Origin of the sequence: Pseudomonas jinjuensis (genome assembly GCF_900103845.1) — a bacterium.
Classification (GTDB): domain Bacteria; phylum Pseudomonadota; class Gammaproteobacteria; order Pseudomonadales; family Pseudomonadaceae; genus Pseudomonas; species Pseudomonas jinjuensis.
On the sequence record NZ_FNIJ01000026.1, the window covers coordinates 1 to 56,474 of the forward strand.

Annotated in this window: 51 protein-coding genes; 15 read left to right on the forward strand and 36 right to left on the reverse strand. The window is 68.3% G+C overall.

The genetic code is table 11. The annotated features are described in order from the left end of the window. A partial coding sequence (locus BLR75_RS27145) for a hypothetical protein (RefSeq protein ID WP_245726196.1) occupies positions 1 to 130 on the forward strand: 130 nt, incomplete at its 5' end. A gap of 158 nt (positions 131 to 288) precedes the next feature. On the opposite strand, the gene BLR75_RS27235 is transcribed toward BLR75_RS27145, so the two are convergent. The 4 genes from BLR75_RS27235 to BLR75_RS25645 form a co-directional block, all read right to left on the reverse strand. Continuing rightward, positions 289 to 411, reverse strand: a complete 123-nt coding sequence (locus BLR75_RS27235) for a hypothetical protein (protein WP_281246569.1) — start codon at positions 409 to 411, stop codon at positions 289 to 291. 171 nt (positions 412 to 582) lie between these two features. Next, positions 583 to 1,797 carry a CaiB/BaiF CoA transferase family protein gene (locus BLR75_RS25635; RefSeq protein WP_084315204.1) on the reverse strand — a complete coding sequence of 405 codons (1,215 nt, stop codon included), beginning with the start codon at positions 1,795 to 1,797 and terminating at the stop codon, positions 583 to 585. A 16-nt stretch (positions 1,798 to 1,813) separates the two neighbouring features. Continuing rightward, positions 1,814 to 2,455 carry a TetR/AcrR family transcriptional regulator gene (locus tag BLR75_RS25640; RefSeq protein ID WP_084315202.1) on the reverse strand — a complete coding sequence of 214 codons (642 nt, stop codon included), beginning with the start codon at positions 2,453 to 2,455 and terminating at the stop codon, positions 1,814 to 1,816. A gap of 10 nt (positions 2,456 to 2,465) precedes the next feature. Next, on the reverse strand, positions 2,466 to 3,248 hold the full coding sequence (locus BLR75_RS25645; RefSeq protein WP_084315200.1) for an enoyl-CoA hydratase/isomerase family protein: 783 nt from the start codon (positions 3,246 to 3,248) through the stop codon (positions 2,466 to 2,468). A 111-nt stretch (positions 3,249 to 3,359) separates the two neighbouring features. Here BLR75_RS25645 and BLR75_RS25650 point away from each other — a divergent pair, with 111 nt between their 5' ends. The 7 genes from BLR75_RS25650 (at position 3,360) to otsA (ending at position 11,985) form a co-directional block, all read left to right on the forward strand. Continuing rightward, entirely contained in the window at positions 3,360 to 4,502 is a 1,143-nt protein-coding gene (locus BLR75_RS25650; RefSeq protein ID WP_084315198.1) for an acyl-CoA dehydrogenase family protein, read from the forward strand. Beyond that, positions 4,499 to 5,620, forward strand: a complete 1,122-nt coding sequence (locus BLR75_RS25655) for an acyl-CoA dehydrogenase family protein (RefSeq protein ID WP_084315196.1) — start codon at positions 4,499 to 4,501, stop codon at positions 5,618 to 5,620. Before BLR75_RS25650 ends, BLR75_RS25655 begins: the two co-directional genes overlap by 4 nt. Positions 5,621 to 5,700: 80 nt before the next feature. After that, the gene (locus BLR75_RS25660) at positions 5,701 to 6,885 is read left to right on the forward strand and encodes a lipid-transfer protein (RefSeq protein ID WP_084315194.1); all 1,185 of its coding nucleotides are present in this window, start codon (positions 5,701 to 5,703) and stop codon (positions 6,883 to 6,885) included. Positions 6,886 to 6,943: 58 nt separating this feature from the next. Then, complete coding sequence (locus BLR75_RS25665; RefSeq protein WP_084315192.1) at positions 6,944 to 7,774, forward strand: SDR family NAD(P)-dependent oxidoreductase; 831 nt, start codon at positions 6,944 to 6,946, stop codon at positions 7,772 to 7,774. A 199-nt stretch (positions 7,775 to 7,973) separates the two neighbouring features. Beyond that, positions 7,974 to 8,795 carry a trehalose-phosphatase gene (otsB, locus tag BLR75_RS25670; RefSeq protein WP_084315190.1) on the forward strand — a complete coding sequence of 274 codons (822 nt, stop codon included), beginning with the start codon at positions 7,974 to 7,976 and terminating at the stop codon, positions 8,793 to 8,795. After that, positions 8,792 to 10,588, forward strand: a complete 1,797-nt coding sequence (locus BLR75_RS25675; protein WP_084315188.1) for a glycoside hydrolase family 15 protein — start codon at positions 8,792 to 8,794, stop codon at positions 10,586 to 10,588. Before otsB ends, BLR75_RS25675 begins: the two co-directional genes overlap by 4 nt. Beyond that, the gene (gene otsA / locus BLR75_RS25680) at positions 10,573 to 11,985 is read left to right on the forward strand and encodes an alpha,alpha-trehalose-phosphate synthase (UDP-forming) (protein ID WP_084315186.1); all 1,413 of its coding nucleotides are present in this window, start codon (positions 10,573 to 10,575) and stop codon (positions 11,983 to 11,985) included. The genes BLR75_RS25675 and otsA overlap by 16 nt, the downstream gene beginning before the upstream one ends. Positions 11,986 to 12,123: 138 nt before the next feature. Here otsA and BLR75_RS25685 read toward each other — a convergent pair whose 3' ends face one another. The 11 genes from BLR75_RS25685 to BLR75_RS25735 form a co-directional block, all read right to left on the reverse strand. Further along, positions 12,124 to 13,797 (reverse strand): class I adenylate-forming enzyme family protein, encoded by a 1,674-nt coding sequence (locus BLR75_RS25685; protein ID WP_084315184.1) that lies wholly within the window; start codon positions 13,795 to 13,797, stop codon positions 12,124 to 12,126. A gap of 27 nt (positions 13,798 to 13,824) precedes the next feature. Continuing rightward, entirely contained in the window at positions 13,825 to 14,925 is a 1,101-nt protein-coding gene (locus BLR75_RS25690; protein WP_084315182.1) for a dienelactone hydrolase family protein, read from the reverse strand. 32 nt (positions 14,926 to 14,957) lie between these two features. Then, positions 14,958 to 16,088, reverse strand: a complete 1,131-nt coding sequence (locus BLR75_RS25695; RefSeq protein ID WP_084315180.1) for an acyl-CoA dehydrogenase family protein — start codon at positions 16,086 to 16,088, stop codon at positions 14,958 to 14,960. Between the two features lie 10 nt (positions 16,089 to 16,098). After that, the gene (locus tag BLR75_RS25700; RefSeq protein ID WP_084315178.1) at positions 16,099 to 17,289 is read right to left on the reverse strand and encodes an acyl-CoA dehydrogenase family protein; all 1,191 of its coding nucleotides are present in this window, start codon (positions 17,287 to 17,289) and stop codon (positions 16,099 to 16,101) included. Positions 17,290 to 17,390: 101 nt separating this feature from the next. Then, positions 17,391 to 18,863 (reverse strand): FAD-dependent oxidoreductase, encoded by a 1,473-nt coding sequence (locus BLR75_RS25705; protein ID WP_084315176.1) that lies wholly within the window; start codon positions 18,861 to 18,863, stop codon positions 17,391 to 17,393. A 548-nt stretch (positions 18,864 to 19,411) separates the two neighbouring features. Continuing rightward, the gene (locus BLR75_RS25710) at positions 19,412 to 20,578 is read right to left on the reverse strand and encodes an acyl-CoA dehydrogenase family protein (RefSeq protein WP_084315174.1); all 1,167 of its coding nucleotides are present in this window, start codon (positions 20,576 to 20,578) and stop codon (positions 19,412 to 19,414) included. A gap of 10 nt (positions 20,579 to 20,588) precedes the next feature. After that, positions 20,589 to 21,767 (reverse strand): lipid-transfer protein, encoded by a 1,179-nt coding sequence (locus BLR75_RS25715; RefSeq protein ID WP_084315172.1) that lies wholly within the window; start codon positions 21,765 to 21,767, stop codon positions 20,589 to 20,591. Between the two features lie 15 nt (positions 21,768 to 21,782). Continuing rightward, a complete protein-coding gene (locus BLR75_RS25720; RefSeq protein WP_084315170.1) occupies positions 21,783 to 22,205 on the reverse strand; it encodes a MaoC family dehydratase in 423 nt (140 codons plus the stop codon). Then, on the reverse strand, positions 22,174 to 23,310 hold the full coding sequence (locus BLR75_RS25725; RefSeq protein WP_084315168.1) for an acyl-CoA dehydrogenase family protein: 1,137 nt from the start codon (positions 23,308 to 23,310) through the stop codon (positions 22,174 to 22,176). The genes BLR75_RS25720 and BLR75_RS25725 overlap by 32 nt, the downstream gene beginning before the upstream one ends. 10 nt (positions 23,311 to 23,320) lie before the next feature. Then, positions 23,321 to 24,292, reverse strand: a complete 972-nt coding sequence (locus tag BLR75_RS25730) for a bifunctional MaoC family dehydratase N-terminal/OB-fold nucleic acid binding domain-containing protein (RefSeq protein ID WP_174688587.1) — start codon at positions 24,290 to 24,292, stop codon at positions 23,321 to 23,323. Between the two features lie 55 nt (positions 24,293 to 24,347). Further along, entirely contained in the window at positions 24,348 to 25,130 is a 783-nt protein-coding gene (locus BLR75_RS25735) for an SDR family oxidoreductase (protein ID WP_084315164.1), read from the reverse strand. A gap of 157 nt (positions 25,131 to 25,287) precedes the next feature. Here BLR75_RS25735 and BLR75_RS25740 point away from each other — a divergent pair, with 157 nt between their 5' ends. After that, positions 25,288 to 26,073, forward strand: a complete 786-nt coding sequence (locus BLR75_RS25740) for an enoyl-CoA hydratase (RefSeq protein ID WP_084315162.1) — start codon at positions 25,288 to 25,290, stop codon at positions 26,071 to 26,073. A 16-nt stretch (positions 26,074 to 26,089) separates the two neighbouring features. Further along, positions 26,090 to 26,830 carry an SDR family NAD(P)-dependent oxidoreductase gene (locus tag BLR75_RS25745; RefSeq protein WP_084315160.1) on the forward strand — a complete coding sequence of 247 codons (741 nt, stop codon included), beginning with the start codon at positions 26,090 to 26,092 and terminating at the stop codon, positions 26,828 to 26,830. Positions 26,831 to 27,132: 302 nt separating this feature from the next. Here the strand turns inward: BLR75_RS25745 and BLR75_RS25750 are convergent, their stop codons facing one another. The 6 genes from BLR75_RS25750 to BLR75_RS25775 all read right to left on the reverse strand — a co-directional run bounded on the left by BLR75_RS25750 (position 27,133) and on the right by BLR75_RS25775 (position 35,284). Next, positions 27,133 to 28,743, reverse strand: coding sequence for a FadD3 family acyl-CoA ligase (locus BLR75_RS25750; RefSeq protein WP_084315158.1), 1,611 nt, complete (start codon positions 28,741 to 28,743; stop codon positions 27,133 to 27,135). Positions 28,744 to 28,755: 12 nt separating this feature from the next. Next, entirely contained in the window at positions 28,756 to 29,787 is a 1,032-nt protein-coding gene (locus BLR75_RS25755) for a ferredoxin--NADP reductase (protein ID WP_084315156.1), read from the reverse strand. A gap of 2 nt (positions 29,788 to 29,789) precedes the next feature. Beyond that, positions 29,790 to 30,554 carry a glucose 1-dehydrogenase gene (locus tag BLR75_RS25760; protein ID WP_084315154.1) on the reverse strand — a complete coding sequence of 255 codons (765 nt, stop codon included), beginning with the start codon at positions 30,552 to 30,554 and terminating at the stop codon, positions 29,790 to 29,792. 10 nt (positions 30,555 to 30,564) lie between these two features. Beyond that, entirely contained in the window at positions 30,565 to 32,280 is a 1,716-nt protein-coding gene (locus tag BLR75_RS25765) for an FAD-dependent oxidoreductase (RefSeq protein ID WP_084315152.1), read from the reverse strand. Positions 32,281 to 32,331: 51 nt separating this feature from the next. Next, positions 32,332 to 33,522: an acyl-CoA dehydrogenase family protein gene (locus BLR75_RS25770; RefSeq protein WP_084315150.1), complete on the reverse strand. Its 1,191-nt coding sequence runs from the start codon at positions 33,520 to 33,522 to the stop codon at positions 32,332 to 32,334. Positions 33,523 to 33,856: 334 nt separating this feature from the next. Then, positions 33,857 to 35,284, reverse strand: a complete 1,428-nt coding sequence (locus BLR75_RS25775; protein WP_084315148.1) for an aldehyde dehydrogenase family protein — start codon at positions 35,282 to 35,284, stop codon at positions 33,857 to 33,859. Positions 35,285 to 35,446: 162 nt separating this feature from the next. Between BLR75_RS25775 and BLR75_RS25780 the strand changes: the two genes are divergently transcribed. From BLR75_RS25780 to BLR75_RS25795, 4 genes are all read left to right on the forward strand, one after another. Continuing rightward, complete coding sequence (locus tag BLR75_RS25780) at positions 35,447 to 36,076, forward strand: EthD domain-containing protein (RefSeq protein WP_169720302.1); 630 nt, start codon at positions 35,447 to 35,449, stop codon at positions 36,074 to 36,076. 31 nt (positions 36,077 to 36,107) lie between these two features. Further along, complete coding sequence (locus tag BLR75_RS25785; RefSeq protein WP_169720301.1) at positions 36,108 to 37,631, forward strand: amidase; 1,524 nt, start codon at positions 36,108 to 36,110, stop codon at positions 37,629 to 37,631. A gap of 217 nt (positions 37,632 to 37,848) precedes the next feature. Then, the gene (locus tag BLR75_RS25790; RefSeq protein ID WP_084315144.1) at positions 37,849 to 39,228 is read left to right on the forward strand and encodes a DUF1329 domain-containing protein; all 1,380 of its coding nucleotides are present in this window, start codon (positions 37,849 to 37,851) and stop codon (positions 39,226 to 39,228) included. A gap of 65 nt (positions 39,229 to 39,293) precedes the next feature. After that, complete coding sequence (locus BLR75_RS25795; protein WP_084315143.1) at positions 39,294 to 40,061, forward strand: SDR family oxidoreductase; 768 nt, start codon at positions 39,294 to 39,296, stop codon at positions 40,059 to 40,061. A gap of 493 nt (positions 40,062 to 40,554) precedes the next feature. On the opposite strand, the gene BLR75_RS25800 is transcribed toward BLR75_RS25795, so the two are convergent. The 6 genes from BLR75_RS25800 to BLR75_RS25825 are packed head-to-tail and all read right to left on the reverse strand — an operon-like array spanning position 40,555 to position 46,446. After that, positions 40,555 to 41,883 carry an MFS transporter gene (locus tag BLR75_RS25800; RefSeq protein WP_084315142.1) on the reverse strand — a complete coding sequence of 443 codons (1,329 nt, stop codon included), beginning with the start codon at positions 41,881 to 41,883 and terminating at the stop codon, positions 40,555 to 40,557. A gap of 4 nt (positions 41,884 to 41,887) precedes the next feature. Then, positions 41,888 to 42,919 (reverse strand): 4-hydroxy-2-oxovalerate aldolase, encoded by a 1,032-nt coding sequence (gene dmpG, locus BLR75_RS25805; protein ID WP_084315141.1) that lies wholly within the window; start codon positions 42,917 to 42,919, stop codon positions 41,888 to 41,890. 13 nt (positions 42,920 to 42,932) lie between these two features. Next, a complete protein-coding gene (locus BLR75_RS25810; RefSeq protein WP_084315140.1) occupies positions 42,933 to 43,829 on the reverse strand; it encodes an acetaldehyde dehydrogenase (acetylating) in 897 nt (298 codons plus the stop codon). A gap of 11 nt (positions 43,830 to 43,840) precedes the next feature. Further along, positions 43,841 to 44,632 carry a fumarylacetoacetate hydrolase family protein gene (locus BLR75_RS25815; RefSeq protein ID WP_084315139.1) on the reverse strand — a complete coding sequence of 264 codons (792 nt, stop codon included), beginning with the start codon at positions 44,630 to 44,632 and terminating at the stop codon, positions 43,841 to 43,843. A 10-nt stretch (positions 44,633 to 44,642) separates the two neighbouring features. After that, entirely contained in the window at positions 44,643 to 45,416 is a 774-nt protein-coding gene (locus BLR75_RS25820) for a glucose 1-dehydrogenase (protein ID WP_084315138.1), read from the reverse strand. Between the two features lie 22 nt (positions 45,417 to 45,438). Continuing rightward, on the reverse strand, positions 45,439 to 46,446 hold the full coding sequence (locus tag BLR75_RS25825; RefSeq protein WP_084315137.1) for a flavin reductase: 1,008 nt from the start codon (positions 46,444 to 46,446) through the stop codon (positions 45,439 to 45,441). Between the two features lie 226 nt (positions 46,447 to 46,672). Between BLR75_RS25825 and BLR75_RS25830 the strand changes: the two genes are divergently transcribed. After that, positions 46,673 to 47,911, forward strand: a complete 1,239-nt coding sequence (locus tag BLR75_RS25830) for a CynX/NimT family MFS transporter (RefSeq protein WP_084315136.1) — start codon at positions 46,673 to 46,675, stop codon at positions 47,909 to 47,911. A gap of 40 nt (positions 47,912 to 47,951) precedes the next feature. Here the strand turns inward: BLR75_RS25830 and BLR75_RS25835 are convergent, their stop codons facing one another. The 9 genes from BLR75_RS25835 to BLR75_RS25875 form a co-directional block, all read right to left on the reverse strand. Beyond that, positions 47,952 to 49,004, reverse strand: a complete 1,053-nt coding sequence (locus BLR75_RS25835) for an AI-2E family transporter (protein WP_084315135.1) — start codon at positions 49,002 to 49,004, stop codon at positions 47,952 to 47,954. A gap of 88 nt (positions 49,005 to 49,092) precedes the next feature. Beyond that, complete coding sequence (locus tag BLR75_RS25840; RefSeq protein ID WP_084315134.1) at positions 49,093 to 49,899, reverse strand: DUF4892 domain-containing protein; 807 nt, start codon at positions 49,897 to 49,899, stop codon at positions 49,093 to 49,095. 8 nt (positions 49,900 to 49,907) lie between these two features. Further along, on the reverse strand, positions 49,908 to 50,573 hold the full coding sequence (locus tag BLR75_RS25845; RefSeq protein WP_084315133.1) for a glutathione S-transferase family protein: 666 nt from the start codon (positions 50,571 to 50,573) through the stop codon (positions 49,908 to 49,910). A gap of 79 nt (positions 50,574 to 50,652) precedes the next feature. Next, positions 50,653 to 51,513: an alpha/beta fold hydrolase gene (locus tag BLR75_RS25850; RefSeq protein WP_084315132.1), complete on the reverse strand. Its 861-nt coding sequence runs from the start codon at positions 51,511 to 51,513 to the stop codon at positions 50,653 to 50,655. Next, on the reverse strand, positions 51,510 to 52,313 hold the full coding sequence (locus tag BLR75_RS25855) for an alpha/beta fold hydrolase (RefSeq protein WP_084315131.1): 804 nt from the start codon (positions 52,311 to 52,313) through the stop codon (positions 51,510 to 51,512). Before BLR75_RS25855 ends, BLR75_RS25850 begins: the two co-directional genes overlap by 4 nt. 238 nt (positions 52,314 to 52,551) lie before the next feature. Then, positions 52,552 to 53,199 (reverse strand): LysE family translocator, encoded by a 648-nt coding sequence (locus BLR75_RS25860; protein WP_084315130.1) that lies wholly within the window; start codon positions 53,197 to 53,199, stop codon positions 52,552 to 52,554. 44 nt (positions 53,200 to 53,243) lie between these two features. Continuing rightward, positions 53,244 to 54,047 (reverse strand): AraC family transcriptional regulator, encoded by an 804-nt coding sequence (locus BLR75_RS25865; protein WP_084315129.1) that lies wholly within the window; start codon positions 54,045 to 54,047, stop codon positions 53,244 to 53,246. A 296-nt stretch (positions 54,048 to 54,343) separates the two neighbouring features. Beyond that, entirely contained in the window at positions 54,344 to 54,772 is a 429-nt protein-coding gene (locus BLR75_RS25870; RefSeq protein ID WP_084315128.1) for a hotdog fold thioesterase, read from the reverse strand. Between the two features lie 16 nt (positions 54,773 to 54,788). Then, positions 54,789 to 56,456, reverse strand: a complete 1,668-nt coding sequence (locus BLR75_RS25875) for an AMP-binding protein (protein ID WP_090416176.1) — start codon at positions 56,454 to 56,456, stop codon at positions 54,789 to 54,791. Positions 56,457 to 56,474: the final 18 nt, after the last annotated feature.

Below are 56,474 nucleotides of genomic sequence, written 5' to 3' on the forward strand. Positions count from 1 at the left end.
CACCCATTTCCTCACCCGAACGCTCGAGCGGGTGAGCACGGAGATGAGCCTGCATGTGCTCGCTTACAACTTCAAACGAGTGCTGAACCTGCTGGGCAATAGTGCGCTGATGGCCGCCATTAAGGCCTGAAACTCCATTGGCGGCCCGCTGAGCCCGTCGCACAGCATCGCGGAGCCACACTTTCCCAAGGCAGTTGAATGACTCGGATCGACACGCCCAGCGCCCATGGGGCCTCTGGGCGCTGCTAAAACAACCCAACATCCAGCTATTCATCACCCGCCGCGTTTTTACACAGCCTCGGCCGACAGCAGCCGCCTTTCCTCGCCGGCATGGACGGGACTGGCGAACAGGGGAATCAGGGCAGCGAGGATGAACGGAAGGGAACGGCAGAGGTGGGCAGTCTGGCGCATGAACGGCTCTTGCTGGATGACGGCGGCGCTGGCGCCACGGCGCGGAGAAACGGCCGGAGAAGCGGCTGGACTCCGGCGCCGGGCTATGACTGCCGGCCACGGCACTGGTTCACGGGCGCAGGGGGAAAATTTGCCGCGGATGCGGAGGAATGCCGCCGCGGCAAGGGCGCATCAGCCGTGCTGCCGCGCCGCCCCGCAATTCAGCAGGTGGGCGATCTCCTCCTCCACGAACCCCGCTTCCGCCAATACCTCGCGGGTGTGCTCGCCCAGTTGCGGCGGCGACGCGAAGGGCCCGGTGCTGCCGTCGAAGCGCACGCCGGTGCCGGGCAGGCGCACCCTGCCCTCGCCGTCGCCGCAGGGCAGTTCCTGGAAGAATCCCACCGCACCGAGATGCGGGTCGTCGAGCAGGTCGTCCAGGCTGTTCACCCGGGCGACCGGAATGTCGCGGCGGTTCAACGCCTGCACCCACTCGTCGGTGCTGCGCTGCACGAGGTAGCCGGCCAGCAGCGCGTACAGCTCGTCGATGTGCCGGGTGCGCGCCGCCATGCCGCTGAAGCGCGGATCGGCGGCCAGCTCGGGGCGCCCCACCTCGGCGAAGAAGCGCGCCCAGTGCTGGTCGGTGTAGGGCATCACGCACAGGTGGCCGTCGCGGGTCGGATAGGGACGGCGGTCGCGGCTCAATATCCGCGAGTAGCCCACCTCGCCCAGCGCCGGTTCGAAGCTCTGCCCGGCCAGGTGCTCGACCAGGTTGAAGCTGCTCAGCACCTCGAACATCGGCACTTCCACATAGCCGCCACGGCCGCTCTGCGCACGCCCGAGCAGGGCGGCGAGGATCGCCTGCGCCGCCACCAGCCCGGCGATCTTGTCCGCAGCCGCGGTGGGCAGGTAGCGGCTCTCGCCGGTCTGCCGGCGCACCAGGTCGACCATCCCGCTCATGCCCTGGATGATGTCGTCGTAGGCCGGCCGCCCGGCATAGGGGCCGGCCTCGCCGAAGCCGTTGAGGCTGGCGCAGATCAGCCGCGGATTGCGTTCGCGCAGGGCGGCGGCATCCAGCCCGAGGGCGGCGAGCTTCTGCGGGCGGATGTTGTGCATCAGCACGTCGGCGCCGTCCAGCAGCCGCAGCAGCGACTCGCGGCCGGCGGCCTGCTTGAGGTCGAGCACCACGCTGCGCTTGTTGCGATTGAGGTTGAGATAGGTGGACGCCATGTCGGCCACGCGGCTCGCGCCGGTGCGCCGGGTCGAATCGCCGAGCGGCGTTTCCACCTTGATCACGTCGGCCCCGAAATCGCCGAGGTACTGGCTGGCATAGGGGCCGAACATCACGCTGCTGAGGTCGATCACGCGGATGCCGTGCAAGGGACGGCCAGGCTTGTCGAGAGGTGTCATGGCGGACTCGAAAGGTTCAGGGCGCGGCCGGCGGCGCCAGGGAAATGCGGATGAAGTCGAGCAACTGCTTCTGGAAGCTGGCGAGGTCCACCGCCTCGGGATCGAGGAGGTACTGCATCATCATCCCGCGCATCGCGCCGAGCACCAGCGTGGCGGTGGCCAGCGGATCGACGCCGGGACGGATCTCGCCGCTGGCGATGCCGGTGCGCACCTGGCGGGCCAGGTACTCCTGCACCGAACGGTTGTAGGAGCCGAGCACCTCGACGGTTTCCGAGTCCTCGGTCACCGCCTCGGCCATCAGCGCCAGCAGCGCGCGGGTGTTGACCCAGTCGGTGTCCGAGCGCCCGAGATAGACGCTGATGAAACCGAGCAGGGTGTCGAGGCCCGGACGGCGCTGCGGGATCTCCGCCTCGACCATCTCCATGAAGCTGGTGTTGACGAAGCCGGCCAGCGCGCGCAGCAGCCCGGCCTTGTTGCCGAAGTGATGGGCGGCGAGACCGCGGCTGTAGCCGGCTTCCTCGCCCACCTCGGCGAGGGTCATGCCGACCCAGCCCTTGCGCGCGACGATCCGCCGGGCCGCCAGCAGCAGGCGCTGCTCGGCTTCGGCACGGCGTTCGGTCTGGGTGCGGCGGGTCGGGGTCTGGTCGGCGTTGCTCATCGAAGGGTCCTTATTTGCCTTTGAACACGGGGTCGCGGCGCTCGGCCATGGCGCGATTGCCCTCGGCGAAGTCCGCCATGGGGATCTGCCACTCCTGCTCGGAGGCCTCGCGGTCGATGATGGCGTCCACCGCATCGGCCAGGCCCATGCGCAGCGTCTCGCGGCTGGACATCACTGCCAGGGGGGCGGAGAGGGCGATCTCCTGGGCCAGCGCCCGCGCAGCCTGACGTTCTTCGCCCGGCTCGGCAAGTACGTCGGCGAGGCCGATGCGCACCGCCTCGACGCCGTCGATGCGGCGGCCGGTGGCGATCAGCAGCGAGGCCATCTGCACCCCGACCACGCGCGGCAGGGTCACCGAGATGCCGAAGCCCTGGTGGATGCCGAGGCGGTTGAAGTTGGCCGAGAAACGCGCCTTCGCGCTGGTCACGCGGAAATCGCCGAACAGCGCCAGGCCCAGCCCGCCGCCGATCGCCGCCCCCTCCACCACGGTGATCACCGGCTTGCGGATGCGGAACAGGCGCACGGCGAACTTGTACAGGCGACGCGGGAACTGCGGGTCTTTGGTTTCCTCCGAGCCGGTGAAGTCGGCGCCGGCGCAGAAGGTCTTGCCCTCGGCCTGGAGGATGGTCACCCGGCACTCCGGTACCTGGTCCAGATGCTCCAGCGCTGCGACCAGATCCATGATCAGGTCCTTGTCGAAGAAATTCAGCGGCGGACGGCTGAAGGTCAGGGTGGCGATATGGCCGTTCAGCTCGAGGCTCAGGCCGCGTCCGGGGGTGAAGGCGGTGGTCATGGGGGCTCCTGGGGATAACGGGCGCTTGCTGTGCGGTGAAGGATGCTGTTAGGTTATTTGCTTGCTAGCTGACAAGCAAGTTTATTAACTCACCCCAAGAGTCTCACGCCCATGCAGGCCCTCACGATCCAACCCTGTCGTCTCGACGCCCGCACCGACGCCCTCCGCGCCGAAGTCAGGGCGTTCCTCGCCGACGCCCTGAAAGACCTTCCCCCCGCCGAGCGCGCCAAGAACTGGAACGGCGCCGACGAAGCCTTCAGCCGCAAGCTGGGCGAACGCGGCTGGCTCGGCATGACCTGGCCGAAACGCTACGGCGGCCATGAGCGCAGCGCCCTGGAGCGCTACGTGGTGCTGGAAGAACTGCTGGCCGCGGGCGCGCCGGTGAATGCCCACTGGATCGCCGAACGCCAGAGCGGCCCGCTGCTGATGAAGTTCTCGCCGGACAACCTGGCGCCGAAGATCTGCCCCGGCATCGCCCGCGGCGAGATCTACTGCGGCATCGGCATGAGCGAGCCGGACGTCGGCTCCGACCTCGCCGCAGTGCGCACCCGCGCCGAGAAGGTCGACGGCGGCTGGCGCGTCACCGGCCAGAAGATCTGGACCACCGGCGCCCAGCGCGCGCAGTACATGGTCACCCTGCTGCGCACCGCCCCGCGCGACGAGCAGAACCGCCACGCCGGCCTCTCGCAGTTCCTGGTCGACATGAAGTCTGCGGGCGTCACCGTGCGGCCGATCTACAACATGCTCGGCGAACACGACTTCAACGAGGTGTTCCTGGACAACGTCTTCGTTGCCGACGACCACGTGATCGGCAACCCGGGCGACGGCTGGAAGCAGGTCGGCGCCGAACTGGCGCTGGAGCGCAGCGGCCCGGAACGCTACCTGTCCAGCACCCAGCTCTATCTGGAAATGCTCGACGCCGCCGATCCGCAGGATTCGCACCAGGCGGTGACGCTCGGCCGCGTGGCGGCTCGCTACGCCGTGCTGCGGCAGATGTCCCTCGGCGTCGCCGGCATGCTCGCCCGCGGCGAGAACCCGGCCACCCCGGCCGCGCTGGTCAAGGACCAGGGCGCCGTACTCGAACAGTCGCTGCCGGACATCGCCCACGACCTGTTCGGCGGCATCCGCGAGCCCGGTTCGAACCTCGACCAGGTGATGCGTTACGTAACCCAGACCGCCCCGTCCTTCTCCCTGCGTGGCGGCACCCGCGAAATTCTCCGCGGCATCATTGCCAGAGGACTTGGACTGCGATGAGCGAAGCACTCGATCTCCCGGTGGCGGACGACAGCGCCCCCTCCGAACTGCAAACCATGATCGCCGACAGCGTCGAGCGCCTGTTCGCCGAACAGGTCACCCCTACCCTGCTCGCCAGCTTCGATGCCGGCCACGCCGCCGATGACCTGTGGCGGATGGTGCTGGACAACGGCCTGCCCGGCGCGCTGGTCCCGGAAGATGCCGGCGGCAGCGGCGCCAGCTGGCTCGACGCCAGCCCGGTGCTGCGCGCCATCGGCTACTGGCAGGCGCCGCTGGCCCTCGGCGAGACCATGCTCGCCTCGCTGCTGCTGGCCCGCGCCGGACTGGAAGTGCCGGAAGGCGCGATCAGCCTGATCCAGGCCGGCCGCCTCGGCGACCTGCGCCTCTCCGGCGACGGCAGGCAGCTGGACGGCCGCGTGGTCAGCGTGCCCTGGGCGCGCAGCAGCCGCTGGGCGGTAGTCGCCGATGCCGGCCGCATCGCCCTGGTCGACCTGCGCCAGGCGGCCATCGCGCTGGAAGCCGGCAGCAACTTCGCCGGCGAGGAACGCGACACCCTGGTGTTCAGCCAGGCGGCAGTGTCCGCCCGCGGCGACCTGCAACTGGCCGACATCGCCGAACCGGTCTGGCTGCTCGGCGCACTGGTGCGCTCCTGCATGCTGGTCGGCGCCCTCGAATCGAGCCTGGACAAGGCGGTGCAGTACGCCAACGAGCGCGTCCAGTTCGGCAAGCCGATCGGCAAGCAGCAGGCGCTGCAGCAGTACCTGGCGCAGATGGCCGGTTCCATCGGCGCCGCGCGCATGGCCGTGCAGATCGCCCTGCGCAGCGCCACCGAAGCGATGGGCGCCGAAGCGGGCAGCCGCAGCTCCCTGGCCTTCGACGTCGCCGTCGCCAAGGTCTGCGCCGGCGAAGCGGCCAGCCTGGCCTGCTCGGTGGCGCACCAGGTGCATGGCGCCATCGGCTTCACCCACGAACACACCCTGCACTTCGCCACCCGCCGCCTGTGGTCCTGGCGCGACGAGTTCGGCAGCGACGCCCAGTGGGCGCGCGTGCTCGGCGAATCCGCCATCGCCGCCGGCTCCGCCGGATTCTGGCAAGGCATCACCGCCCGCAGCCTCTGAACACCGCCCCGCCCCCTGCGGGCGGGGTTCATCGACATCGTTCCGGTTCGCCACGGCGAGCCACCCCTGAGGAGAGCTCCATGAGCAAAGTCATCGTTGCCGGCGTCGGCATGATCCCCTTCACCAAGCCGGGCGCCAGCGCCAGCTACACCGACATGGGCGCCGAAGCGCTGCGCCTGGCCCTGCAGGACGCCGGCATCGGCTACGACAAGGTGCAGATGGCCTTCGCCGGCTACGTCTACGGCGATTCCACCTGCGGCCAGACCGCGATCTACGAGGTGGGCCGGACCGGCATCCCGATCATCAACGTCAACAACAACTGCTCCACCGGCTCCACCGCCCTGTACCTCGCCCGCGCCGCCGTCGAAAGCGGCCAGGCCGACTGCGTGCTGGCCCTCGGCTTCGAGCAGATGCGCCCGGGCTCGCTGAAGTCCAACTGGGACGACCGCCCCGTCACCCGCGCCCGCTTCCTGCCGATCGTCGAGCAGCTGACCGCCGACGCCGCCGACGTTCCCGGCCCGCTGCGCACCTTCGGCGGCGCCGGCCGCGAGCACATGCAGAAGTACGGCACGAAGATGGAAACCTTCGCCGCGATCCGCGCCAAGGCCAGCCGCCATGCCGCCAACAACCCGCTGGCGCTGTTCAAGAAGGTCGTCACCACCGAAGACGTGATGAACGACACCGTGATGTGGCCGGGCGTGATGACCCGCCTGATGGCCTGCCCGCCGACCTGCGGCGCCGCCGCGGCGATCGTCTGCTCGGAAGCCTTCGCCAGGAAGCACGGCCTGCGCACCGACGTCGCCATCCTCGCCCAGGCGCTGACCACCGACCCGGTGGAATCCTTCGACCCGCCGTCGATGATCAGCTACGTCGGCTTCCAGATGGCCCAGGCCGCCGCGCAGAAGGTCTACGAGAAGTCCGGCTTCGGTCCGCAGGACATCCGCGCCGTGGAACTGCACGACTGCTTCGCCCACAACGAACTGCTGACCTACGAAGCCCTCGGCCTGTGCCCGATCGGCGGCGCGGAGAAGTTCGTCCTCGACGGCGACAACACCTACGGCGGCCGCGTGGTCACCAACCCGTCCGGCGGCCTGCTGTCCAAGGGCCACCCGCTGGGCGCCACCGGCCTGGCGCAGTGCTACGAGCTGACCCACCAGCTGCGCGGCACCGCCGGCGCCCGTCAGGTCGAAGGCCTGAACATCGCCCTGCAGCACAACCTCGGCCTGGGCGGCGCCTGCGTCGTCACCATGTTCGGCAAGAACTGATTCGGCAGCGCGGCCGCGTTCCTCGCGGCCGCTTCACCCTTCCAGACAGGAAAACACCATGAGCAAGAAACTCGACGGCAAAGTCGCCATCGTTACCGGTTCCGGCCGCGGCATCGGCCGCGCCATCGCCCTGAAGTTCGTCAGCGAAGGCGCCAAGGTGGTGGTCAACGACCTCGACCAGGGCCCGGCCGACGAAGTGGTTGCGGAAATCCGCGCCCTCGGCGGTGAAGCCGTTACCTGCTGCGGCAACGTGGTCGCCCCGGACTTCGGCGAACGCTGCGTGAAGACCGCCCTGGATGCCTTCGGCCGTCTCGACATCATCATCAACAACGCCGGCTTCACCTGGGACAACGTGATCCAGAAGATGTCGGAAGAGCAGTGGGACGCCGTCGTCGACTGCCACCTGAAGGCCCCGTTCCTGCTACTGAAGGCCGCCTATCCGTACTTCCGCGAAGCGAGCAAGGCCGAAGCCGAGCGCGGTGAAGTGGTGTACCGCAAGGTGGTCAACATCTCCTCCGTTTCCGGTACCCAGGGCAACGCCGGCCAGATCAACTATTCCGCCGCCAAGGCCGGCATCATGGGCATGACCAAGACCATGGCCAAGGAATGGGGCCGCCTGAACGTCAACGTCAACTGCGTTGCCTTCGGCGCCATCGAGACCCGCCTGACCCAGCCGACCACCGAAGAGAAGACCGTGGCGGTGGAAGGCCGCGACATCAAGGTCGGCGTCCACCCGGACCGCATCGCCGCCGTCTACCGCGACACTCCGCTGGGCCGCTTCGGCACCGCGGAAGAAGCCGCCGGCTCGGTGTTCATGTTCTGCATTCCCGAAGCCAACTTCGTTTCCGGCCAGACCATCATCTGCGGCGGCGGCCGCGGCGGCTTCTGATCGGACGGCGCCCCCGCCGATCGATCATCGAAGCCTGGCGCGCCCGGAGCGGGCGCGCCTTCCATCCAGGCCGGTCGCCGACCGTCCGAACCGCTCCGGCCGGCCCGCCGGCATTGTGTGCTAGCCTTAGGGCCTCTCCTCACGGTCGCTGCCCCCGGCTGGAATGCAGCGGCGAAACCTGCAAGGTGGAGACTGGCCCATGCGCAGTTCGATCGCTCAGGGGCAAGTCGACACGGCCACGGCCTTGCGCTGCGATGCATCCGCAAGCGCCCTGCTGGAGGATTGGCTGAGCGAGCACAGCCAGGCCTGCGCGCTGTTCCTCGATGTCGACGGCACCCTGCTGGACATAGCCGACACCCCCGATGCGGTACAGGTACCGCGCGAGCTGTCGGCGGCCCTGGAAATCCTGCATCAGCGGCTCGGCGGCGCCCTGGCCCTGGTCAGCGGACGCCCGGTCGACGATCTCGACCGCCTCTTCTCGCCCCTGCTGCTGCCCGCGTGCGGCTGCCACGGGGCCCACTGGCGCGCACGCGCCGACGCCATGCTGCGCGAGGAGACCGAAGCGGTCATCGACGCCGCCCTGCGCGGGCGCCTGCATGCCCTCGCCCGCGCGCACCCCGGCGTTCTCACCGAAGACAAGGGCAGCAGCTTCGCCCTGCACTACCGCGCCGCGCCGGACGCCGGAGACTCCCTCGCCGCCGCCCTGGGCAGCCTGCTGGGCGAGCCGGGGAACGCGGGATTGCACCTGCTGCCCGGCAAGATGGTGTTCGAGGTGATCGCCCATGGCTGCGACAAGGCCCTGGCGATCCGGCGTTTCCTCGGCATCACGCCATTCGCCGGGAGACGGCCGCTGTTCATCGGCGACGACCTGACCGACGAGCCCGCCGTCGCCCTGATGCCCGCCATCGGCGGACTGGGCCTGTCGGTCGGGCGCCTGTTGCCGGGCGCGCGCGCCGCCTTCGCCGACGCGGCAGCGGTACGTTCGGCACTCATCCACCTGGCTGGAGGAATGGCACGATGACCACCCCGCACCATGGCGCACTGGAACTCGGGCTGATCGGCAACTGCCGCGTCGCCGCCCTGGTGAACACACTGGGACGGCTGGTCTGGTGGTGCTACCCGAACTTCGATGGCGACCCGGCCTTTTCGCGACTGCTCGCCGGCGACGAGGAAAAGGGCTTCAGCGACTGCCTGCTCACCGGCATGAACAGCAGCCATTCGGAGTACGTGCGCAACACGGCGATCATCGCCACCACCCTCCGCGACGAAGCCGGCAACGTCGTGCGCATCACCGATTTCGCCCCGCGCTTTCCCCAGTACGGCCGCCATTTCCGCCCGGCGCAGCTGTGCCGGCTGATCGAGCCGCTGCAGGGGCTGCCCCGGGTGACCCTGCGCGTCCGTCCGACCCACGGCTACGGCAAGCCCTGCCATGCCGTCGCCGGCTCCAACCATATCCGCTACCTGGGCGGTGCCGAGCCCATCCGCCTGACCACCGACGCGCCGCTGTCCTACATCCAGCACGAGACGCCCTTCGTGCTCAGGCGCCCGATCAGCATGGTGATCGGCGTCGACGAGCCGCTGGACGACGCGCCGGAAGAAGTGGTCAGGGACTTCCTCAAGCGCACCGATACCCACTGGCACGAATGGGTGCGTTCCCTGGCGATTCCCTTCGAGTGGCAGGACGTGGTGATCCGCGCCGCCATCACCCTCAAGCTGTGCAACTTCGAGGAAACCGGCGCCATCATCGCCGCGGTGACCACTTCCATCCCCGAGGCGCCCGGCACCCAGCGCAACTGGGACTACCGCTACTGCTGGCTGCGCGACGCCTACTTCGTGATCCTCGCGCTCAATCGCCTGGGCGCGACCAAGACCATGGAGCACTACGTCGACTTCATCGCCACGGTAGCCACCGGTGATGCCGACCTGCGGCCGCTGTATGGCATCGTCCCCGACCTGGACCTCACGGAACGCATCGAGCCCGACCTCGCCGGCTTCCTCGGCCACGCGCCGGTACGGGTCGGCAACCAGGCGGTGGAACAGGTCCAGCACGACGTCTTCGGTTCCGTGGTGCTGGCGGTGCTGCAGAGCTTCGTCGACCAGCGCCTCCCCACGCCGAGTGGCGAGGGCATGCTGCGCCTGCTCGAATCGCTCGCCGGGCGGGCCGCCCGCACCGCCTTCGTGCCGGATGCCGGCATCTGGGAATATCGCGGCCGCAAACGCGTGCACACGCACTCGGCGCTGCTCTGCTGGGCGGCCTGCGACCGGGTCGCGCGCATCGCCGGGCGGCTCGGCTACAGCCAGAAGACCGAAACCTGGCGCGGGGAGGCGCGGCGCCTGCGGGAGCAGATCCTGCGCGACGCCTGGAGCGAGCGCCGCCAGTGCTTCACCGGCAGCTTCGGCCTGGACGACCTGGACGCCAGCGTCCTGCTGATGCACGAACTCGGCATCATCGAGGCCAGCGACCCGCGCTTCATCGCCACGGTCGAATGCATCGGGCGCGAGCTGAACGTCAACGGCCACCTGCTGCGCTATGCCACGGCCGACGACTTCGGCGTCCCCGAGACGGCCTTCCTGGTGGTCAAGTTCTGGTACCTGGACGCCCTGGACGCCATCGGCCGCCGCGACCAGGCCCGCGCGCTGTATGCCGAGCTGGTGGCGGCGCGCAACAGCTACGGACTGCTCTCGGAGGACCTCCAGCCGCACACCGGCGAACTGTGGGGAAACATTCCCCAGACCTACTCGATGGCGGGCCTGATCAATTCGGCCATGCGCCTGTCCATCCGCTGGGAGGAAGGTCTATGCCTCGACTCGTAGTGATCTCCAACCGGGTGGCGATACCCGACGAGGGAAGCGCCTTCGCCCCCGGGGGGCTCGCCGTCGCGGTGGAAGCGACCATGCGCGAGCGCAGCGGGCTCTGGTTCGGCTGGAGCGGCCAGGTGCAGGATGAGCCGCCGGCGCTCACCACCATCGAGCGCGGCAACATGAGGTACATCCTCACCGACGTGCGTCCGCACGACTTCCAGGAGTACTACAACGGCTTCGCCAACCGCGTGCTGTGGCCGATCCTGCATTACCGGCTGGACCTCGCGGAGTTCAACGAGGCGGACTTCGGCGGCTACCTGCGCGTCAACGAGTTCTTCGCCGAACGCCTGGGCCCGCTGCTGGAAGCGGACGACATCCTCTGGGTGCACGACTACCACCTGATTCCCCTCGCCCAGGCCCTGCGCGCCCGCGGCCACGCCAACCGCATCGGCTTCTTCCTGCACATCCCGATGCCGCCGCCCGACATCCTGACCGCCCTGCCCCACCATACCGAGCTGGTCCGGGCCCTCACCGAATACGACCTGATCGGCTTCCAGACCGAGAACGACGCCGCCAACTTCGCCCGCTACCTGACCCGCGTACTCGGCGCGGCGACGCCGGACGGGCGACGCTACCACCTCGGTCCGCACAACTTCCGCGTCGGCGTGTTCCCGGTGGGCGTCGACACCGATGGCTTCCGCAGGCTGGCGGAGTCCGCAGCCCAATCCCCCTGCGCCGTCGAACTGCAGGAAAGCCTGGTCGGCCGGGCCCTGCTGGTGGGAGTGGACCGCCTCGACTATTCGAAGGGCATCGTCAACCGGCTCGACGGCTACGAACGCCTGCTGGAGAAATATCCCGAGTGGCACAGCCGGGTCACCTACCTGCAGATCGCTCCCGGCAGCCGCCAGGACATTCCCGAGTACGCCGAGATCGATGCGATGGTCAACGCCAAGGTCGGCCACATCAACGGCCGCTTCGGCGCGGTTTCCTGGGTGCCGCTGCGCTACGTGAGCCGCACGCACCAGCGCGAGGACATCGCCATGGTCATGCGCATGGCGCGCGTCGGCCTGGTCACGCCCCTGCGCGACGGGATGAACCTGGTGGCCAAGGAATTCGTCGCCGCCCAGGACCCGGCCGACCCCGGCGTGCTGATCCTCTCGCAGTTCGCCGGCGCCGCCGCTGAACTGGGCGCCGCGCTCATCATCAACCCGCACGACCGCGACGCCCTGGCCGACGCCATCAATACCGCGCTGCTCATGCCGCTGGAGGAACGCCAGGCCCGCCACCAGGAAATGTATTCCGTGCTGGAGGCCAACCACATCCGCTACTGGGGCACGAGCTTCATCGAAGCCCTGACACGGCCCGGGCGCACGATGAACTGGCTGTCGAGCCGGTTCATGGCCGGCTGAGCGGGATGACGGGATCGGGCGGACGCAGGGTGGATGAGGTTCTTTTCATCCACCATTGCGGGGCCGCATGCGCGGCCATGGTGGATCGATGGAGCTGATCCACCCTACGGCACTGCACGACGCCGTCATCGCGCTCGCTCAGATGCCGGCGAACGCCTGGCGGATCAGCGGCTTCTGCAGCTTGCCGGTGGCATTGCGCTGCAGGGGCTGGTTGGTGAGCCAGATCTGCACCGGCACCTTGTAGCCGGCGATGCGGCGCTGCAGGAAGTCCTGCAGATCCTCCGGCGTGACGTGCGAACCGTTCACCCGGGCGACCATCGCCACGCACTCGCCGAACTGCTCGTCGGGTAGGGCGAACACGGCGGCTTCCAGCACGTCCGGGTGTTCGACGGCGTTGTGTTCCACCTCCAGCGCGGAGATGTTCTCGCCGCCGCGGATGATGATGTCCTTGATGCGGTCGGTGATGTAGAGCATGCCGTGCTCGTCCAGGTAGCCGACGTCGCCGCTGTGCAGCCAGCCGTCCACCAGTGTTTCGGCGGTTTCCTGCGGGAGCTGCCAGTAGCCGTCCATCAGCGTCGACGAACGCAGCCAGATCGGACCCGCCTCACCCGCCGGCAACGGCTGCGAGGGATGCTCCCCGATCACCAGTTCCACCAGCGGCAACGGCCAGCCGGCACTGTCAGGGAAATTCACGAACTGCTCGCCGGAATGCGCGGCGCCGATGCCGTTGCTCTCCGTCATGCCGTAGCCGGTGCCGGCCATGGCCATCGGCTTGATCTTCAGCAGGCCGTCGAGTAACGCAGCGGATGCCGCGCCGCCGCCAAGGCCGAGGGAAAACAGCGATTCCGTGCTGCCGAACCCGGGATGGGACAACAGTTGCTGCATCATGGTCGGCGCGCCGTTGAACTGGGTGCAGCGCTGCTCGCGAATGATCCGCAGCGCTTCGTCCACGTCCCACTTGTAGAGGATCACCAGCCGCCGGCCAACGCGCAGGGCATTGAGGAACTGGGAATACAGGCCGCTGACGTGGAACAGCGGGAAGGCCAGCAGCGCCGAGGGAGCGAACCCCGAGGCGATGATCGGCTTGATCCGCTCCGGCGAACTCATGCCGGCGAAGGCACCCTGGAACTCCAGGCTGTAGAGCGACTGGGTCACCGCGTGATGGCGCGACAGCACGCCCTTGGCGCGGCTGGTGGTGCCGGAGGTGTACAGGATCAGCGCCGGGTCGTCCGGTTGCGGCTGGGCCAGTTGCATCGGTGCCAGTTCGCGCTGCAGCAGCGCATTCCAGCCGTTCACGCCGGACGCGGCAGGTTCGTCGTCCACCAGCAGGACCTGGCAATCTTCAGCCAGTCCGGCCGCCATCAGCTCGTAGCGCGGCGCATCGCAGACCAGCACCGCGGCGCCGGCATCACGCACCGCATGCAGCAGTTCGTCATGCAGGCCCCAGCTGTTCAGCGGGACGGGAATCGCCCCGGCCTGGGCGGCGGCGACGAATGCCAGCATCCACTCAGGACGGTTGCGCATGGCGATGGCCACCCGCTGTCCCGGACGGACATGCAGCACCTGCTGAAAGGCCGCGGTGAGGCGGTCGGCGACCTCGAAGAAGCGCGCGAAGCTGTATTCCTGCTCCTGCCACAGCAGGAACGGTCTATCGCCGTGCACGCGCCCCGCCTGCAGCGCCTCGACCAGATTGACCGGGGCCTTGGCGAACGCGCGCAGACCGTGCGCGTCGGTGTGCAGGGCGAAGGGCGACGGTTCCGACAGCAGTTGCTGCCAGGACGCGAGCCAGTTGGCGATGGGTGGTGTACTCATTGTGTCATCTCTCGCTGCCGTGCCGGTTCAGTAATGCTTCGCGCCATTGAATACCTGATCGAGGAAACCGATCAGCTGGCGATCACTTTCCTGTTTGACCGGTTCGTCGCGGCCGACAATGTAGCCCTTGTGCAGGCAGCCCACGTAGTACCGCCCACTGGTGATGCGCAGCTGGAAGCGGCTGGCACGATCCAGCGGCGTGCTGGCCGGGATCATCGTCCTGCCGGCGATCGTCGGCATGCCGCCCTCGTCGTAGACCACATCGCAGCCATTCACGTAGGTGAGGTCGTTGGTGTGGCGTGCTTCGAGGTTCTCCCACGAGTGGCCGGCGTCGGCGTAGATCTGCGAGCCCACCTTGCTGCCGCCCAGGCGCAGCTGGTGCTCGCGACGCGCGCACTGCTCGAGGTCGTTGGTGACGTCCGCCGCACCGCGCAGGCTGAGCAGCGGTGCGCCAGTGGTCTTGCTGGTGCCGAACTCCTGGAAGCACGGACCGTAGTAGTCGACATGCAGCGCAAAGCCCGGCAGATCAGCAGCCAGCGCGGACTTGATGCGCTCGTCCATCGCCAGGCGGGTGGCGATGCCACCACGGGAGAAGCCCATCACGCCGATGCGCCTGGCGTCCACCGCAGGATGCTGGTTGAGCATGCGCAGCGCCGCGTAGGCGTCGGCGACCACATCGAATTCGGAGACGGTGCTCGCCTTGAGAGCGTAAGGCGCATCCTCCGTCACCCCGCGCGGGCTGTAGTAGTCGATGATGATCGCCGCGTAGCCCTGCTCGCTGAGCAGCTTGCCGTACGCCATCTCGCGGCCGTCCTTGATGCCACCGCTGCCCGGCAGGATGACCATCGCCGGCACCTTGTGCTTCGCGCTGGCGCCCTTGGGCAGGAACAGGTGGCCCAGCCCGCTGTAGGGCGCGGCCTGGTCGTAGTGCTTGAGCATGACATCCAGGTCGAACGGCGTGCGCGAGTCGAAGCGCACCACGCCCTGGGTGTCGGCGGCCAGTGCGGTGGCCGCGACCTTCTCCGGCAGCGGAGTGATGGAAGGCAACGCCGATGCGCTCTGCGCCTGGGCATTGGCAGTCAGCAACAGGCCGGCAAGGGCCAGCACAGGCAAGGTTTTGCGGATCATTGTTGTTGTCCTTGTCAGATCGTGGTCTGGATTCAGTCGTTCAGGTTCTCGGCATAGCGCTGGCAGTGGAAGTCGCTGTCGCCCAGGCAGGCCTGCGCCACACGCACACGCTTGAGGAACAAGCCGAGATCGTACTCATCGGTGACGCCAATGCCACCATGCATCTGCACTGCCTCGTTGCTGATCTTCTGCGCGGCCTCGTTGGTCTTCCACTTCGCCAGGCTGACCAGGCGACGACGCTCGCCAGCGGACGTCGCGTTGCAGTCCAGAGCTTCGAAAGCGGCCATCACCGCGCTGCGTGCCAGCTGCAGGTCGACGAACAGCCGCGCGGCGCGATGCTGCAGGGCCTGGAAGCTGCCGATGGGTACGCCGAACTGCACGCGGGTCTTCAGATACTCGACGGTCATGGCGAACATGCTCTCGCATGCGCCGAGCAGTTCGGCCGCCAGGCAGGCGCGGCCACGGTCGAGGGCCAGATCGATGGCCTCGTGCGGATTGTCCTCACCGAGGCGCGCGGAGAACGGCAGGCGCACGTCATCCAGCTTCAGGGCGATGTGATTGCGCGCGTCGATCAGCTGCAGGCGCTGCACCTGCACACCCGGAGTACCGGCGGGAATGAGGAAGACCGCTTCGCCGCCCTGCTCCAGCCGCGCCGTTACCAGCCAGCCGTCCGCTTCGGCGCCATCGACCACCCAGCTCTTCTCGCCGCGCAGGACGTAGCCATCGGCATCGCGATTCGCGCTGACACCGGCCACCTGCGTGGCATGACGGTGCTGGCTGTCGTGGGCCAGCGCCAGGCGCAGGTCGCCACCAATCAGTTGCGGAATCAGTTCCTGGCGTTTCTCGTCGTCGGCCAACTGCTCGACCAGGGCGCCGGACAGCACCACAGAGCTGAGCAGCGGAGACACCGCGAGATTGCGGCCGATCTCCTCGAACAGCGGTGCGAAGCCGGCAAAGCCGAACTCCAGGCCACCATCGGCTTCGCTGAAGGCCACCGCGCTCCAGCCCAGTTCACGCATGCCGGCCCATACTTCGCGGTCGAAACCGCAGGCTTCCGGCTGGTCGCGCAGGCGGCGCTGAACGGCCACCGGCGAACGCGCGGCGAGGAAGTCCCGTGCGCTGTCCTTGAGCTGAATCTGGTCGTCGCTGTAGATAAGACTCACGGCGCGCTCCTCACTTGACTTCCGGCAGGCCAAGCACGCGCTTGGCGATCACGTTCAACTGCACCTCGGACGAGCCGCCCGCGATGGTCTGGGTAAAGCTGCTCAGCCAGGCATGCACGATGGCCAGCTCGCGCTCGCCGAAGGAGTCGTCCTCCCAGCCGAGGGCGCGCAGGCCGAGGATGTCCAGCAGCAACTCGAACTTGTCGCGTTCCTGCTCGGTATGCACCAGCTTGGAAATCGCCATCAGCTCGGACACATCCTGGCGCGCCGACATCATCTCGGTGAGGCGCCGGTTGGTCAGGCTGTAGGCGTGTTCGTCCATGGCGCAGGCCACGGCGCGCTGGGCCAGGGCGATCTCGCCCGGCTGGCTGGGGGCCGGCAGGTACCGGCCGAGGTATTCGAGCAGATCGAAATGGGTCGGCAGGCTGAATTCGCTGAACCGGGACATGGACCGGCGCTCGTGCTGCAGCAGCGCCTTGGCCAGCGCCCAGCCGCCGTTCAGTTCGCCGATCAGTTGGCTGCGCGGCACGCGGACGTTGTCGAAGAACACCTGGCAGAAGGTCGATTTGCCGCTGATCAGGTCGATCGGCGAAACCGTAACGCCCGGCGAGCGCATGTCCAGCACGATCAGGCTGATGCCGGCCTGCTTCGGCTCCATCGGGCCGGTGCGCACCAGCGCGTACATCCAGTCGGACTTGTTGCCGTAGGAAGTCCAGATCTTGGTGCCATTGACGACGAATTCGTCGCCTTCCAGCCGCGCACTGGTGCGCAGGCTGGCGAGGTCGGAACCGGCGTTCGGCTCGGAGAAGCCCTGGCACCAGCGCACTTCGCCGCGCGCCATCGGTGGCAGCAGTTCGCGCTTCTGTTCGTCGCTGCCGAATTCGAGGATCACCGGGCCGAGCATCCAGATGCCCAGGTTGATCTGCGGCGGGCGGCAGTGGATGCGGCGCATCTCGCGCTCCAGCACGGCCACCTGCTTCGGATCGAGTCCACCACCGCCGTACTCCACCGGCCAGTCCGGGCAGAACCAGCCCTTGTCGCGCATGCGTTCGAACCACAGGCGCTGGTCCTCGTGCTTGAACTCGACCTCGCGGCCGCCCCAGACCATCTCGTCGGCCGGCATGGGCGTGCGCATCGACGCCGGGCAGTTGGCCTCGAGCCAGGCGCGAACCTCCTGGCGGAACAATTCGATATCACTCATGGCATGAAAATCCTGACAGCGATTGATAGGCACTCTATCGAGGCGCGCGGGTCGGCGACCACGTCCGGACGGACGAGAAGCCGTCGACCCGACGGAGCGCCCTAGGTGCGCGCGGCGGCGGTGCGGCCGGCCATCCGTCCGAAGAAGGTGGAGTCGCCCAGCGACAGGCCAGAGCTGTAGCCCTCGCCCCAGCGCGGCAGGCCGCAGGCGGTGCGCCCGGCGGCGTACAGGCCGGCGATGGGATTGCCGTCGGCATCCAGCACCTCGCCGCTCGGCCGGGTCGCCAGGCCGCCCAGGGTGAAGGCGTGCGCTTCGAGGGAATCGAGGCAATAGCTGAGCGCGGCGAACGGCGGTTCGCTGAGCGGCCGCAGCCATTCGGCATCCTTGCGCAGCAACGGGTCCGAGCCTGCGGCGGCGTGGCGATTGAATTCAGCGACCGTGTGTTCCAGTTCGCCGGCGGGCAGGCCGAGTTCCTCGGCGATTTCCGTCCAGCTTTCGCCGACCGCGGCGATCTCGATGTCTTCCTGAAGCATCGGGCGGCCGAAGATCTCGTTGTCCACCAGCAGCCAGGCGCGGCCGTTCGGCTGGCGCAGCACATGGTGGGCGACGCGGCCGTGATAGGCGTCCTCGTTGATGAAGCGCTGGCCGCGCTCGTTGACGAAGATGCCCTTGACCAGCGAGGCCGGCGGGAAGAACGGAATGGTGGCGAAGAACTCCTGCATGTTCAGGGTCGCGGCGCCGACGCTGATGCCCATGCGGATGCCCGAGCCGTCGTCGTTGCCGCCGGTGACCAGTTGCGTGCAGACCTTGGCCGCCGGCGCGAAGCGCTCGACCATCGCGGCGTTGCCGATGAAGCCGCCGGCCGCCAGCACCACGCCATGGCGCGCCCGCACGAAGCGTTCCTCGCCCTGGCTGCGCACCACCAGGCCACAGACGCTGCCGTCTTCCTCGACCACCAGGCACAGCGCCCGGCTGTCGTAATGCGCCGTGGCGCCGAGGGCCAGTGCGCGTTCGCTGAGCTTTTCCATCAGCAGCTTGCCGCCGCCCCAGCCCTCGAACTGCACGGTATGCCCGCGCGGTGCCGGCCTGGCTTCGGCGCTGAACGGCCAGGCCTTCTCGCTGCCGGACCAGAGCAGGGTGTCGTCGCTGACCGGCTCGATCCACTTGCCCGGCAGGTAGGTGCCCTTGAACGGCACGCCCTGCTCGCGCAGCCAGCCGAAGTGCTCGACGCCGTGCTCGGCGTACAGCCCGACGCGCTCGGCATCGGCCGCCGGGCCGCCGGCCATCATCAGGTAGCGGCGGAAGTCCTCGGTGGAGTCCTCGAAACCGGCCTCGCGCTGCACGTCGGTGCCGCCATTGCCGCCGACATAGACCTCGCCGCCGGAAAGGCTGGCGCTACCGCCGGGGGCGGAGGCGACTTCGAAGATGTCCACGCGGACGCCGGCCTGGCGCGCCTCGATCGCCGCACAACTGCCCGCCGCACCGAAGCCGACGATGGCGACGTCGGTATCCACATCCCAATAGGGAACCTCTTCCGCCCTGCACGCACGTCCCGGGCTGTAGCGCTTCTGCATGGACTCGCACTCCGTCTGTTCGTCGATGGCAGGATGATACGGGCGGTGCGGGGCGGGCTTCATAGTCTGGACGAACGATGCGGGTGGGGGCGGTTGGACACGGTATCCGGTGTGCGTGCGGGGCTTGCGAAAATTTATTCGGTCGCGGGCATGGCCCGCTCCTACAGGACGGTGCAAGTGCCGCGGCTTCGTGCAGGGCGCATAACGCGCCAGCGTTATCCGCCGTTTTATCGTTCCCACGCTCCTGCGTGGGAATGCCGCTCTCGACGCTCCCGCGTCGATGGGGCGTGGGTGTCCCCTGTAGGAGCGCGCCATGCGCGCGACACCGTGGCTGGTCGCGGGCATGGCCCGCTCCTACAGGACGGTACAAATGCCGCGGCTTCGTGTAGGGCGCATAACGCGCCAGCGTTATCCGCCGTGACATCGGCACCCTGCCCATCGGCGGATGAAGCGTTCCGCTTCATTCGCCCTACGGGTTTTCCCCTGCCAATCTCCAGAAAAAAGAAAGGCCGGCGCAAGGAGCCCGCGCCGGCCTGAAACCCGGACAATCAGCGCGAACGCGGCATGCCGAGGCCGAACTGGGCGATCAGCTCGCGCTGGATCTCGTTGGTGCCGCCGCCGAAGGTCAGCGTCACCGCGGCACGCACGTCGTATTCCAGCTCCCCGAGCAGCGCCGCGGCAGCGCTGCCGGCTCGCACGAGGCCGCTCGCCCCTACCACTTCGCTGAGCTTGCGGAGGATTTCCACCACCGACTCCGAGCCATACACCTTGGTCACCGACGCCAGGGCGACCTCGACGTGGCCCTGTTCCAGTTCGGCCGCGATGCGGAAGTTGATCAGCCGCATCGCGTCGATCCGCGCATAGCACTCGGCGAGCAGGCTGCGCACCCAGGGCTTGTCCATGGCGCGGCGGCCCTGCTCGTCCGGGGTCCTGGCCCACTGGTAGACGCGGCGGAACATGCCCACCACCCGGTCCGACCAGGAGCCGAGGCCCAGCCGCTCGTGGTTGAGCTGCGCGGTGACCAGCTGCCAGCCCTTGTGCAGCTCGCCCACCAGCATCTCGCGCGGCACCCGCACGTTGTCGTAGTAGGTCGCCGCCGTGCTGTTGCTGCAGGTCGGGATGACGGTGTGGGAGAAGCCCTCGCTGGTGGTATCCACGATCAGGATCGAGATGCCCTTGTGGCGCGGCTCGTCCGGGTTGGTGCGTGCCGCCAGCCAGATGAAGTCGGCGGAGTCGGCGCCCGAGGTCCACAGCTTGTTGCCGTTGACCACGAAGTGCTCGCCTTCCAGCCGCGCCGAGGTCTTCAGCGTGGCCAGGTCGCTGCCGGCCGCCGGTTCCGAGTAGCCGATGGCGAAGTTGATCTCGCCCGCGGCGATGCCCGGCAGCAGGCGCTCCTTCTGCGCCGCCGAGCCGTGGGCCATCAGCGCCGGGCCGACCGTGCTGATGGTGACGAAGGGCAGCGGCGCGCCGGCGATGTTGGCTTCCTCGAAGAAGATCAGCTGCTCGGTCGGGCCGTAGCCCTGGCCGCCGAATTCCTTCGGCCAGCCGACAGCCAGCCAGCCGTCGCGGCCCATCTGCCGGACCACGTTGCGGAAGGTGTCGCCGCCCTCGGCGCCGCGCAGTTCGGCGCGCAGCTCCGGGGTCATCAGTTCGGTGAAGTAGTCCCGCACCTTGAGGCGCAGGCGTTTCTGCTCGTCTGTCAGGTCCACGAACATGCTTGCTTCCTCATGCCGCGCCAAGGATCAGGCCGCTGGTGGGCACGCCGGTACCGGCGGTCACCAGCACGTGCTCGACATCCGCGACCTGGTTCACCGCGCTGCCGCGCACCTGGCGCACGCCCTCGGCGACGCCGTTCATGCCGTGGATGTACGCCTCGCCGAGCTGGCCGCCGTGGGTGTTGATCGGCAGCGAACCGCCGCGCGCATGCTCGCCGGCGCGGATGAAGTCCTTCGCCTCGCCGCGCGGGACGAAGCCGAACTCTTCCAGCTGCGGCAGCACGAACGGGGTGAAGTGGTCGTAGATCACCGCGGTCTGGATGTCCTTCGGGCCGATGCCGGACTGGCGATACAGCTCGCGCGCCACCACGCCCATCTCCGGCAGGCCGGTGATGTCCTTGCGGTAGAACGAGGTCATGCTCTGCTGGCCTTCGGTGACGCCCTGGGAGGCGCCCTTGATGACGACCGGCTTCTGCTTGAGGTCGCGGGCGCGCTCGGCGGAGGTGATGACCAGCGCAACGGCGCCGTCCGATTCCTGGCAGCAGTCCAGCAGGTGCAGCGGCTCGCAGATCCAGCGCGACGCCTGGTGCTCTTCCAGGGTGATCGGCTTCTGGTAGAAGAACGCCGCCGGGTTGGTCGCGGCGAAATCGCGCACCGCCACCGCCACCCGGCCGAAGTCTTCCGACGTGGCGCCATAGGTATGCATGTAGCGCTGGGCGAACATGCCGACCCAGGCCGCCGGGGTATGGAAGCCGTGGGGCATGTACCAGCCGTAGTTGACGTTGTCGAAGATCGGCGTCGAACCGAAGCCGTAGCTGCCGGTGCCGAAGCGGTACCAGGAGCGCTCGTTCATCGCCCGGTAGACCACCACGGTCTTCGCCACGCCGGTGGCGACCGCCATGGCCGCGTGCATGATCGGCCCGCAGGCGGCGCCGCCGCCGTGGGGCACCTGGGAGAAGAACTTCACGTCCTTGCAGCCGAGCAGGCGGGCGATCTCGTATTCGGGAACCTTGTCCACCGAGTAGGAGCTGAAGCCCTCCACTTCACTGGGGTCGATGCCGGCGTCGGCGAGCGCGGCGAGGGTCGCCTCCATCGCCAGGCGCAGTTCGGTGCGTCCGGAATTCTTGGAGAACTCGGTGGCGCCGAGGCCGACGATGGCGGCCTTGCCGGAAAGCTGTGATTGACTCATGAACCCTTCTCCCTCTTATGCCGGCAATGCCAGCGCCACTGTGCCGCTGACGTGGTTGCCCATGGAGTTCCTGCCGCGCAGCGTGACGGTCAGGGTGCCGGACGCCTCGTCGCGCTCGCTCACTTCGCCGCTGAAGGTCATGCTGTCGCCGGGATAGTTCGGCGCACCGAGCTTGATGCGGATGTCCTTGAAGCGCGCCAGCGGGCCGGCCCACTCCTCGACGAAGCGCTGCACCAGCGCGCTGGTGGTGAGGATGTTCATGAAGATGTGCGGCGAGCCGAGGGCCTGCGCGGCTTCCTTGTCGTGATGACCGGGGAAGTAGTCGCGGGTGGCGATGGCGCCGCCGTTGATCAGGGTGACGGTGATCGGCACGACCAGCTCGGGAAGCTGTTCGCCCAGGGATACGTCAGCGAATGCTCTGGTTTTCTTCGAGGTCATATTTCCATCCCAGCTTGTCATTGTTGGCCAGCCAGTCCCCCAGGCGTTCGAGGCTGGCAGCGGAACCGCCCAGCCCGTGGCTGAGGTCGCGGCTCCAGTAGAGGAAGCGGTGAATCGGATAGGTCAGGTCGACGCCGATGCCGCCGTGCACGTGCTGCGTCTTGTGGCCGACCAGATGGCCGGTCTCGCAGGTCAGCCAGCGGGTGGCGAGCGCTTCGCTGTCGCAGCCGAGGTCGTTGTCCAGGCGGTAGCAGAGCTGGTACAGCGCGGTGCGCAGCGCTTCGACGGCGATGCGGCAGTCGGCCATGGTCATCTGCACGGCCTGGAAGGTGCCGATGGCGCGATCGAACTGGCGGCGCTCGTTGACGTACTCGACGGTGCGGCGGATCTGCTCCTCGCTGACGCCCACCTGCAATGCAGCCAGGGCGGCGATGGCGCGCTGCTCCAGCCATGCGGTGGCGGCGACCGGCAGCACATGAGCGGCTTCCACGATCACCCCGTCGCATTGCACATCGGCCACGGCAAGGCCATGGGTGTATACGCCCGGAGTCAGCGCAACGCCGGCATCGCGCGGTTCGATCAGCACCAGTTGCGCGCCCTCCTCGCCTTCGGCGAGCAGCAGCAGGCGGCAGGTATGGCCCGCCAGCGGTACGGCATTGATGGTGCCGTCGAGCTGCAGGCCGCGTTCGCTGCGGCTGAGGCGCAGGCCGATGCCGGGGCTGTCGGCGCTGCCGTTGAAGCTCAGGCTGAGCAGGCGCGTGCCGGCGGCCAGTTCCTCCAGCAGCCCGTGCAGGCTTTCATCGCCCCAGCGCGCCAGCGCCGCGGTGCCGAGCTGGTGCTGCCACAGCGGCACCTGGCCCAGTCCGGCGCCCTGCGCCTGCAGCACGCCCATCAGTTCGGTCATGCCCAGCCCGCTGCCGCCCACGGCTTCGGGAATGGCCAGCGCCAGCAGTCCGGTCTGGATGCAGGTGCCCCACAGCTCCGCCATGAACGGCTTGCCGGACAGGTCGAATTCGCGCAGGCGCTCGTCCGTGCAGTAGTCGCGGAACACGCCGCCGGCCATCTCGGCGATGGCCTTCTGGTCTTCGGTCAGGGAAAAGTCCATGCCTCGCCCCTCACTCTGCGACCGGCCGGAACTGCGGCAGGGTCTGCTGATCGTCGAAGCGCTGGAATTCCACCTGCAGGCGCTGGCCGATCCGCAGTTCGGCGCGGTCCACTCCGACCAGGCCGGCGATCACGCGCACGCCCTCGTCCAGCTCCACCAGGCCGACCGGGTTCGGGTAGTCGAACGGCGGCACTTCCGGGTAGTGCATGACCACGAAGGAGTACAGCTTGCCCTTGCCGCTGGCCTCGACGGTGTCCCAGTCGAAGCTGTGGCACTCGATGCACACCGGCGCCGGCGGATGGCGCAGGGTCTGGCAGGCGGTGCAGCGCTGGATCAGCAGCTTGCCGGCCTCGCAGCCTTCCCAGAAATAGCGGGTGTCGTCGCTGACGCCCGGCAGCGGGCGCCTGGCCACGGGCTTGGCGGGTTTCTCTTCTGCCGCCGGACGCGCAGCCGGGCGGAACTTGAAGACGCGGAACAGCTGCGAGCCGACCTTCTCGTCGGCCTCGCCCTGGCCTTTCTCCGAGTAGTAGGTCATCAGCTGGGTGACGAAGAAACCGGTGCCCAGCGGCGTGGTCTTCTCGTCGCTCACCGAGTCGAGGCGGCTGGTGAAGTACAGGCGCTCGCCGAGCTGGATATCGCGGTCGAAGTACAGCTCCGAGTTGACCGCGACCACCGCCGGATAGCCGTAGGGCTCGATCAGCTGCAGCACTTCGAAGGAGTTCTCGCTGGTGGAGCCCGGCGCGTAGTTGTCCAGGTCGAGACCGGACATGCCCCACACCTGCAGCATGGCGGGCGGCGCGATCACGTCGTCGTAGCCGGCGTCGCGGGCGAAGGCGCGGTCGGTGTAGAGGGGATTGTCGACGCCCATGATCTCGCACCAGTGGCGAATCATCGGGGCATTCACCGCGTCCCAGGCGTAGACGCGACCGTACTCGCGTCCGACCATGGCGCGGACTTTTTCAATCAGTTCTTGATCAGCCAAGTTCGTCTCCTGGATGTCTGCTGGACGAGGCCGCGAGCGGCCCTGTCGGGTTGGATCAGGTGCTGGAATTGGAAGCCGCCAGGAAGGCCGGTTTCTCGCCGCCGCCGTGCAGCAGCAGGTTGCTGCCGCTGAGGTAGGAAGCCATGGGCGATGCCGCGTACAGGCAGGCGTTGGCGATGTCCTCCGGCTCGCCGAGGCGCCCCGCCGGAATGGTTTCGCCGACGGCGCGGATGCCCGCTTCGTCGCCGTAGTGCAGGTGCGACTGCTCGGTGCGGATCAGCCCGGGACTGACCGCCACCACGCGCACCTTCGGCGCCCACTCCACCGCCAGCGAGCTGACCAGCGAGAGCACGCCGGCCTTGGCCGCGCCATAGGCGGCGGTGCCCGGCGACGGGCGCAGGGCGCTGATGCTGCCGATGAACAGGATCACCCCGCCGCCGGCCTGCTCCTGCATGAGGCGGTTGGCCTGCTGGGCGACGTTCAGCGGCGCGACCAGGTTGAGGCGGATGATCCCCTCGCTGAAGCGCGGCGAAACGCTGGCGGCGTCCACGGCGGGACTGCCGCCGGCGTTGTTGATCACCACATCGAGCCGGCCGAAGCGCTCGTGCAGGCTGGCGAAGAGCTGCGCCAGCGAGTCGCCGTCGCGCACGTCGGCGGCGATGAACACGGCCTGCCGGCCTTTGGCTTCGGGCAGTCGTTCCGGCTGCTGGCGGCCGCAGACCACCACATCCGCGCCGGCTTCGAGGAAGCGCCGGGCGATGCCCGCGCCGATCCCCTTGGTGCCGCCGGTGACCAGCACCACCCGGCCGCTGTAATCCAGACTCTTGTTTGCATCCATCGGGCATTCCTCCCATGACCGCTTGTGGTCAATGGTGGCGCCTGCCGCAGGATGCCTCGTCGTCTGAACGGACGATGAACCGCGCGGGGACGGTTTCGACAATGCAGGCATCTTCACGCGGGCGCCGTGTGCCCGCCCCTGCCCAGGAAACCGACGCATGAGCCTGTCCGAAGAGCCCACCGTCCTGCTCGACTTCCCCGCCGCCGGCGTCGCCCGGCTGCGGCTGAACCGACCCAAGGTGAACAACGCCCTCAGCCTGGAACTGCAGGCCCTGCTCTCCGAGCACTTCACCCGCCTGGGCGCCGACCCGGCCGTGCGCTGCGTGCTGCTGACCGGCGGCGAGCGCGTGTTCGCCGCTGGTGGCGACATTTCCAGCATGGCCGGGGTCGGCCCCATCGAGATTCTCCAGCGCCATACCGAGCGCGTCTGGGCGCCGATCCAGCACTGCCCGAAGCCGGTGATCGCCGCGGTGTGCGGCTACGCCTACGGCGGCGGCTGCGAGCTGGCGATGCTGGCCGACATCATCATCGCCGGGCGCGGCGCGAAGTTCTGCCAGCCGGAAATCCGCATCGGCATCATGCCCGGCATCGGCGGCACCCAGCGCCTGGTGCGCGCGGTGGGCAAGGCCAAGGCCATGCAGATGGCGCTGACCGGCAGGCCGATCAGCGCCGAGGAAGCCTGGGTCGCCGGGCTGGTCAGCGAAGTGGTGGAGGACGAGCAGGTGCAGGCCCACGCATTGGCGCAGGCGGAGATGATCGCCGGCATGCCGCCGCTGGCCGCGGAACAGATCAAGGAGGTGATCCTCGCCGGGATGGACGCCTCCCTCGAAGCGGGCCTGGCCCTGGAGCGCAAGGCCAACGCCCTGCTGTTCGCCTCGCGCGACCAGAAGGAAGGCATGCACGCCTTCATCGAGAAGCGCCCGGCCCGATTTGAAGGACATTGACGAAGGAGCAAACGCGATGCAGCAACCGATGTTTTCCCTGGAAGGCCAGGTCGCCCTGGTCACCGGCGCCGGCCGCGGCATGGGCTTCGGCATCGCCGAAACCCTGGCCCGCCTGGGCGCCACGGTGGCGGTGAACGACTTCTATGCCGACCGCGCCGAAGAGGCGGTACGCCAGCTGCGCGAGCAGGGCTTCAACGCCATCGCCGCTCCCGCCGACGTGACGGACTACGCGCAGGTCAAGGCGATGTTCGAGACCGTCGGCGCGGTCGATATCCTCGTCTCCAACGCCGGCGTGCCGGTGGATGGCATGGGCTACGCCAAGTTCGTCGAATCGACCCCGGCCGACTGGGAGCGCATGGTCCGCCTGAACATGTTCGGCCTGATGAACATCTGCCACGTGGCGATCCCCGGCATGATCGAGCGCGGCTACGGCCGGGTGGTGGCGATCACCTCCGAATCCTGGCGCGCCGGCCTGCCCATGGGCATCGCTGCCTATGCGGCCTCCAAGGCCGGCGTCGTCGGCTTCATCCGCCAGCTCGCGGCGGAAACCGGGCGCAAGGGCATCACGGTGAATGCGCTGTCCCTCGGCACCATGAACAACTGGGACTCCGGGGAACTGGCGAAGAAGACCTGCTTCGTGCCGCGCGCCGGCTCGCCGCAGGACGTCGGCGCCGGCGTCGCCTACTTCGCCTCGCGCGAGGCGGCGTGGGTGACCGGGCAGGTGCTGCCGCTCAATGGTGGCAGCCTCACCGCCTGACGCTCCGCAAGGTTGGTGGAAAACGCTTCGCGTTTTCCACCCTGCCCGGCTGACTTGCCAGGGCTACAGGAACGGCTCCGGTGATGGACTGTAGGAGCGCGCCATGCGCGCGACATCCGCGGCGCCGAAATTTCGCGGGCATGGCCCGCTCCTACAAAAGCGCCCCGCATTGCGCCAGCGTTCCCTGAATCCGGTACGTCAGACGCCGCCCTTGTAGGAGCGAGCTTGCTCGCGAACCAGCGGAGTAACGCTTCGCGAGCAAGCTCGCTCCTACGCCAAGAGCATCCGGCGCGGATGGCGCCTTACCCCCGCTCCCTTCGCAACGCCTGCTTGTCCACCTTGTGCGACGCATTGCTCGGCAGGCGCTCGTAGAACGCCACCTTGCGCGGCACCTTGTAGTTGGCCATGTGCTCGCGGCTCCAGGCGATCAGCCCGGGCTCGTCGAGCACCGCACCTTCGCGCAGCACCACGCAGGCACAGCCCACCTCGCCCATGCGCTCGTCGGGAATGCCGATCACCGCGACCTGGGCGATCGCCGGGTGCTCGCTGAGTGCCGCCTCGATCTCCGCCGGATAGCAGTTGAAGCCGCCGACGATGAACATGTCCTTGAGGCGGTCGGTGATGCGCAGGTTGCCGGCGGCGTCCAGGCTGCCGATGTCGCCGGTGTGCAGCCAGCCATCGGCGTCGATGGTCTCCGCGGTCGCCTCGGGGTTGTTGAAGTAGCCCTGCATCACGTGGAAGCCACGCAGGCAGATCTCCCCCGCCTCGCCCTGCGGCAGCGGCTGGTTGTCGGCATCGACGATGCGCACCTCGGTGCCGGGAATCGGCTTGCCGCTGGTGCCGGCGATGGTCTCCGCCGCGTCCTGTGGATCGCAGATGGTTGCCAGGCCGCCGCATTCGGTGAGGCCGTAGGCGGTGGTCACCACCGCGCAGCCGAGTTCGCTGCGGATGCGCTCGATCAGCACCGGCGGGATGGTCGAGGCGCCGGTCACCGCCACGCGCAGGCTGGACAGGTCGGCGCTGCGCAGGCCGGGGTGGGCGAGCATCGACAGGTACAGCGTCGGCGGGCCGGGCATCACCGTGATGCGCTCGGTGGCCACGCGCTGGAAGATCGCCTCGGCATCGAACACCGCGTGCGGCAGGATGGTCGCGCCGGCCAGCAGGCAGGTCAGCCAGCCGGCCTTGTAGCCGAAGGAATGGAAGAACGGATTGACCACCAGATAGCGGTCGCCCGGCTGCAGGCCGATGATCCGCACGTACTCGCGGAAGGCCCGCAGGCTCTGGCCGTGGGCGCACATCACGCCCTTCGGCTTGCCGGTGGTGCCGGAGGTGAACAGCAGGTCGGCAAGGTCCTCGGGACGCACCGCCCGCGCACGCCCAAGGGCGGCGCCGAGGCTGATCTCGCGGCCAGCGGCGAGGAACGCGGCGAGGCCGCACTCGCCCTCACCGCAGGATGATTCGGCATCCAGCACCACGACCCGCTCCAGACTCCGCGGCCGGTGCGGGGCGAGCATCGCCGGATAGTCGATGCCGAGGAAGCGCTGCTGCACGAACAGCACGCGGGACCCGCTGCGTTCGAGGATGTCGGCCGCCTCGGCGCCCTTCATCCGCGTGTTCAGCGGCACCAGCAGCGCGCCGGCGCATTGCAGGCCGAGGGCGAGCAGCACCCAGTCGATGCTGTTCGGCGCCCACACCGCGACGCGGTCGCCCGGCTGGACGCCGGCGGCCATCAGCGCGCGAGTGATGGTCAGCACGCGCTCGGGCAGTTCGGCGTAGTCGATGCGCTGCTCGGCCGACTCCAGGGCGGCGCGCCCGGCGTGCTGGATCGCCGCCGCCAGCATCAGCGCCGGAATGGTGGCAGCGGTGGCGGTGTCCGCCGTGCTGCCGGTGAGGATGGATTCGCGGGAAGTCATGGCGGCTACTCGTCAGTCAGGGAAGCGCAGGTGGACCTTGGCGCTGGTGGCCACGGCCTGGCAGGCCAGGGTCCAGCCTTCGCGCAGTTCTTCGGCGTCGAGGGCGTCGTTGGCGAGCAGCTCGACGTCGCCGGAGACCAGCGTGCACATGCACGAGGCGCAGGAGCCGACCAGGCACGAGTGCGGCGGCTTCATGCCCTCGCGGCGCATGGCGGTCAGCAGCACCTCGCCGGGCTCGCAGTCGATCTCGCGCACTTCGCCGTCCAGTTCGACGGTCAGGCGGGCCGCCGACGCGCCTTCGACCGGAGCGCTCGGCGCCGGCTGCTCGTCCTCGCCGGGCAGCGAGACGAAGCGTTCGACATGGATGGCCGCATTGGACAATCCCGCCAGGCGCAGCGCCTCGACCGAGCCGTCCATGAACGGCCCCGGCCCGCAGATGAACGCCTGGGCGCCCTCGAAGCCTTCGGCATGGCCCGCCAGCTGGGCGACGCTGGGACGACCCTGCACGCTGTCCAGCCAGTGGATCACCTGCAGCCGCTCGGGATACTCGGCGGCCAGATCGCGCAGGCGCTCGGCGAAGATCACCGAACGCTCGTCGCGGTTCGCGTAGATGAGCCGCACCCGCCCACTGCCCTGGCGCAGCACGCTGCGCAGGATCGACAGCACCGGGGTGACGCCGCTGCCGCCGGCGAACAGCAGGAAATCGCCGTCCAGCCTGCGCGGGGTGAACACGCCGGCCGGCGGCAGCACCTGGATGCTGGCGCCCGGCTTGAGCTGGTCGCACAGCCAGTTGGAGCCGCGGCCGTCGTCGACGCGCTTGACCGTGACGCGCAGCGGCTCGTCCTCGGCGGGCGAGCTGGACAGCGAGTAGCAGCGCGGCAACCAGCTGTCGCCGTGGGGAATGCGCAGGGTAAGGAACTGGCCGGGCCGGTAGCTGAAGCGCTCGGCCAGCTCCACCGGCACGTCGAAGACGAAGGAGCAGCTGTCGGCGGTCTCGGCGACCACCTCGGCCACCCGCAGGCTGATGTACTCGGGTGCGTTCATGGTCAGATGCTCATCACGAACTGGCCGCTGTCGACGCGCAGCTCGATGCCGTTGACCGCGCGGGACTCGTCGGACGCCAGATAGACGACGGCATGGGCCACGTCCTCGGGCAGGCAGGCGCGGTTCATCGGGTCGCTGTCGATGGTGAAGCGCGCCGGGTCGACGCCCTTCGGATAGGAGGCGCGGGTCATCGCCGTGAGGATGCCGTCCGGGTGCACCGAGTTGCAGCGGATGCGGTACTTGCGGCGCCGGCAGTGCGCGGCGACGCTGCGGGTCAGCGCCGCCACCGCGCCCTTGCTGGCGCTGTAGGCCACGTAGTCGTCGCGCCCGGCGATGGCCGCGATGGACGACATGTTGACGATGGAGCCGCCGCCACCGCTCAGGGTCATCAGTTCCAGCGCGGTCTGGCAGCCGAGGAAGACGCTGTCGGAATTGATCCGCAGCAGCTTGTGCCAGTCCTCCAGGGAGGCTTCCTCGATGGTGCCGGGAATCAGGATGCCGGCGTTGTTCACCAGCACGTCGAGGCGCTGGTAGCGCTCGCGCACCAGGGTCGCCAGCTCGCGCCAGGCTTCCGGGCTGCCGACGTCCTGCTGCACGAACAGGGCGTTGCCGCCCAGTTCGTCGGCGATCCTGCGGCCGGCCTCGGCGTTGAGGTCGGTCATGATCACCCGCGCGCCCTCGGCGATGAATTGCCGGGCGGTGGCTTCGCCGACGCCGCTGGCGGCGCCGGTGACGATGGCGACCTTGTTGATCAGTCTGTTGCTCATCTTTCTTACCTCACTCGACGCCGGCCAGGTGCCGCGCCGCGATGTAGCCGAAGGTCATGGCCGGGCCGAGGGTGGCGCCGGCGCCGGGATAGGTGGTGCCCATCACCGAGGCGGAGGTGTTGCCGATGGCGTACAGGCCGTCGATCGGCTCGCCGCTCTTGTGCAGCACCTGCGCGCGGGCGTTGGTCAGCAGGCCGCCCTTGGTGCCGATGTCGCCGGCGTTCATGCGCATGGCGTAGAACGGGCCCTTGCCGATCGGCGCCAGGCAGGGGTTGGGGCTGACGTTGCTGTCGCCGTAGTAGCGGTCGAATTCGTTGCCGCCGCGGGCGAACTCCTCGTCGATGCCGGTTTCGGCGTAACGGTTCATGCGCTTCACGGTTTCCTTCAGGCCGCCCGCGTCCACGCCGATCTGCGCCGCCAGCTCGTCCAGCGTGTCGGCCTTCCAGTACACCTTGCCCAGCCATTCCTTGCGCAGGCGGCTGTCCGGCATGATCTGCGCCGGCATCAGCGGGCCCATGGCGTAGTGGAAGCGGAAATGGCTGTCGAAGATCGCCCAGGCCGGCACGCTGCGGCCGCTGGTGGCCTGGTTGTCGCGGTACATGGCGTCGACGAATTCCAGGTACGGCGCCGCCTCGTTGACGAAGCGCCGGCCCTCGCCGTTGACCACGATGGCGCCGGGGAAGGCACGCTCGGCGAATACGCCGCGGGACTTGTCCTCGCCGGGCACCTGCAGGGTCGGCGCCCACCAGGCCCAGTCCATCAGGTCGGTATCGGCGCCGATGCGCAGCGCGGCTTCCAGCGCCGCGCCGGTGTTGGCGCCGGCCGGCGTGGCGCTCCAGTCCACGCTGGTCGGCTGCGGCAGGTACTTCTCGCGCAGCTGCTGGTTCTGCTCGAAACCACCGGCTGCAAGGATCACGCCCTTGCGCGCGGTGATGCGGATCGGCTGGCCTTCGCGCCGGAGGACCACGCCGGCGACCTTGCCGTCCTGCTCGATCAGCTCGCTCAGCTCGGTGTTCAGCCACAGCGGCACCTTGCGGTCGAGCAGCGACACCCTGAGGCTGGCGATCAGCGCATTGCCCAGCGCGGTGCGGCGGTCACGGCGGCTACCGGTCTTGCGCCGCCAGGCGAAGTCCAGCTTGTAGCGCAGCATCAGCCACAGCACCATCAGCCGCCAGCCGGGCGTCCTGGCCATGGCCTTGTGCGCATCGCGGGCGGTCCAGGCGATGCGGCCCATGAGCATGTTGCCCGGCGCCGCCTCGCGCAGCTTCGGCAGTTCGTCGCCGAGCTGGGACAGGTCGAACAGTTCCGGGTCCAGGGTGCGGCCGCCGGGCAGCGAGCCGGGCAGGTCCTGGTAGTAGTCGGGATATTTCTCGGCCACCGCATAGCGCACCCGCGAGTGCTTCTCGAGGTAGCGGATCATCTTCGGCGAGTGTTCGAGGTAGGCCTTCAGCCGGCGCTCGTCGACGCGGCCTTTCACCGCTGCGTGCAGGTAGCCGAGCGCCTTGTCGAAGCTGTCCTTGCCGCCCTTGGCCTTGAAATGGTGGTTGTTGGGAATCCAGATGCCGCCGCCGGACAGCGCGGAGGTGCCGCCGAACTGCGCGGCCTTCTCCACCACCAGCACCGACAGGCCGTGATCGGCAGCGACCACCGCGGAGGTCATCGCCCCCGCGCCGGAGCCGATCACGACCACGTCGTATTCATGCGCGTACTTGTTGTTCTCTTGCATGGCAGTCTCACTCGGAATGCGGCGGCCCCGCAGCGCAGGGCCGCCGGGCGATCAGACGTAGGGATCGGGGTTCGGCAGGCCGAGCTGCACGGCGCCGTAGCTGCGCGCGAAGGCCGCCACGTTGTTGGAGATGTGCCCGCGCGCCTGGTGCATGTCGCGGAAGGTGCGCGCCACCGGGTTGGTGTTGTACAGCCCGCTCGCCGCCATGCAGCGCAGCAGCTGGCTGATCTTGTCGGCGCAGATGTTGGTGACGTAGGCCGACTGGTAGCGGTACAGCAGGCGCGATTCCACGTCCGGGAATTCGTCGCGGGCGGCCTGCCGGGTGAGCGACTCGAAGTTGCGCTCGAGGACCAGGCGCAGCATGTCCAGGGTCAGGGTCGCGTCGGCCACCACTTCCTGGGCCAGCGGGTCTTCCGCGGTCTTCGCGCCGTGCTTGCCGATGTGCGCGGCGGCGACGGCGCGGAACTCGTTGATCGCGCCCTGCAGGGCGCCGATGCACGAGCTGGACACCGCGCGGGTGAACACCTGGGCGAAGGGAATGGCGTAGAGCGGGCTGGTATTCACCAGGCGGCCCGGGGTCGCTTCCATGCAGGTGTTGTTGGTGCGCTGCACGCGGTGAAAGGGCACGAAGGCGTCTTCGACCACTATGTCGTGGCTGCCGGTGCCGCGCAGGCCCACCACGTCCCAGTTGCGCTCGATGCGGTAGTCGCTGCGCGGCACGAGGAAGGTACCGTGCTCGGAGCCTTCGCCATTGGCATCGGCCGGAATGATGCCGCCGAGCAGGGTCCACTTGCAGTGCTCGCTGCCGCTGGAGAAGCCCCAGCGCCCGCTGATGCGATAGCCGCCCTCGACCGGCGTGACGCGGGCCACCGGCATGTAGGTGGAGCCGATCAGGGTGTCGCTGTCGCTACCCCAGACATCCTCCTGCGCCTCCAGCGGATAGCGCGCCAGCTGCCAGGGGTGCACGCCCATCACGCCGTAGATCCAGGCGGTGGACATGCAGCCTTCGGCGAGGGTCATCTGGATCTCGAAGAAGGCGCGCGGATCGAGTTCGTAGCCGCCGAAGCGCTTGGGCTGCAGTACGCGGAAGAAGCCGGCCTCGACCATGTCGGCGACGGTCTCGTCGGGAATCTTCATCTCCCGATCGGCCTGCGCGGCGCGCTCCCTGAGCGCCGGAATCATCTGCCGCGCGCGGTCGATCAGCTCGAGTTCTTTTTGTGTTTTCTGCCGAGTGGCTGACATGCCGGAATCCTCCAGTGAATCCGCTGCGAATTAGCGCGGTTGGCTGGATTATCCGAACGCGGGAGTGGCGGGCTCATCGTCAATGCGGACTAGGATTGGCGGGTTCCTGGCACGGATCGCGGAAACCATGGCGCACGCCAATGTCGCGCGCATGGCGCGCTCCTACAGGGACCACGGTGGAGTCGGTTGTAGGAGCGGGCCATGCCCGCGACCTCACCGGACACTGCGATCATTCCTGCGCTCCCACCTAAGAACCATGAACCGCCGGACATAAAAAAACGCCCGCCACCAACCGGTGAACGGGCGCCTGGAAATGCCGCGGCGAAAGGGACGCTCAGCGGCTGATCATCGAGGCCATGCCGGCCGCGAAATGCTCGTGATAGGGCGGCAACGTTCCCCACTCCCGGCGCGGGTCGACCGGAGCGCCGTTGAACACGGTGCGCACGTGGCTGAATTCGACGAAGCCCTCGCGGCCGTGGTAATGCCCCATGCCCGAAGAGCCGACACCACCGAACGGCGCATCCTCCAGCGCCGCATGCATCATCGCGTCGTTCAGCGTCACGCCGCCGGAGAGCGAGTGCGACAGCACGTAATCCTGCTCGGCCGCATCCGTGCCGAAGTAGTACAGCGCCAGCGGCCGCTCGCCCGCGTTGATCTCGGCGACGGCGTGCCGCACCTCCTTGTAGGTCAGCAGCACCAGCGCCGGGCCGAAGATTTCCTCCTGCATGATCAGACTGCTCGTCGGCGGATTGACGACGATGCTCAGCGGCCGCTTGCGGCCCGCCTCCACCGGCACGTCCGGGCAATGCACGATCTCCGCGCCGAGTTCGCGGGCGTCGTCCAGATAGCTGTCGATGCGCCGCATGTGCGCGTCGTTGACTACCGCGACCAGGTCCGGATTACCGGCGGCGGACGGATACAGCGCGCTGTAGGCGGCGCGGAACTCACGGAGGAATTCGTCCTTCAGCTCCAGCGGCACGTAGAGGGTGTCCGGGGAAATGCAGATCTGCCCGCCATTGGTGCCCTTGGCGGCGGCCAGGCGGCGGGCGGCTTCCGCCAGGTCGGCGCTGCGGCCGATGATCACCGGCGACTTGCCGCCCAGTTCGAGGGTGACCGGCACCAGGTTGTCGGCGGCGCGGCGCATGATCTCGCGGCCGACGCGGGTGCTGCCGGTGAACACCAGGTGATTGAAGGGCTGGCTGGCGAACGCCTGGGAAACCTCGACGCCGCCGGTGATCACTGCCAGCTCCAGCGGATCGAAGCGCTCGGCAATGGCGGCAGCCAGCACCTCGGCGGTATTGGCGGTGAGTTCGGAAGGCTTCAGCACGGCGCGGTTGCCGGCGGCGAAGGCATAGGCCAGCGGGCTGAGCAGGGTGAACAGCGGCGCGTTCCAGGTGCCGATGATGCCAATGCTGCCCTTGGGCTGGTACTGCACCCAGGCGCTGGCGCCGAGCTGGTCGTAGGGCGCGATCATCTGGCGCGGCTCGTTGGGCATCCAGTCTTCCAGATGGTCGCGGGCATGCTTGAGCGAGGCGAGCGAGCCGAGCACGTCGTTCATCAGGCCGAAGCCCGGATGGCGGCCACCGAAGTCGGCGTCCATCGCCTCGGTCAGCGCCATGTGGCGGTCGACCAGCAGGTCGATCACCGCCTGGATGCGCCGCTTGCGGGTCTCGGCGCAAACCGGTCCTTCCTGATCGAAGACCCGGCGCTGTTCGGCCAGCAGACGGCTCAATTGTTCGGTGCTTTGCAGGTGCGCGCTCATCTTTCCTCCCGTATCCGTGGACAGGCGGTTTCTTGTAGTTGGCGAAACGGTAGGGCAGCCCGGACGGCGACGCCTCGTCCGTTCGGACGTGGCAGCGGCCTCCCTCCCCCGGCAACTTGCGCAATGCCGGAATCCCCGGCCCAGAACCGTTCCGGGAGTGCCATGAAAGCCATCTCGCTGATCAGCCGGCGCAGTGACCTGACGCCGGCGGAATTCCGAGCCTACTACGAAAACACCCACTGCTGGCTGGCCATGCAGCACTTCCCCTACCGCCGCTACACCCGCAATCACGTGCTCGCCGCCAGTGTCGCAGTGGATTTCGACTGCCTCAGCGAGTTCGCCATGGACCCCGGCTTCGACGGCCGCGCGGTGATGCAGTCGCGCTCGCGGGCGCTGCTGGTGGACGACGAGAAGGAATTCATGGACCCGGCGCAGATTCGCGTGGCGGGGGCGGAAGAGATTCCGTTGCACGGATCGCCGATTGACGGCGGCACCCGCCACGTCCTGGCCCTGCAGCGCGGCGACCTGGACGACGGCGACTTCCGCCGGCAGGTGGACCTGCTTGGCCAGAAACTCGCGCATCTCCCGGACGTCCGTCATGCCAGCCTTGACCTGGTCCACGGCTCCGGTTTCCCATTCGCAGCGCTGATCTGGCTGACCCTCGACGGCGACGCCCCGCTGCGACTCCCGCCCGGCCTGCCCCTGGCGGAACGGACGACGCAGCTCACCGTCGCCACCCATGCCACGCCGGAAGCGGTCCTGCGCCAGCACCACGTGGCCTATCTCCCCTGAATCAACGACAACAACAATCACGAGGTCGCCGATGAACCCACTTTCCCGCCGCCAGTTCCTCGCCAGCAGTTCGGTGCTGGTCGGAGGTCTTGCCCTGGACTTCGCCGCACCGGCGGCATTCGCCTCGTCGGGCATGCGCTTCGACGAGTACCGCAAGCACGACGCCACCGCCCTCGCGGCGCTGGTGCGCAGCGGCCAGGTGAGCGCCGCCGAGCTGCTGGAACTGGCCATCGCCCGCACCGAGCAGGTCAACCCGGCGATCAACGCGGTGGTGCTCAAGCACTACGATCTGGCCCGCGCCAGCCTGAAGAACCTCAAGCCCGAAGGCCCCTTCGCCGGCGTGCCGTTCCTGCTCAAGGACCTCGGCGTGAGCATGGCCGACACCGTGACCACCCAGGGTTCGCGCTTCTTCCGCGACGCGCGCAACGCCAGCGACGACCCGTTCGTGAGCAACGCGCGCCAGGCCGGCCTGGTGATCTTCGGCAAGACCAATACCCCGGAATTCGGCAGCAGCCCGAGCACCGAAGGCACCCTGTTCGGCGCGACGCACAACCCCTGGGACCCGAAGCACAGCGCGGGCGGTTCGTCCGGTGGCGCGGCGGCCGCGGTGGCCGCGGGCATCGTTCCGGTGGCCCATGCCAGCGATGGCGGCGGCTCGATCCGCATCCCCTCCTCCGCCTGCGGCCTGTTCGGCCTCAAGCCCAGCACCGGGCTGGTTCCGCTGGGCCCGGCCGGCAGCAGCTCGGTGGGCGTCATCTCCGCGCAACACGTCGTCGCCCGCAGCGTCCGCGACAGCGCCGCGCTGCTGGATGCCCTCGCCAAGCGCAACCCGGGCGGCGAATACGAGCGCCAGGCCGGCGAAGGCAGCTACCTCGACCAGGTGAAGCGCGAGCCGGGCAAGCTGCGCATCGCCCTCATGCACGACCCGCTGCTGCCGTTCCCGGTATCGGCGTCCTGCCGCGCCGCGGTGGATGCCGCCGCCCGCCATTGCCAGGCGCTCGGCCATGACGTGGTCGAGGCGACTCCACCGATCGACATGAAGGCCGCCATGGCCGCGGGCGGCACCATCAACTGCCTGAAGGTCTCGGATCGCATCACGGCCTACGAGAAGCTGCTCGGCCGCCCGGTCCGCCAGGACGAACTGGAGCCGGTGAACTTCGAACTGCTCGCGTGGGGCCGGCGGATCACCCCGGAGCAGCGCCAGCAGGCCATCGCCGGGCTCGACCAGCTGCGCCAGCAGATGGCGCAGTTCATGAGCCGCTACGACCTGATCCTCAGCCCGACCATAGTCGAGGAGCCGCCGCTGCTGGGCGTGCTCGACATGAACCTGCCGCTGGACAAGTTCGGCCCCCTGGCGACCCGCGATTCGGTGTTCACCACGCTGTTCAACTTCACCGGCCAGCCGGCGATGTCGGTGCCGCTGCACTGGAGCGACAGCGGCCTGCCGGTGGGCGTGATGTTCGCCGGCCGCTTCGGCGAGGAGCGCACGCTGATTCGCCTGGCGGCACAGCTGGAACAGGCCCATCCCTGGTTCGACCGCCTGCCGCCGGTATAGAAAACACCTGCCCGACCTGGGCCGGCGACCATCTCGCCGGCCCCTTCCAACGCTGCCCGGCGATGCCGCGCGGCGCCGTTCGGTTTTGCACTGAAGTCCTGATTCCACGCGGCTTGCAAGCACTTGTCGCCCATAGTCTTTCCGGACGATGTCCGGTTGCCGCGGGCGTGAAGAATGACTCCTGGGTCTGTCCCTACAACCTCCGGAGTCAATCGAGATGAAAACAACAACAAAACGAATTGCGCTGGCCGTCACCCTGGCGGCCTGCTCTTCGCTTTCCCTTTCAGCACTGGCGAAGGTCAGTCCCGAGGAAGCTGCACGACTGGGCAAGGACCTGACCTGCGTGGGCGGCGAGAGGGCCGGCAACGCCGACGGCACCATTCCCGAGTTCACCGGGCAGTACATCGACGAAGTGCCGGGCTGGAAGCACCAGCTGTATTCCGGCGACAAGCCGGTCGATCCGTTCGTCGACGAGAAGCCGCGCCTGGTCATCGACGCCAGCAACTACCGCCAGCAGGCCGATCACCTGACCCCCGGCCAGATGGCGATGTTCGAGAAGTACCCGGAGACCTACAAGATCGAGGTCTATCCCGGCAAGCGCATCTTCGGCTATCCCAAATTCGTCTGCGACAACGCCAAGTGGGGCGCGGAGAACAACGAGCTGACCGACAACGGCCTGGGCATCAAGGGCCTCGGCCAGGCGCCCTTCCCGATCCCGAAGAGCGGTGCGGAGCTGGTCTGGAACCACCTGCTGGCGCCCGGCGCCTGGATCGAGGACGTGATCCGCTCCATCGCCTCGGTCCTGCCGGACGGCAGCATCGGCTGGGGCCGCACCCATAACCGCAACCTGTCGCCGAACAACAGCCCGAACGAGCGTCCGACCACCGATGGCGTGCGTTCCTACGCCTGGAACATCTCCCTGGCACCGGTGCGCGAAGCCGGCACCAACACCGTCGCCCAGGAGTTCTACAACTGGGCCGGCCGCGGCCGCCTGGCCTGGAGCTACAACCCGGGCACCCGCCGCGTGCGCATGCTGCCGGGCTTCGGCTTCGACCAGCCGATGATCGGCACCAACGGCACCATGACCATCGACGACGACCGCATGTTCAACGGCTCGCCCGAGCGCTACGAGTGGAAGAACCTGGGCAAGAAGGAAATCTACGTTCCGATCAACGCCTACAAGGTCAACAGCAACAGCGTGAAGTACGCCGACCTGCTGACCCCGCACCATCCGCGCCCGGAATTCCTGCGCTACGAACTGCGCCGCGTATGGGTGCTTGAAGGCACGCTGAAGGAAGGCTACCGCCACCTCTACGGCAAGCGCGTGCTGTTCCTCGACGAGGACACCTGGAACGCCCTGATGGCCGACAACTACGATGCCCGCGGCAAGCTGTGGAAGCACTCGATCACCAGCTTCTACTACCATCCGGACTCGAAGTCGCTGTTCTCCGGCGTGCAGTTCTCCCATGACCTGAACTCCGGGCAGTACGTGGCCTACTCGCTGACCAACGAGGAAGCCCGCGGCCCGATCCTCAACAACGCCTCGCTCAAGCCCGAGATGTTCACCCCCGACGCCCTGCGCGCGCAGGGACGCTGACTGGTTTGACAAAAGGCCGGCAAGTCCGGCCTTTTTTCTTTTGTCGAGAAATGGAGAAAACAGACATGCCCATCACTGCAGTAACCGGATCGGCATCCGGAATCGGCGCGGCGCTGTGCCGCCAGCTGCGCGAAGCCGGCCACCAGATCATCGGCATCGACCGTGCCGGCGCCGATGTCAACGCCGACCTGTCCACCCCGGCTGGCCGCGCAGAAGCCGTCCGCCAGGTGCTGGAGAAAAGCGGCGGCGTGCTCGATCACCTGGTGCTGTGCGCCGGCCTCGGCGTCACCGCGCCCAGCAGCGGGCTGATCGTCGCGGTGAACTACTTCGGCGTCAGCGCGCTGCTGGACGGCCTTGCCGAAGCCCTGGGCAAGGGCAATTCGCCGTCGGCCGTGGTGGTCGGTTCGGTGGCTTCGGTGCAGCCGGGAGCGGACAGGCTGGAGATGGTCGAAGCGATGCTCGCCGGCGACGAGGAAGCGGCTGTGGCCGGCGCCAACCAGCTCAACGAACCGAGCATGGCCTACGCCGGCTCCAAGTACGCGGCGAGCGTGCTGGTACGGCGCAAGGTGCACGAGTGGGCGAAGCTGGGCATCCGTCTCAACGTGGTGGCGCCGGGCGTGGTGGAAACGCCGCTGTACAAGGCCTCCACCGAGGACCCGAAATACGGCGAGGCCACCCGCAACTTCGTCGCCCCGCTAGGCCGCGGCAGCCAGCCGGACGAGCTGGCCGGAGTGATCCGCTTCCTGCTGTCCGAACAGGCGAGCTTCATGCACGGCACCGTGGTGTTCGCCGATGGCGGCATGGATGCCATGATGCGGCCGAATCGGTTCTGATCCCCTCGCGGGGCCGTTCGGTCCCGCTTCTCTATTTGTAGGAGCGAGCTTGCTCGCGAACCCGGCCCCGCCATTCGCGAGCAAGCTCCGCTCCGACAGGTTTTGCCCTACGTGGATCGTTCATTCTGCCGATGCCCTTTTTGTAGGAGCACGCCATGCGTGCGACGCTCCTGGTCGCGGGCATGGCCCGCTCCTACAGGGCCGGCAGCAGCGTTTGGGTAGGGCGCATAACGCGCCAGCGTTATCCGCCAGCCCTTAGGGACGCAGGAGCGTCCTGGGATGCATTCCCACGCGGGAGCGTGGGAATGATGGCAATCCGCCGCGCGCTTACACCTTGTGTGTAGGAGCCAGCAAGCTGGCTCCTACAGGTTCAGGCATCCGCACCAGCGTATCGATCGCTGCGGATAGCGCCGCCCTGGATGCTCTGCGTCCGGCCGTAGGGCGGGTGCAACCCATTGATATCCAACGCCCGGAATGGCGGGTTTCACCCGCCCTACGCCTGATCAGCCACCGTCTCGACGGTTACCACGGTCGTCTGCGCCCGCCTCCGCTGCAATACGACCAGCAACGCGAACGGCACCACCAGCGTCAGGTTCACCAGCACCAGTGCATGGCGCAGCGACTCTTCGCCACCGAAGGGAATCAGCGCGTCGCTGAGCGCGCCGGTGACCAGCGGCCCCAACCCTACCCCGCACAGGGTCGACAGCATGGTCTGCAGGGCGATGGCCGTGGCGCGCTGCCAGGGGCTGACCAGTTGGGTGAGGAGGTTGAAGGACGGCGCCACCCACCACACCGAGAAGAACGACGACAGTGCGCACCAGAGGATCGCCGTCGGCACCGGCAGGTCGCCGAGCATGAAGGCCACCTCGGCCGGCCAGCACAGGTAGGCCAGCAGTGAAGCCAGCGACACCAGGTGGCCGATCAGCGGGATACGCAGCAGCCACGCGGGATCGATCAGGCACAGGCGGTCGGCGAGCCAGCCGCTGAACAGGCTGCCGATCGCCGCGGACGTGCCCATCACCACGCCGGCGAGGATGCCCGCTTCCTGCAGCGACAGCCCGTGGGAACGCACCAGGAACGACGTATTCCACATCGCCAGGGAGAAGGCGCCGAAGGTGGTCAGCGCGGTGGCGGATATCAGCAGGCGGTAATCGCCATTGCGCAGCAGTTCCATTGCGCTGGCGAGCATGCCGGACGGCTTCTGCTGGGTGAGGGTCAGGTCGTCCCAGCGCCCGCGCGGCGGCTCGCGCACCAGCAGGCCGAAGACCAGGGCGAGGACGCCCAGTGGCACGGATATGAGGAAGAAGCCCCAGCGCCAGCCGTGCACCTCCACCAGCCAGGCGCCGACGCTCAGGCCGAGGATCGCCGAGAGTGTCGGCGCACCGGTGAAGCAGCTGATCGCCAGCGAGCGATAACGCGGCGGGTAGAGATCGGCCACCAGCGACAGCGACGCCGGCGACAGCGGCGCCTCGGCCGCCGCCACCAGCATGCGCGCCAGCACCAGCATGGCGAAACCCACGGCGAGGCCGCAGAGCAGCGTCGCCAGCGCCCACAACGCCGCCACCACGGCCAGCACGCGGACGCGCGGATAGCGGTCCGCCAGCCGTCCCGCGGGCAGGCCGAGGACGACATAGACCGCCGCGAACGCCAGCCCGGAGATCAACCCCATGGCGGCGTCGCTGGCGCCGAATTCCCGCTTGATCGGCTCGATCATCACCGAGATGACCTGCCGGCCGATGAAGCTGCCGGCATAGGCCAGCACCAGCAGCGCGAGCACGCCGTGGGTGCGCCAGCCCAGCGGGCCGGCGGGTTGAGTGGTCACGGGATCAGGCCGAGGCGGAACGGCGCTTGAGCAGGGTCAGCGCGGTGTCTTCGATCATGTCCTCCTGGCCGCCGACCATGCCGCGCCGGCCCATCTCCACGAGGATTTCCCGCGCCGACACGCCGTACTTCTTCTCCGCGCGCTTGGCGAACAGCAGGAACGAGCCATAGACACCGGCATAACCCATGGTCAGGGCGTCACGGTCGCTGCGGATCGGGAAGTCCATGATCGGCACCACGCGGTCCTCGGCGACGTCCTGGATGCCGAACACGCTGACGCCGGTATCGATGCCCATGCGGTCGCAGACGGCGACGAGGATTTCCATCGGAGTGTTGCCAGCGCCGGCGCCGAGGCCCGCACAGGCCGCGTCGATACGGGTGGCGCCGGCGGCGATGGCGGCGATGGAATTGGACACGCCCATGGCCAGGTTGTGGTGGCCGTGGAAGCCGATCTCGGTTTCCGGCTTCAGCGCGGCGCGGATGGCGGCCACGCGGGCGGTCACGTCATCCGGCAGCATGTAGCCGGCGGAGTCGGTGATGTAGACGCAGTTGGCTCCGTAGGACTCCATCAGCAGGGCTTGCCTGACCAGCCCCTCCGGGCTGTTCATGTGCGCCATCATCAGGAAGCCGACGGTGTCCATGCCGAGCTTGCGCGCATGGGTGATGTGCTGCTCGGAGACATCCGCCTCGGTGCAGTGGGTCGCCACGCGAATGGTATTCACGCCCAGCTCGTGGGCCATCTTCAGGTGGTCGACGGTGCCGATGCCCGGCAGCAGCAGCGCCGAAACCTTGGCCCGCTTGAGCAGCGGGATCACCGCCGAGAGGTATTCCTCGTCGCTGTGCGCCGGGAAGCCGTAGTTCACCGAACTGCCGCCCAGGCCGTCGCCGTGGGTGACTTCGATCAGCGGAATGCCGGCCTCGTCCAGCCCCTGGGCGATGGACTGCATCTGCTCCAGGCTGATCTGGTGGCGCTTGGGGTGCATGCCGTCGCGCAGGCACATGTCATGAACGGTGATTTTCTTGCCGCGAAGGTCCATGGCCGGTCGCCTCCTAGAGTGTGGTTTGCTTGAGCAGGTTCTCGGCGAACATCTCCGCCGTGCGCGCCGCGGCGGCGGTCATGATGTCGAGGTTGCCGGCGTACTTCGGCAGGAAGTCGCCCAGGCCCTCCACTTCCATGAAGATCGACACGCGCTTGCCGTCGAACACCGGGCCGTTGACCAGCTTGTAGCCGGGCACGTACTTCTGCACCTCGGCGATCATGGCGTGGATGGATTCGGTGATCGCCGCCTCGTCCGGCTCGCCCTCGGTCAGGCAGTGCACGGTGTCGCGCATGATCAGCGGCGGCTCGGCCGGGTTGATGACGATGATCGCCTTGCCCTTCTTCGCGCCGCCGACCTTTTCCACTGCGCCGGCGGTGGTGCGGGTGAATTCGTCGATGTTCTTGCGCGTGCCCGGGCCGACGGATTTCGACGCCGCGGTGGCGATGATCTCGGCGTAGGCCACCGGTTGCACCCGCGACACGGCGGCGACCAGCGGGATGGTGGCCTGCCCGCCGCAGGTGACCATGTTGACGTTCAGCGCGCCGGCGCGGAGGTTTTCCTCCAGGTTCACCGGCGGCACGCAGTAGGGGCCGATGGCCGCGGGGGTCAGGTCGATCATCAGCACGCCCAGCTCGTTGAGCTTGCGGCTGTTCTCGGCATGCACGTAGGCGGAGGTGGCATCGAAGGCGATGCGGATGTCATCGGCCTGTACGTGCGGCAGCAGGCCGTCGACGCCGTCGCAGGTGACCTTCAGGCCCATTTCCTCGGCGCGCTTGAGGCCCTCGGAGGTCGGGTCGATGCCGACCATCCACACCGGTTCCAGGTATTCGCTGCGCTTGAGCTTGTACAGCAGGTCGGTGCCGATATTGCCGGGCCCGATCAGGGCGCAGCGGATCTTCTTGCTCATGGTGGTCTCGCTCAATCAGTGAATGCCAGGCTGGCCGTACCGAGGCCGCCGATGGAAAGCTCGACGCGGTCGCCGGCAGCCACCGGCACCAGCGGCGCCAGCGCGCCGGAGAGGATGATTTCGCCCTTGCGGAACGGAATGCCGAGGCGGCCGAGGGTGTTGGCCAGCCAGGCCACCGCTTCGCACGGGTGCCCCTGCACCGCCGAGCCGAAGCCATGGCCGGTGGGCTCGCCGTTCCTGAACAGGCGCAGTTCGGCGGCGGCCAGGTCCAGGGAACGCGGATCGACCCGCTGCTCGCCGAGGGCGAACACGCCGCAGGATGCGTTGTCGGCGACGGTGTCCTGGATGGCGATCTTCCAGTCGTGGATGCGCGAGTCGACGATCTCGAAGCAGGCGCTCACCGATTGGCTGGCCGCCAGCACGTCGGCGGCGGTGACGCCCGGCCCGCTCAGGTCCTCGGCGAGGATGAAGGCGATCTCGCCCTCGGCGCGCGGCTGGATCAGGTTGTATTCGGCCAGGCTGACGGCCGCACCATCGGCCACCTGCATGCGATCGGTGAGGAAGCCGAAGTCGGGCTGATGCACGTCGAGCATGTCCTGCACCGCCTTGCTGGTGACGCCGATCTTCTTGCCCACCACCCGCTCGCCGAGCGCCTCGCGGCGACGGAGGAACTGCAGGGAGATGCGGTAGGCGGCGTCGAGGTCGATGTCCGCATGCCGTGCGGTGATCGGTGCGACGGTGCGGCGCTCGCGCAGGGCGGCGAACAGCTCGTCACCCAGCGCCTGGATCAGTTTTTCGTCCATGGATCGCTCCTCAGCCGGGGAAGACGCTGTTCTCGGCGCCGCCATCGACTTCGATGATCTTGCCGGTGACCCACTTCGAGGCCGGAGTGGCGAGGTAGAGCGCGGCGGCGGCGATGTCTTCCACCTCGCCGAGGCACTGCATCGGCGTGGCCTTTTCCATCTGCGTGCGGATTTCCTCGGGCATCACGCGCAGCAGCGCATCGGTGAGGATCGGCCCCGGCGCGATGCCGTTGACCCGCACCAGCGGGGCGAAGTCCTGGGACAGCAGACGGGTCAGGTGGCTCAGCGCCGCCTTGGCCGCGCCGTAGCTGCTGAAGCTCTTCTGCACGTAGCGCGCGGCGCCGGAGGTGATGTTGATGACGTTGCCCTGCCCCGCCTCGCGCATGTGCGGCACGCAGAGCTGGATCATGTGATAGGCGCTGCTGACGTTGAAGTGCAGGGTCTGGTCGAAGCTGTCGACCGGCAGCTTCAGCGGGTTGTTCGGCCCGGCGCCGCCGGCATTGTTGACCAGGTGCGTTACCTTGCCGTAGGCCTCCAGCGCAGCCGCCACCAGCGCCTCGCGCTGCCCGGCGTCGGTGACGTCGCAGCTCACCGCGATGGCTTCGCCGCCCTCGGCGCGGATCTGTTCCGCCACCGCCTCGACGTCGGCCAGGGTGCGCGCCGCGCAGACCACCTTGGCGCCGGCTGCCGCGTAGGCCAGGGCGATGCCGCGACCGATCCCCTTGCCCGCTCCGGTGACGATCGCCACGGAGTCCGGCAGGGCAAAACGTTCAAGCAGATTCATTGCAAGTCCTCGGATGATGGGTTCAGGCGGTGTGCACCAGCGGGGTCGGTTCGGTCGCCCAGAGGTCCGGCAGGCCCGGATCGGTTGTCTGGATCAGCCGCTTGAGCATGATCTTCAGGGCCTGCGCATCGCCCGGGCCGAGCTTGTCGACCACCTGCTGCTCGACCGCCTTGGCCAGGGCGATCTGTTCCAGGGAAATCTCGCGGCCGGCGGCGGTGAGCACGAAGCGCAGGCCGCCGTTCAGCCGTTCGCTGGCGATGTAGCCCTGCTTCTCCAGGAACAGCAGCATCGACTGGGTCACCTCGTAGCCGGTGTAGGCGACGAACTCGTTGATCTCTTCGAGACTGAGGCATTCGCGCACGCTGAGCACCGAGAGCACGAAGAAGGCGTGCTCGTCGACGCGCTGGCTACGCAGCAGCGAGCGCAGCGCGGCCAGCAGCTGGTAGTGGGCGCGGCCGGCGAGGTAGCCGAGCAGGTCCTCGGTGTAGCTGCACTCCGGCGGCGGATTGGCGCTGCTGGAAAGCTGCACGCCCTCGCGCGGCTTGCGCGCCGCCAGGGCGTACTGGCCGCTCTGGAACGCCAGCGGCGGCAGCTCGCTCTTGTCGAACTGCAGCACCTCGCCGACGAAGATCACATGGTCGCCGCCCTCGTACATGAAGGCGGTGCGGCACTGGAAGCGCGCGGTGCAGGCCGGCAGCAGCGGGATGTCGTTGATGCCTGTATCCAGCTGGATGTCGGCGAACTTGTCCTCGCCGCGCGAGGCGAAGCGTCCCGACAGGGCTTCCTGCTGGGCCGACAGCACGTGCACGTTCCAGGAGCGGTTGGCGGAGAACGCCGGCAGGCTGAACGCCGACTTCGCCAGGCTCCAGAGCACCAGCGGCGGGTTCAGCGATACCGAGTTGAAACTGTTGGCGGTGATCCCGATCGGCTCCCCCGCCTCGTTGCGGGTGGTGATGATGGTCACCCCAGTGGTGAACGTGCTCAGAGCCGCCCTGAAGGCCTGGGGGTTGAAGCTGGGCTGAGCGGTCATGGTCTGCCTCGTGGTGGCTTGTCCGGGTTGTGTTCAGTATCCGATCGGGCCGCTCCGCGCTCATCGTCGATACGGACTATGGCAGGCCATGCGCCGCTTCCAGCCACTTCGCGCCGCCCAGGCACGGCCATGAAAAGACCGCCGATTGGCCCCGGACGATCCGATCGCGCTAGAGTCTTTCCCTTTCCGCGCGATTCTTTCGCTTCACCTGCCTGGAACGACGCCGATGTCCTCCGCCAAAGAACTCCTGATCGACGCCGAAGTCGACGACTCCCCCCAGCCGCACCATCCACCGACCAGTCCCTGGCTGCTCCTGGCCGGCCTGATCCTGGTGGCGCTCAACCTGCGGCCGGCGCTGTCCAGCCTCGCGCCGCTGCTCAACCAGGTGCGCGACGACACCGGCCTGTCGGCGTCCGCCGCCGGCCTGCTGACCACCCTGCCGGTGCTCTGCCTCGGCCTGTTCGCGCCGCTGGCGCCGATCCTGGCGCGGCGCCTGGGCGCCGAGCGCACGGTGCTGCTGATCCTCCTGCTGCTCGCCGGCGGCATCGTCCTGCGCAGCCTGTTCCCGGTGTTCGGCCTGTTCGCCGGCAGCGTGGTGGCGGGCGCCAGCATCGGCATCATCGGCGTGCTGCTGCCGGGGATCGTCAAGCGCGACTTTCCCACCCATGCCGGGGTGATGACCGGGGTCTACACCATGGCGCTGTGCCTCGGCGCGGCGGTGGCGGCGGGTGCGACGGTGCCGCTGGGCGCGCTGCTGGACGACAGCTGGCAACTGGCGCTGGCGTTCTGGGCGCTGCCGGCGATCCTCGCCGCGCTGGTGTGGCTGCCGCAGGCCCGCAGCAATCATCACGCCCAGCGCCAGGCCTACCGGGTCAGCGACCTGTGGCGCGATCCGCTGGCCTGGCAGGTCACCCTGTTCATGGGGCTGCAGTCTTCGCTGGCCTATATCGTGTTCGGCTGGCTGCCGTCGATGCTCATCGACCGCGGCCTCACGCCGACCGCAGCGGGGCTGGTGCTTTCCGGTTCGGTGATGGTGCAGCTGGGCAGCGCGCTGGCCGCTCCGTGGCTGGCGACGCGCGGCCGCGACCAGCGTGTCGGCGTTGTGGTGGTGATGGTGCTGACCCTCGCCGGCCTGCTCGGTCTGCTGTATGCGCCGCTTTCCGGCATCTGGCTGTGGGCGGTGGTGCTCGGCCTCGGCCAGGGCGCCTGCTTCAGCATCGCCCTGGCGCTGATCGTGCTGCGCTCGCGGGATGCCCACATCGCCTCCAACCTCTCGGGCATGGCCCAGGGCGTGGGCTACACCCTGGCGGCCATGGGGCCGTTCCTGGTCGGCGTGGTGCACGATCTCAGCGGCGGCTGGAGCGCCGCCGGCGTGATCTTCGTGGTCATCTCGATCGCCGCCACCGTCGCCGGCCTCGGCGCCGGACGCAACCTTCTGGTCGGGGCGCGCAGCGAGCCGATCTGAAGTGCGGTCGCGGGCATGGCCCGCTCCTACAGGTGCGAGATCACACCGTCGGCGGCGTCTGCTGCTTGGGGCTGGCGATCCAGTCGGTTACCAGGTTGTAGACCACCGCCAGCAGCACCGGGCCGACGAACAGGCCGATGAAGCCGAAGCTGAGCAGGCCGCCGAGCACGCCGAGCAGCACCACCACCAGCGGCAGGTTGCCGCCGCGGCTGATCAGGTACGGCTTGAGGATGTTGTCCACGCCACTGATGACGAAGAACCCCCAGAGCGCGAGGAACACTCCGTAGCCATAGCTGCCCTGGACGAACAGCCAGACGGTGGCCGGCCCCCAGATCAGCGGCGGCACCATCAGCAGGCTGAAGGCGAAGGTCAGCAGGCCGAGGATGATCGCCCCGGGCACCCCGGCGATCAGGAAACCGGTGGTGGCCAGCACGGCCTGGGCGGCGGCGGTGCCGATCACGCCGTTGACCACCCGCTGCACGGTGCCGGCGATCAGTTCCAGGTAATGCCCGGCGCGGTCGCCGATCAGGCGTTGCAGCATGCTGTGGGCGAAGGCTTCCAGGCGCTTGCCGTCGCGGTAGAAGAAGAAGATCAGCACCAGGCTGAGGACCAGCTCGAAAATGCTGCCGCCGAGCTTGGCCGTGCGCGCCAGCAGCCAGTTGCCGACCTGCCCCATGTAGGGCTTGAGCGCGGAGAAGAAGGCCACGCCCTGCTGGTCGATGGAGTACCACCAGCCGATCAGCCGACCGCCGATCAGCGGCGTGCGCGCCAGCCATTCCGGCGGTGGCGGCAGGCCGGACATCTGCAGGTTGCGCAGGAACTCGACGGCCTCGCGCACCTTGTCCGCCAGGCCGAAGCCGAGCCAGATCAGCGGAATGGCCACCAGCACGATCCAGCCGGCGGTGAGCAGGCCTGCCGCCAGTGCCTCGCGTCCGCCCAGCAGGCGGGTCAGGCCACGCATCAGCGGCCAGCTGGAAAAGGCCAGCACGGCGGCCCAGAACAGCGCCGAGGTGAAGGGCGCCAGCACCCACAGGCTGGCACCCAGCAGGCCCAGCAGGAGGATGCGCAGCAGCAGGCGGTCATTGTCGAACATCGGGCCGGACTCCGGTCGGTGAAGCGGGGATCAAATCCCAGTTTAGGCGGGTGTCTCCGCGGCCGGCCTGGCGGCGCGGCGCGGAGGTTCAGCGCAGCCAGGTCAGGTGCAGCCCGGCGCCTTCGTGGGTACCCAGTTCCATGCGCGCCGCGCGCACGCCCTGGCCACCCAGCGCGCCGCGCCAGTCCTCGGCGTGGCTGCCGGCCAGTTCGACGCGCACGCCGGTATCCAGGCGCAGGGTGCGCACCAGCAGGTCCAGCCAGACGCCGCCGGGTTCGTCCGGCACATGGGCGAGGGTCAGCTCGCCGTTGGCCTTGAGCAGGCGCAGCAGGGTGGCGGCGCTGGGCAGCAGTTCGCCGAGGGCGGTATTGCTGTCCAGCTGTTCGGCGTGCAGGTAGGCGCGGCGGTTGCCGCGGGTGATGGCGTAGATGGCGAGCAGGGTGTTCTCCTGCGGCGGCGCCAGGCGCACCAGCAGGTAGGCCTGCTGGTCGTCCGGGCCGTACAGCCTGGATTTGTGGAACACCGCGTTGGCCAGCAGGCTGCTCGAACCGCAATCGCGCGCCTCGCACCAGAACAGCGGCGTGGCGTCGGCCTTCAGCAGGGTGCTGCGGGCGGCGCCGAAGGCCAGCGGCCGGTCCTCTTCCTCGGGCAGGCGATAGGTGACGGCGGTGAGCTGGCCCACGCCGCGCACCTCGCCCTCCATGCGCAGGCGGCCGCTGATGCGGCTGATCGCCCCGAGCGGATAGATCCGCTCCTGGTCGGCAGCCTGGTCGAAATCGACGATCTCCGCCCGCGGGTAGCGCGGCAGGACCTGCAGGTCGTGGCTATCGGCGACATCGGCGGCGCCAACGGGAGTAGCGGCCAGCAACGCGCTGGCAAGCAGGAATGTACGCATCCGCACGCTCAACGAATCAGCATGGAACGGGCGGTTTCCACGGCCTTGTCGGCGTCGGCCTCTTCCTTGCGCGGCACCAGCAGGCCGCGCTGCACGGCGGGACGCGCCTCGATGGCGGCGAGCCAGCGCTGCAGGTTGTCCAGCCCCTCGACGGAAACCCCGGACCAGTCGTGGATGCGTACCCAGGGGAAGGTGGCGATGTCGGCGATGCTGTAGTCGCCAGCCAGGTATTCGACCTCGCCGAGACGGCTGTCGAGCACTTCGTAGAGGCGGCGGGTCTCGTGCTGGTAGCGGTCGATGGCGCCCTGCAGCTGCTCCGGGAAATAGCGGAAGAACACGTTGGCCTGGCCCTGCATCGGCCCTACCCCGCCCATCTGGAACATCAGCCACTGGATCACCGTGGAGCGGCCTTTGCTATCGAGCGGCATCAGGCGGCCGGTCTTCTCCGCCAGGTAGATGAGGATGGCGCCCGACTCGAACACGGCGAAGTCGCCGTTGTCGCGGTCGACGACGGCCGGGATCCGCCCGTTCGGGTTGATCCGGAGGAATTCCGGACTTTTCTGCTCCCTGCGATCGAACGACAGCGCATGCACTTCATAAGGCAGGCCGAGTTCTTCGAGTGCGATGGATGCCTTGTGGCCGTTCGGCGTGGCGGCGGTGTAAAGGTCGATCATGCTCACTCTCCCGACTGTGATCCATGCAGACTCGTGGCTCGCCCCGCTTTAGTCAAGGCGCGGACTTTGCCGGATATTTTCAGTCCGCCGTCAGGAATGGCCGGATGACCGCCGCCACCGCCTGGGCACCGGCCTCGTCGTCCAGGTGCAGATGGTGCCCGCCGGGCAGTTCCTCGATGGCGAAGGGACGGCCGTCGAGATGGTCGCGCACCCCGCTCTTCCTGCCGAGCACGCCCTCACGGGCCAGCACCAGGCTGACCGGGCAGCGCAGCGAGTCGAGCAGGTTCAGCGCGCCGTCACGGCTGAAGCGCAGCGGCGACGGCAGGGTCAGGCGCGGGTCGGTGCGCCAGGTGTAGCCGCCCGGCACCGGCATCAGTCCACGCTCGGCCAGCAGCTCGGCGGCTTCGCGGCTGACCGCGCCGTCCTTCATGCGCGCCGCCACGGCGCGTTCGATACTGGGGTAGACCGGTTTTTGCTTGCGCCCCAGCAGGAGCTGCGCCTTCAGCGCCTGGCCGAGGTTTTCCGCGGTGCTCCCGGCTTCGCTGGTGAAGGGCACCAGCCCGTCGATCAGCGCCAGGCGCTCCACCCGCTCCGGCATCGCCGCGGCGAGCAGCACCGAGACGATCGCGCCCATGGAATGGCCGAGCAGGGAAAAGCGCTCCCAGCCCAGCTGCTCCGCCGCCATCAGCACGTCCAGGGCATTGTCCCAGAGCGAATAGCCGGCGCCGGCGGGACGGTGCGCCGAGTAGCCGTGACCGGCGAAATCCAGCGCGACGATGCGCAGCCCGGGAAGCTTCGGCGTCAGCCGGGCGAAGGTCATGGCATTGTCCAGCCAGCCGTGCAGGGCGATCACCGGGCGGCCGTCTTCCGGCCCGGAAAGGTGCGCCGCCAGCTCGATGTGCGGCAGGCTCAGGCGGATTTCCTCGACGTGGGCGGTCATTGTCGGGCGCTCCCCTGCCCGCGGCCCATCACGTTCTTCAGCAGCTCGGCGGTATCCCGCGGGCGCTCCAGGGGGAACATGTGGCCGCCCGGCAGCGCCAGGCATTGCGCATTCGGGACGCGTTCCATCCAGCGCACGAACGGCCCCGGCAACACGCGGCTGTCCCGGCCGCGCACCAGCGTCAGCGGCACCGCCAGTTGCTGCGGGCGTCCCGGGCTGCGGTGCGGGACGTTGCGGTAGATGCTGATCTCGGTGGCCGGGTCGAACCTCAGGCGCAGCCCGCGGTTCTCGGCATCCGGCGCCAGGCCGTGGCGCAGGTAGGCGTCCAGGCAGTCGGGATCGAAATGGCGGAACAGCGTCTTGCCGGCGAAGTATTCGCGCGCCTCGTCGAGGTCGGCGAACTGCTCGCGACGCCCCAGGGTGCGCCCGGCCGGGGTGACGCGGTCGATCAGGCCGAGGCTCTTGACCGCGCGGATCATCAGCTGACCGGTGGTGGAGAACACCGGCGAGTCGAGCATGACCACCCCGCGATAGCGCTCGGGCCGGAGCAGCGCCGCGTGGTAGTGGAGGATGCCGCCGAGGGAATGGCCGACGCCCCAGACCGGCTCGTCGAGGCCGTCGAGATGGTGCAGCAGTTCGTCCACCAGGTTTTCCCAGTTGGCATTCACCGGGAAGCGCGGGTCGTGCCCGTGCATCTCCAGGTGGCGTACCCGGTACTCCGGCTGCAGGGCGTCGAACAGCTTGCCGTAGGTGGCCGAGGGGAAACCGTTGGCGTGGGCGAAGAAGACCGCTTGCGACATGCTGGGTGAACTCAGGGGAATGACAGTCTGAATTTTCCGACAGCACCGTGGGCGCGGCAATGGCCCGCGCTCCCGCTTATGACGGCACTACGGTCAAACTCCATGGCGCTCCGGCGGATTTGCCCTGATCGGCGCTTCGTGCAAGACAACCTCGGCGGATAACCGTGAACGGTTATTCGCCCTACGAAAGCCCCATCGTAGGGCGCATAACTTGGAATAAGTTATCCGCCAGCACACCTCACACCCAACGCGCCGCGTGGTTCACCACGTTGAACAGGATGCCGCCCGCCACCAGCAGGAACACCAGCCCACAGGCACCATCGATCACCGGCACTGCGCGCTGTAGGCGCTGCTGCCACAGCGGTCGGGTGAGGATCACGCTGAGCAGGCTGAACCAGGCGAAGCCGACGACGAACAGCATCACCGCCACCGAGACCTTGCCGGGCGCCGACATGTCCACCGGGATCAGGCTGGTCAGCAGCGCAAGGAAGAACACCAGCGCCTTGGGGTTGAACAGGTTGGTCGCCAGCCCGCGCAGCCAGGGGCCCAGCTTCGACGCGGACAATTCACCGTCGAGCCGCCCTGCTCCACCCGGCTTGCGCAACGCGCGCAGCGCGCCGACACCGAGCCAGCCGAGATAGGCCGCGCCCACCAGTTGCAGCGCGCTGAACAACAGCGGTGAACGGCTGAGCAGCAACGACACACCGGTCAGCACCAGGGTACCGTGGACCAGGATGCCGCAAGCCAGTCCAAGGGCGCTGAGCACGCCGGCGCGGCGACCCTGGTGTAGCGAGGTGCGCACCACCAGGGCGACGTCCGGGCCAGGGCTGACCAGGGCGACCGCGAACACAGCGGTGAGCATGAGCAAGACGTGAACCTCCTGCATGGCGGGATTCTCCAGTGGGAAAGGGAAACGCGAAATCGGGCGGATCAGCGCTGGCGTAGTCGCGTGGGCGGCAATCCGTAGGTACGGCGGAACAGGCGGCTGAAATGCGCCTGGTCATAGAAGCCCAGGCTCAGGGCGATCTCCGCCAGCGGCTGACCCTTGATCACCCGTGGCAGCGCGCGCTCCAGGCGCAGCTGGGTCAGCCACTGATGTGGTGGCAACCCGCACTGGTGCCGAAAGCGGCGCAGCACCTGCCAGGGACTGAGGTCGCAGAACGCGGCGATTTCTTCCAGGGTCGGCGGGGTTTCCAGGCGCGATTCCAGCCACTCGCGAATGCGCGCCCAGGTCGGAGCATCGAAACCCTGCTCCGGTTCGCGGATGCGCAGGCTGGAGGCGCGTTCCAGCAGTGCGGCCAGCGCTTGCCAGAGTTGGCCTTCCTGGGCCAGACGCTCGCCGCCCAGCATCAGGGCATGGGCGCGTTGCAGTTCGGCTTGCAGCAGCGGATCGCGCAGTTGCGCGGCGGTCAGGCGTGGCGCGCCCTGGCGCCCATCACTGAAGGCGCGGCAGGCATCGTCCAGCCATTGCGGGTCGATGGACAGCACGCGGATACGATAGCCGTCCTCGTCCTCGCTGGAACCATCGTGGATGCTCTCGGGGCTCATCAGCAGGATGTCGCCGTTCCCGGCCAGAGAGCGCTCACCGCGATGGGTGTAGCGCTGGCAGCCGTCCAGCATCAGTCCGACGTGGTAGTCAAGATGAAAGTGCCGGGGAAAGGCGAATCGGCGGTACTCGGCGTCGATGAAACGGACGCCGGGCAGGCCGCTGCTGTGGTGTTCGATGCGTTCCATGGGCCTACTGTACCGGCGCGGGAACGGCGGGTCTTGGACAAAATTGCGAGGGTGCCGGGCGGCGGCGCTCCCTGCAGGAGCGCGCCATGCGCGCGATCGCGGGCATGGCCCGCTCCTACAAGATCAATGGCCCCTGGCCCTAGCCCTCTCCCGCAAGCGGGAGAGGGGACCGCTCAGCACAGGAGACACCTCGACATCTGCCGGCACGATCTGCCCGCTCCCCCCTCTGGGAGAGGTGAGGGCATGCGCTGGCACAGCGCTGCAAAAGGCAGTTACTCCTACACGCCCCTGCTGGCTCAACGCTCCAGCGGCACCACCGCCATGGTCAGCCGCGAGATGCAGCTCGGTTTGCCGTCGTCGCCATGCAGGCGGATTTCCCACACATGCGTGCTGCGTCCGATGTGCAAAGGACGGGCAACAGCGGTGACCCGCCCGCTGCGCAGGCCGCGCAGGTGGTTGGCGTTCACTTCCAGACCGACGCAGGCGTACCTGGTGCTGTCGATGCACAGGTGGCAGCCGGTGGAGCCCAGGGTTTCCGCCAGCACCACCGAGGCGCCGCCGTGCAGCAGGCCGCGCGGCTGGTGGGTGCGCGAGTCGACCGGCATGCTGGCGGTGATCGACTCGTCATCGAAGGATTCGAAGCGAATCCCCAGGACCTCGCCGATGCTGTTCGCCAGCATGGCGTTGAGCGCGTCCAGGTCCGGCCGGGTGCGCCATATGCTCATGGATGATCCCCCTCTCTCATTCGAGCCATTGAACCGCCTCGCGGCGCTCGACCCATTGCTGGAGCTGGCCGCCGTAGGTTTTCTCGATCACGTTGCGCTTGATCTTCAGGGTCGGGGTGAGGAAGCCGTTGTCCACCGACCAGACGTCCTTCATCAGCACCAGTCCGGCCAGCCGCTCGTGCTTGTCCAGGCGGCCGTTCACCTCGTCGAGCAGGACCCGCAGGCTGTCTTCCAGTTCGCCGCGCGCGCCGTTCGCGGCCTCGCGGCGCCCGACTTCGGACAGCACGCACAAGCCGATCGGCGCACTGAGCCCGTCGCCGACCACGCAGATCTGCTCGATGCGCGTATGCACGGCCAGGCGGTTCTCGATCGGCGCCGGGGCGACGTACTTGCCCTTGCTGGTCTTGAAGATTTCCTTCATCCGCCCGGTCAGGCGCAGGTTGCCGTCGGCGTCCTGTTCGCCGACGTCGCCGGTGCGCAGGAAGCCGTCCTCGGTCAGGGTTTCGCGGGTGCGCTCCGGGTCCTTGTAGTAGCCGAGCATGGTCGCACCGCTGCGTACCAGTACCTCGCCGTCGTTGCCGATGCGCACCGTCACGCCGGGGCTGGGCTGGCCGATCCAGCCGGCCTTGTGCCGGCCGGGCCGGGTGGAATGGGAATAGCCGCAGTTCTCGGTCATGCCGTAGACCTCGTGGATTTCCAGGCCCAGGCGGCGGTACCAGTGGAGCAGCGCCTCGGGCACCGGGGCGGCGCCGCAGGCAGCGTAGTGCACGGCATCCAGGCCGAGCCCGGCGAGCACCTTGCGGCCCACCAGCCGGCCGAGCACGGGCAGGCGCAACAGGCGGTCGAGTCGGGCGGCCGGCATCTGCGCGTAGACGCCCATCTGGAAGCGGGTCCAGATGCGCGGCACGCCGAAGAACAGGGTTGGCCGCGCCCGGCGCAGATCGGCGACGAAGGTATCCAGGCTGTCGGCGAAGAATATCGTCAGGCCGGCATAGAAGGAGGTCATCTCCACCACCATCCGCTCGGCCACGTGGCACAGCGGCAGGTAGGACAGCACCCGGTCGTCCTCGCCGACGTTGAACAGCTCCAGCGCATGGCTGGCGGCGAAGGCGAAGTTGCCGAAGGAGTGCATCACGCCCTTGGGCATGCCGGTGGTGCCGGAGGTGTAGATGATGGTGGCCAGCGTGGCGGCATCAGGGCGCGGGTCGTCGGCGATCGGCGCACAGGACTGGAGGTCGCTCCAATGGTGGTCGAACTGCCCCTGCGGATGGATCGGCAGGGCCACGCTGAGCACGCCCGCCGGCACGCCGTCGCGCATCGCCGGCCAGTCGTCGAGCTTGCCGATGAAGGCCACCAGAGATTCGGAGTGCTCCAGCACCTGCCAGACGGAGTCGGCCTGGAGATTCGGGTAGAGCGGCACGGATACGTGCCCGGCCATCCAGATCGCCAGGTCGGCGACGATCCAGTGCGCGCAGTTCTTCGAAATGATCGCCACCCGGCTGCCCTCCGGCAGCTGCAGGCTGCGCAACCAGGCCGCGGCCCGCCGCGCCTGCTCGCCGACCTGGCCCCAGGTCAGGGTTTCCAGCGAGCCATCCGGCTGCGGCTGGACCAGGTAGCGTTTCTGCGCGTGACGCGCTTCGTTCTGGTAGAACAGGTCGAGCGGTAGACGGACTGCAGTAACCACGTGCCCCTCCATTTATTT

Coding starts and splice junctions, on each gene's coding strand:
- BLR75_RS25745 (WP_084315160.1), top strand. CDS start 26,090: ATGCAGCAACCGATGTTTTCCCTGGAAGGCCAGGTCGCCCTGGTCACC.
- BLR75_RS25810 (WP_084315140.1), bottom strand. CDS start 43,829: ATGAGCAAGAAGATCCGCTGCGCCCTGATCGGGCCCGGCAATATCGGC.
- BLR75_RS25705 (WP_084315176.1), bottom strand. CDS start 18,863: ATGCAGAAGCGCTACAGCCCGGGACGTGCGTGCAGGGCGGAAGAGGTT.
- BLR75_RS25795 (WP_084315143.1), top strand. CDS start 39,294: ATGCCCATCACTGCAGTAACCGGATCGGCATCCGGAATCGGCGCGGCG.
- BLR75_RS25840 (WP_084315134.1), bottom strand. CDS start 49,899: ATGCGTACATTCCTGCTTGCCAGCGCGTTGCTGGCCGCTACTCCCGTT.
- BLR75_RS25785 (WP_169720301.1), top strand. CDS start 36,108: ATGAACCCACTTTCCCGCCGCCAGTTCCTCGCCAGCAGTTCGGTGCTG.
- BLR75_RS27235 (WP_281246569.1), bottom strand. CDS start 411: ATGCGCCAGACTGCCCACCTCTGCCGTTCCCTTCCGTTCATCCTCGCT.
- BLR75_RS25815 (WP_084315139.1), bottom strand. CDS start 44,632: ATGGACGAAAAACTGATCCAGGCGCTGGGTGACGAGCTGTTCGCCGCC.
- BLR75_RS25760 (WP_084315154.1), bottom strand. CDS start 30,554: ATGAGCAACAGACTGATCAACAAGGTCGCCATCGTCACCGGCGCCGCC.
- BLR75_RS25790 (WP_084315144.1), top strand. CDS start 37,849: ATGAAAACAACAACAAAACGAATTGCGCTGGCCGTCACCCTGGCGGCC.
- BLR75_RS25725 (WP_084315168.1), bottom strand. CDS start 23,310: ATGGACTTTTCCCTGACCGAAGACCAGAAGGCCATCGCCGAGATGGCC.
- BLR75_RS25870 (WP_084315128.1), bottom strand. CDS start 54,772: ATGAGCATATGGCGCACCCGGCCGGACCTGGACGCGCTCAACGCCATG.
- BLR75_RS25660 (WP_084315194.1), top strand. CDS start 5,701: ATGAGCAAAGTCATCGTTGCCGGCGTCGGCATGATCCCCTTCACCAAG.
- BLR75_RS25675 (WP_084315188.1), top strand. CDS start 8,792: ATGACCACCCCGCACCATGGCGCACTGGAACTCGGGCTGATCGGCAAC.
- BLR75_RS25850 (WP_084315132.1), bottom strand. CDS start 51,513: ATGACCGCCCACGTCGAGGAAATCCGCCTGAGCCTGCCGCACATCGAG.
- BLR75_RS25845 (WP_084315133.1), bottom strand. CDS start 50,573: ATGATCGACCTTTACACCGCCGCCACGCCGAACGGCCACAAGGCATCC.
- BLR75_RS25820 (WP_084315138.1), bottom strand. CDS start 45,416: ATGAATCTGCTTGAACGTTTTGCCCTGCCGGACTCCGTGGCGATCGTC.
- BLR75_RS25835 (WP_084315135.1), bottom strand. CDS start 49,004: ATGTTCGACAATGACCGCCTGCTGCTGCGCATCCTCCTGCTGGGCCTG.
- BLR75_RS25770 (WP_084315150.1), bottom strand. CDS start 33,522: ATGTCAGCCACTCGGCAGAAAACACAAAAAGAACTCGAGCTGATCGAC.
- BLR75_RS25685 (WP_084315184.1), bottom strand. CDS start 13,797: ATGAGTACACCACCCATCGCCAACTGGCTCGCGTCCTGGCAGCAACTG.
- BLR75_RS25740 (WP_084315162.1), top strand. CDS start 25,288: ATGAGCCTGTCCGAAGAGCCCACCGTCCTGCTCGACTTCCCCGCCGCC.
- BLR75_RS25665 (WP_084315192.1), top strand. CDS start 6,944: ATGAGCAAGAAACTCGACGGCAAAGTCGCCATCGTTACCGGTTCCGGC.
- otsB (WP_084315190.1), top strand. CDS start 7,974: ATGCGCAGTTCGATCGCTCAGGGGCAAGTCGACACGGCCACGGCCTTG.
- BLR75_RS25750 (WP_084315158.1), bottom strand. CDS start 28,743: ATGACTTCCCGCGAATCCATCCTCACCGGCAGCACGGCGGACACCGCC.
- BLR75_RS25690 (WP_084315182.1), bottom strand. CDS start 14,925: ATGATCCGCAAAACCTTGCCTGTGCTGGCCCTTGCCGGCCTGTTGCTG.
- BLR75_RS25765 (WP_084315152.1), bottom strand. CDS start 32,280: ATGCAAGAGAACAACAAGTACGCGCATGAATACGACGTGGTCGTGATC.
- BLR75_RS25640 (WP_084315202.1), bottom strand. CDS start 2,455: ATGAGCAACGCCGACCAGACCCCGACCCGCCGCACCCAGACCGAACGC.
- BLR75_RS25650 (WP_084315198.1), top strand. CDS start 3,360: ATGCAGGCCCTCACGATCCAACCCTGTCGTCTCGACGCCCGCACCGAC.
- BLR75_RS25715 (WP_084315172.1), bottom strand. CDS start 21,767: ATGAGTCAATCACAGCTTTCCGGCAAGGCCGCCATCGTCGGCCTCGGC.
- BLR75_RS25830 (WP_084315136.1), top strand. CDS start 46,673: ATGTCCTCCGCCAAAGAACTCCTGATCGACGCCGAAGTCGACGACTCC.
- BLR75_RS25645 (WP_084315200.1), bottom strand. CDS start 3,248: ATGACCACCGCCTTCACCCCCGGACGCGGCCTGAGCCTCGAGCTGAAC.
- otsA (WP_084315186.1), top strand. CDS start 10,573: ATGCCTCGACTCGTAGTGATCTCCAACCGGGTGGCGATACCCGACGAG.
- BLR75_RS25860 (WP_084315130.1), bottom strand. CDS start 53,199: ATGCAGGAGGTTCACGTCTTGCTCATGCTCACCGCTGTGTTCGCGGTC.
- BLR75_RS25855 (WP_084315131.1), bottom strand. CDS start 52,313: ATGTCGCAAGCGGTCTTCTTCGCCCACGCCAACGGTTTCCCCTCGGCC.
- BLR75_RS25735 (WP_084315164.1), bottom strand. CDS start 25,130: ATGGATGCAAACAAGAGTCTGGATTACAGCGGCCGGGTGGTGCTGGTC.
- dmpG (WP_084315141.1), bottom strand. CDS start 42,919: ATGGACCTTCGCGGCAAGAAAATCACCGTTCATGACATGTGCCTGCGC.
- BLR75_RS25700 (WP_084315178.1), bottom strand. CDS start 17,289: ATGAGTGATATCGAATTGTTCCGCCAGGAGGTTCGCGCCTGGCTCGAG.
- BLR75_RS25710 (WP_084315174.1), bottom strand. CDS start 20,578: ATGTTCGTGGACCTGACAGACGAGCAGAAACGCCTGCGCCTCAAGGTG.
- BLR75_RS25635 (WP_084315204.1), bottom strand. CDS start 1,797: ATGACACCTCTCGACAAGCCTGGCCGTCCCTTGCACGGCATCCGCGTG.
- BLR75_RS25825 (WP_084315137.1), bottom strand. CDS start 46,446: ATGACCGCTCAGCCCAGCTTCAACCCCCAGGCCTTCAGGGCGGCTCTG.
- BLR75_RS25865 (WP_084315129.1), bottom strand. CDS start 54,047: ATGGAACGCATCGAACACCACAGCAGCGGCCTGCCCGGCGTCCGTTTC.
- BLR75_RS25720 (WP_084315170.1), bottom strand. CDS start 22,205: ATGACCTCGAAGAAAACCAGAGCATTCGCTGACGTATCCCTGGGCGAA.
- BLR75_RS25755 (WP_084315156.1), bottom strand. CDS start 29,787: ATGAACGCACCCGAGTACATCAGCCTGCGGGTGGCCGAGGTGGTCGCC.
- BLR75_RS25780 (WP_169720302.1), top strand. CDS start 35,447: ATGAAAGCCATCTCGCTGATCAGCCGGCGCAGTGACCTGACGCCGGCG.
- BLR75_RS25655 (WP_084315196.1), top strand. CDS start 4,499: ATGAGCGAAGCACTCGATCTCCCGGTGGCGGACGACAGCGCCCCCTCC.
- BLR75_RS25775 (WP_084315148.1), bottom strand. CDS start 35,284: ATGAGCGCGCACCTGCAAAGCACCGAACAATTGAGCCGTCTGCTGGCC.